Consider the following 57,280-nt stretch of genomic DNA (forward strand, 5'->3'; position numbering starts at 1 on the left):
CGACCGAACCACTCCTCCCACGCCGGGAGGCTGTCGTCGGCGCCGAGGTAGATTCCGACGTCCGGCATCTTCGGCGGCGTGGGAGTGGGTTCGGCCGTCTCGGTGGCCGTGTCAGTCGGTCGGCTCGTCTCGGTCCGACTGGCGGTCTGTGACGTCATCTCTTGGCCTTCGCCCCGAGTAGCACAGCCTGCCAGTGCGGCGAGAGATGATGCGCCCGAGATGGCCGTCAGTCGTTTCAGAGCCGTACGCCGCGAGAGATGGGGAGTGGAGTCTGAGTCGTTCATGTGATTGCGTCGGTCGAGGGTGTGGTCGGTTTCGGTGGCAGTTCGTTCGTCGTGTACGTGACGCGCCCGCTCGTGCGTGGTTCGTCCCCGTAGAGACACCAAACGGTACCTCACGTCGTTCCGAGACTCAGCGATGAGAGTCTCGTGACGCGTAAGTTATACTCAAATTACACGTCATTGAGTTTGCTACGGCGGCAAACGTCAAAATGCTTCTGTATGGAATAGTCTGACACTCACTCAGACGGTAACGAAACGTGGCGTGTCGGTCGACAACGGGGGCTACCGGGTGCGTATCTCCTTGGCGGGGACACCGCCGACGATAGTGTAGGGTGCGACCGACTCGGTGACCACGCTTCCGGCGGCGACGACAGCGCCCTCCCCGAGAGTCACTCCGTCGAGGATGGCACAGTTCGAACCGATCCAGACGTCGTCGTGGATGGTGATTCCCTCCGCAGATATCTCCTGTGAGGCCATGGGGACGTCACGGTCGGCGAACCCGTGGTTGGCCGCGACGATGGTCGTGTTCGGACCGATGAGGGCGTTCTCGCCGATGGAGAGGTCCCCGTGACCCAAGAGGGCGGTCGAGACGTTGACGAGCGAGTTCGCTCCGATCTCTATCCGCCCCTCCGACGGCGCGACGACGACCGACTTGCTTATCGTACACCCTTCGTGTATCACTATCTCCCCGTTGATTCCGAACTTCGTGTCTCGCTCGATTTCCGCCGAACGGTGGATACTGATGTTGTGCCGGCGGTTCAACAGAGCGTTGCGAACTCTGCTCGCCAGCTTCGAGGTTGCGATAGTAGCGAACGTGAACGGCCCCTTCTCGAAGAAGAGGTGGATTGCTGAGCTAGTCATTCACACGACACGTTACCCACTCGCTCCGGTCCGTAATACGTTCTTCCCTCGCGGTCGTTCGTCGACGCGAGCGAGTGGTCGAATCTACCCAAAATTAATATATTGTCTTCGCAACATATAGGAAGATGACCGCTACTCGCCTCGCATCGGAGTCGGGTCGGCACCGACACAGAACGAAGTTCTCGGGGCGGCCCCGAGACACTGCGAGTCGCTTCAGTCCCCAAACCGGAACTCCGGAAGCCGCCGTAAAACGTATCGGTACCGTCAACGTGTCCACCCCACAGTTCGCACGGGCGTGATGAACCGAGACGAACACCAGTACGCAGGCAGCACGAACAAACCAGAGGTTTCCGCCATCACAGAGCGTCCTCCCTTCGCCGACGACGAGTCGCGAATTCGGCAACTCACCGGCACCGTCCAGCGGAGTAGCCAGCGGCGTCGCCTCGCGTTCGTGCTGGCCGCGGTTGGTGTCCTCACACTCCTCGTGGCCGCCCTGTTGGAACCGTACCGCGAACTCCTCGTCGTACTCGGCGTCTTCGGAGTGTACGCGGCCGCGCTCGTCCTCTTTCTGCCGGAGCACGACAGCATCCGGTCGGACGTCGCGACGTACGTCTACGCGACGCAGAACAGAGACCGGATAGAGTTAGTTCGAGAGTTGGGACTGTCGGACGCCAGCGTGTACGTGCCGACGAGCAGCGGCTGTCGACTGTTCGTTCCGCGGAACGAGCAGTTCGAGCTACCCGACCCGGCGGAACTCGCCTCACGTCGTCTGCTTCGTGACCGTGACGGGATTCGCGGCGCCACGTTCCGACCGTGTGCAACGTGGCTCTACGACAGCGTTCAGCCGATAGACGGCGTCGATTCCCCGACGGAACTAGCGGAGGTGCTCAGAGACACGCTCGTCGACGAGTTCCAACTGGTCGATAGCGTCGAGTCGGACGTCGATTCGGGCGGCGGCACCGTCGTCTTCGAGTTGACCAACTGCCGGTACGGTGGGGCGCAGTTCGACCACCCGGTGACGTCGTTCCTCGCTATCGGCATGGTCGCAGGGCTCGGCCGCCCGGTTACCGCCGAACAGCGAGCGACCGAGGACGACGCGACGACGTTCGAGGTAGTACTCAGCTGGGAGCCATGACGGCGTCGTTCGACGGACTGGTCACCGGCCGCCGAATCGGGTCGAAACGGCGACTGCACACGAGCGACGGACGCCGGCAGACGCCGAAGTCGACCGGGTCGCGGGAGGTGGGGTGAGATGCCGAGACGGACCGTCTCGGCGGTCGACCTACTCGTCGTGGTCGGGTTCACCGCGTTCACGGCGATGCTGGTGTTCGCACCACCGGTTGACAGTCCGCCGTTGCGAGCGTTCTGTGGTGCCGTGTTCGTGCTGTTCGTCCCGGGGTACGCGCTCCTCGCAGTGCTGTTCCCCGAGCGGATATCCAGCGACCGAGTGCGACTCGCCGACGACATCCGGCTCTCGATACGGAGGGGGTTGACCGACCTCGAACGAGCCGTCCTCTCGTTCGGGACGAGTCTCGCGCTCGCCGTCTTGGTCGGACTGCTCGTCGACGTCTCACCGTGGCGGTTGGGACTCGTCCCCGTCTTCGCTGGACTCGGGTCGCTGACGGTCCTGTTCGCGCTGGGTGCGGTGGTCCGTCGACGCCGGACCGCGGCATCCAGGCGCTTCGACCCCGACCTGTTCCGCGGACTCCGTACCGGTGCGAGCGCGTGGCTCCGCCCCTCGTCCGGGACCGAGGTGGTGCTCAACGTCCTCCTCGTACTCGCGGTCCTCCTCGCGGGGTACAGCTTCGTCGCCCCCCAGGAGCCGACCGAGTTCACGGAGTTCTACCTCCTCTCGGAGCAGAACGGAACCCTGAGCGGCCAGGAGTTCGAGACCGAACTCGTGAACGGAGAGCCTCAGACCTACGTCGTGGGCGTCGGTAACCACGAGGGCCAGCGGGAGACGTACACCGTCGTGGTCACGTTACAGTCGGACGAGGCGAGCGGAACGACCCCCGTCGAACGGCGTGAACTCGACAGGTTCGAGGTGGCGGTCGGTGCCAATCAGACCGAACACACGAGACACACGGTCGAACCGACGGTCACCGGCGAAGGCCTCCGACTGACGTACCTCCTGTACAGAGAGACGGTTCCGCCGAACCCCAGTCCGGCCAACGCGTACCGAGAACTGCACCTCTTGGTCAACGTCACGGAACCGACGACCGAAGACGACGCGTCGAACAGTTTTGATGGCGCGTGGCCCGACGTGGACGCGCGAAGCGGGGACAGCATCGTCGAGTCCGGTCTAGCGAGTCGCACGTGACGTCCAGACGTGATAAACAAGAGATACATTTACGTCGCCAGAAAGAATCAATAGATTGATGCCTACAATCACAGTTATCGGTGCCGGCATGGCCGGGTGTTCGCTCGGCTACCTCCTGGACCAGAAGGGGTACGACGTAACGATAGTGGAAAAAGACCAGATCGGCGGGCTTCTCCGAGAGATAGAGTTCGACAGTGGCTACCACTGCGACTCCGCGCCGCACCTCCTGTTCTACGACGAGGAGGAAGAGGCCATCGTCGGTGAACTGTTCTCGGAGTTCACCGACCTCGCGGAGCACGAGTTCTACGCGGCGACGTACCCCCGAGGGGACCTCTCGGACCCGCACCACTACCCGGTGAGCAAGGCGAACATCGACAAGTGGGACGACGCCGACCAGATTCGAGACGAACTCGACGCGGCCCCCGGGAAGAAACCGGAGAAGTTCTTCGAGGACTACATGCTCAATCAGGTCGGACCGACGCTGTACGAGCGATACAACAAACATTACACGAAGAAACACTGGGGAATCGACCCGCAGCGAATCACCGGCGACTGGTTCGACTTCAAAATCAGTTTCCCGGAGAGCGAACAGGAGTTCTTCGGGGGCAGCGCAGACTACCCAGACGACAAGTACACCGACATCCTCGAAGAGATGGTGTCTGGCTGTGAAGTCGTGTTCGACGGTGCCGTCGGCCTCGAAACCGAGGGGTCGACGATTCGAGCGCTTCGAACGGAGAGCGGAGAGCGAATCGAGAGCGACCTGTTCGTGAGCACTATCGACCCGAGCATCCTGGTCGACACCGAAGAGACGCTGAACTACCGGAGCATGATCATCCACGGGATGCACGTGAAGGCGTCCGAGCGGTTGTTCCCCGACCACGTCGACTGGGGGTACTTCCCGAACCACTACGAGTTCACCCGCATCACGGACTACGAGTTCACCCCGCAATCGATTCCCGACGACGAGTACATCCTCACCATCGAGTTCCCGTGCTTCCTCGACGACGACATCTGGTCGAAGCCGAAAGAGTGGTTCGACCAGTACATGATGGACTTCTTCGAAGAGCAGGGAATCGAGGCGTCTCTCGTCGCGTCCGAGGCCCGACGCGCCCCGCGCGCGTACCCGCTTCCGGTGACAGAGGAGATAGAGAAGTTCGAGCGAATCAACGGCGAACTCAGTTCGTACGAGAACATGTTCAACCTCGGTCGCGTGAGTACGTACGAGTACATCTGGATAAAAGACATCGTACAACAGGCGTACGAGACGGCAGATGAGATAAGCGAGAAGGTGGACATTCTCGCATGAGTTCCCACACTTCACCATATTAAAACAGATTAGCAACAGAAACAGATTATAACCGAACAAGCATTTGAGGTAGAAACTTCGGAAGCGAACGGCATCGAGAGAGATATCCGGTAAAGTGCAACGTATTATATCTGCGTTCAGCGAATGTGGAGGGCGTCGAAGGCGTCCGGGAGGGAATCGAACGTCGAAACGCCGGTATCGGGGGACGCCGGTGCAATCAAACCCCTCCACTCACTATCAGGCACAGAGACCGTATGGACAGACAACGTGAGACGACCCGGGTGCCCGCGCACGCCCTCCAGCAGCAAGTCGCGGAGGCGGCGGGCGTCTCCGCGTCGCTCGTCGATATCGAAGCCGTCGAAGTCGACGGCAGCACGCTGGAAGTGACCTACTCGCTCCCCGACGGGGACGTACCGATGGTCGAAGTCGTCGTCGACCACCCCGACGGACGGACCGATTCGACGCTCGTGGAACTGCAGGAACCGGCGGGGTTGAAAGTGTACGGCGAGACGATTCGCGTCGAGTACGCCGGCCGCGACAGCGAGACGAACGACATCCTCGTCACTGTCGACCAACGACGCGACGACGACTGGGTGACGCTCCTCGGGTGCGGACAGATGTGGGCCGTCGAGACCGAACGCGACGGCGAACCGGTTCGCGTGACGTGCCACGCGAAGACGCCGAAGCGACCGGGCGACGACGAGGACGACGCGAACGACGAGTGAGAGACGCACCGTCGCAACCGGTCACTCAAGTAGGAGGAGTCCGAACCCTGACCAATGCCAATCGTCGAAGTGACACTGCCGGACGAGTTGCTGAGCGAGTTCGAACAGCTCGTCGACCAAGAGTTCGTGAGCGAGGAGCAGGCCGTCGAGGAACTCATCAGCATGGGTATCGACGCCTACAACGTGAACGTCGTCGACGAGTCGACGCCCGGTGACGACTTCTTAGACGGCGCGGAGAACAACCTGTTCGACACCGCGAGCGACCCCGGCGGTATCGACGACGACCGCCTCTGAGGCTCGACTTCTCTCGTTTTTCGACGTCCGTGAGCGGCGTCTCCGCGAGACCGGGTCACGTGAGGATCAACGGCACGGGCGTGAACGAGAGCGCACCCAAGAGGAGTGTGAGGCCGCCGACGACGAGTCGCGGCGAGTCCAGCGCCGAGTCGTCGATGGGGTCCGCGCTCCCGGCGCGCGCGAACAGGAGCGACAGGAAGCCCCAGACGACCCAGAGGCTCACCGAGTCGCCGTCGGCGAAGTAGTACGTGTACGCGCCGAGGCCGAACAGCACCGGGGGAACGAGTCGCTGGATGGTCGCATGCGCGCTCCCGAACATGGCGCGGACGATGTGCCCGCCGTCGAGTTGGCCGACCGGGAGGAGGTTCAGGAACGTCACGAACGCGCCGACCCACCCGCCGACGACGACGGGATTGGCCATGAGAGACGGGTCCGCGTACGTCAGCGGTTCGCCGAGTGCGGCCGCTATCAACTGAATCAGCGGGGGGTAGCCGAGCGCCACCGGGAGTGCGCCGACTTCGACGGGCGGGAGGGTGACGCCGATAGCCGTCACGACCACCGTCGCGGCGAGTCCGGCGAGCGGGCCGGCGACGCCGATGTCGAACAGCGACTCTCTGTCCGGGAGCGTGTCGTTCATGCGAATGACCGCACCCATCGTTCCCAGCAGGGTGGGGATGGGAATGAAGTACGGGAGCGACGCCTGGACGTCGTGGTAGCGACTGGCGACGTAGTGGCCCGTCTCGTGGACGCCGAGGACGCCCACGACGGCGGCGGCGAACGGCCACGCCTCGACGATACGCGCGGGGTTCGCGACGACGTCGATGCCGTACCACTGCGTCCCTGCGAACAGCGTCGTCGCGACGGTGGCGAGAAACAGCACCACGTTCGTCGTCGGGAAGCCGTCGACGCCGACCGACCGTTCGGTGGCGACGAGGACGAACTCGCCGAGGTTCTTCTCGACTGAGACGGCGTACCCTCGGTCACGAAAGACGGGAGCGACGGCTCTCAGGACCGACTGGTGGTCCGACCGCGGTTCGCCGTAGTAGCGGACCTCGTCGGCGGTCGACTCCACTTCGTACACGTCGAACACCCCCGCGAACCGCGCGGGGTGTGGCGCGTCACCGAGAGCCGTCTCGCTCATCGTCGTCGCTAGGGACTCCGGGTACATATGTCCACAGACTCCCGGACAGCGCACCCTCGAACGCGAGCGATTTACGACTCCGAGTCGGGTTCTCGACGCGGACCGTCTCGGGTACCCGCCGGTGTGCCACTCCGTAACGTTCTTTGCGTCACCCGGTGCAGTCGAGATATCGTGGAGGTCACCATCCGATGCTACGGCGACGTGGCCGACGCGGTCGGAGCGGCGTCGCTCTCGCGCGTCCTCGAACCGCAGTCGACGGTCGGTGACGTGGTTCGCGGACTCGCCGCGGAGTTCGACGCGTTCGACCCCGAGTCGCCGTCGACCGAGTTGGTCTACCGCGTGAACGGCGGCGACGCCGAACGGACGACGCGACTCGCAGACGGCGACGCCGTCGTGCTCTCCGAACGCTCGGTCGAGGAGTGACCGACCCATCGTTTTTTCTCGACCGGCGGTGAGGACGGCCCCATGGAGTTTCCCGACGCCGAGGCGGTGAGTGAGATACTCGGCGACGTCGCGTTCCCCGCGTTCGCGACGGTCCGACAGACGCCGGAGACCGAGCGGATAGCGGACGTTCCGGCGGCGGCGCGCGAAGCCGTCGATTCGCTTCCGCTCGACTCGCTCGCGATGGGCGCGTCCGTCGCCGTCGGCCTCGGTAGTCGGGGAATCACGAGCGTCGTTCCCGTCGCATCGGCCGTCGTCACCGACCTGCGAGCGCGCGGCTTCGAACCGTTCGTCGTCCCGGCGATGGGGAGTCACGGCGGCGCGACGGCGGAAGGACAGGCGCGAACGCTCGACTCGCTGGGCCTCACAGAGACGACTCTCGGGTGTCCGATAGACGCGCGGATGGAGACGATTACGGTCGGCGAATCCGGCCGCGGCGTCCACCTCGCGCGGTCCGTCGCGGCGGCGGACGCCTTCCTCGTCGTCAACCGCGTGAAACCCCACACGAACTTCACCGGCGACGTCGAGAGCGGCCTCTGCAAGATGACCGCCATCGGGCTCGGGAAACGACCGGGGGCCGCCGCCGTCCACGAACGGGCGGCGGACGACGGCTACGTCCCGGCCATCGTCGAGACGATGGAGACGATACGCGCCGAGTCGCCGGCGACGTTCCTCGGCGGCGTCGCCGTCGTGGAGAACTTCACGGAGGAGACGGCGCAGGTGGCGGGCGTGCCCGCCGACGCGCTTCCCGACGCGGAGACGAGGTTGCTCGATGCGGCCCGCGAGGCGATGGCGACGCTCCCGTTCTCGGACCTCGATGTGCTGGTCGTCGAGGAGATAGGCAAGGACGTATCCGGGACGGGGATGGACACGAACGTCGTCGGCCGGTACGGCGTCCTCGGGAGCGACGACCCCGACGCGCCCCGGGTGGACCGAATCGTCGCGCTCGGGTTGACGGAGGCCACCCACGGGAACGGACACGGCATCGGTCTCGCGGACCTGACGACCACCGACGTCGTCGACTCCCTCGACCTCTCGCAGATGTACGCGAACGGTCTCACCAGCGGGTCGCTGTCGCGCGACGCGATTCCGGTCGCGCTTCCCACGGCGGAGTTGGCGCTGGCCGCCGCCTGTACCACCGCGGGGCGCTACGACCCCGAGACGGCCCGTATCGCGTGGATTCGAGACACCTCTCATCTCGGCGGGCTCCGCGTCTCAGAAGCGCTCGCCGAGGAAGCGCGCGAGAGAGACGGCCTCGCCGTCGACGGCTCGTGGAGACTCGCCTTCGAGGAGGGAGCGGCGACGTTCGAACGGCGAGAGACGCCGTGAGCGAATCGAAGCGCGCTCAGTCGTCGGCGGGTGCCGTTCGGGTGAGAGAACCGTCGCGCCACGTGCCGCGCTGGTACCAGGCGTACGCGATGGCCGCGCCGGCGACGTTCGAGACGGTGAACGCCATCCAGATACCGGTCGACCCGTAGTCGAACGACTGCGAGGCGAAGTAGGCGAACGGGAGGCGGATGACGCCGAGCATCAGGACGGAGATAGCGGCGGCCGTGAGCGTCTCGCCCGCGCCGCGGAAACTGCCCGTGTACGACCGCATGATGCCGATGAAGCCGAACGTCGGCGCGACCCAGTGCAGGAAGTCGACGCCGACGCGAACCACGTCGGGGTCGTCGGTGAACACCGAGATGATGGGCTCGGCGAAGACGAAGGCGAACACGCCCGCCAGAGAGAGGATGCCGAACATCGCGATGGCCGCGAACTTCGCGGCCTCCTCCGCGCGGTGTTCCTTCCCGGCGCCGATGTTCTGACCGGTCATCGTCTCCACCCCGCGCGCGACGGCGATTGCGGGGAGGAAGATGACCGAGAACACGCGGACGCCGATACCGTAGGCGGCGACGACGGTGGTGGGGAACATCCCGACGACGATGAGAAGCAGGTTCACGGAGAGCGCTCGACCCGTCCCCTCGATGGAAGCGGGGATACCGATAGAGAGGAGTTTCCGAAGGAACTCGAAGTCGGGCCACATCTGCGAGAGGTGAATCTGGACGCCGCGACTGCTACCGAACATGACGGCGAGGCCGACGACGAGTGCGAGAGACCGAGAGAACACCGTCGCGATGGCCGCCCCCTCGATTCCCGACCCGGTGTAGCCCGTCGCCGCGAACAACTGCGATTCGAGCGCGGTGAGTCCCGTCAGCGAGAACAGCGGGTTGCCGTCGAACCCGAAGATGAGGATGGGGTCGAGGGCGATGTTCAGCACGACGGAGCCGAACATGACGAGCATCGGCGTGATGGTGTCGCCGTACCCGCGCATGAGGGCGACGAAGACGAAGAAGCCGAACATGAACGGGAGGCCGAGCGAGATGACCTGCATGTACCGCGTCGCGAGGGGGAGCACGTCCGGTGACGCGCCCAGAATATCGAGAAACGTCCCGACGGCGGCGTAGCCGAACAGGCCCAAGAGAACGGACCCCAGAAGCGAGAACGTCACCGTCTGCGACGCCGCGTACTCCGCGCGCTTCTCCTCGCCCGCGCCCGTGTGTTGGGCGACGAGGACGCTCCCCGCGACTGACAGTCCCATCCCGAGCGCGATGAGGAGAAACACCATCGGGAACGCGAAGCTGATAGCGGCCAGCGCGTTCGTGCTGAACTGGCCGAGCCAGAACGTGTCCGCGAGGTTGTACGCCGTCTGCAGGAGGTTGGTGACGACGATGGGAAGCGAGAGGTAGAACAGCGGTCTGGCGATGTCGCCGGAGGTGAGGTCGAACTCGTCGCGGGTCTTGAACACGCTGTTCAACCGGTCGCGGAGGCTCATTCGCCGTCCACCTCGTCGCCGGCACCGTCGTCAGCGTCACCGCCGTCGGTGACTGAGGTGGCGGCGGGAGCGAGGAGCGCCCGTTCGACGTAGCCGCGGAACGCCTCCAGCGAGTCGCCGAGGGCGGTGCCGACGGCGACGTTCTCCGTCCGCGCGCCCCGAACGTAGGTGACGACGAACGACGCCGCTTCCGCGGGGTCGACGTCATCGCAGAACGTCCCCTCGGCGACGCCGTCTTCGAGTATCGAGCGGACTTCCTCGGTGAGCACCTCGTCGAAGCGTTCGAGGCGCGAACGGTACGCCTCGTCGTAGGGTGCCTGCGCCTCTATCTCCAAGAGAGCCGTCCGAAACTCGTGCGGTTCGCCGTCCGTCGGCGGGAGCAGCACCGTCTCCACGAGCGACAGCAGTCGGTCCGCGGCGTCGTCGCCGCCGACGTCGGAGATTCGCTCTCGGAAGCGAGCGAGCAGTCTGTCGAGGAAGGCGAGCAACAGGTCGTGCTTACAGTCGAAGTGGTAGTGGAGTGCGGCCTTGCTCAGTCCCGCCTCGTCAGCGATATCCTGCATCGTCAACTCCGCGTAGCCGTGGGTCCGGAGTGCGCTGTGCGTTCCGTCCATGATGTCGGTTGCAGCGTCAGAACTCATGCAATCCGACCGAGAAATCGGTCACTACGTGTACTGACTGGCTGGTCAGTCAAAAACCTTTCAGCTCTCGACGGAGGTGCCGCGAGCGGTAGCGTTAAACGGCGTAGAACGTCCGTGAGACCCCCACACACGGGAGTAGCACTGCGATGAGAGAGACCCGGAAGCGACCGAAGACGGCGCGGTCAGGCGAAGAACTGGTTCGCGTCGCCGAAGAACAGTCCCAGCGCCGGACGTCGCTTCTCTGCGAACGCCTCGAACGAGTCGCCCAGGAGGTCGCGCGCGACTTCTTCGGAGATGACGCCCGACTCGAAGAGGTCCCACACGTCCACCTTCTGTGACTCGGTCAGTTCGTCTGCCATCGTCACTGCTTCGCACTCGGGGGATATTGGTGTGCTCCCTGTTACACACGTTAACATCCGCATAAGCCGCTGGAACGGTTCACAGAGGCCGGCGCGCGGAGAACGGTACCGAGACGCGAGTGAACTCCGCGGCCGGACCGACGCCGGCGAACCGAGAGTGACCGCAGGGCGTAGCGTTTTGAGGGCCACCGACGAACCGTGTTCGCATGGACCTCGAAATCGACGGCGACGCGGCACTCGTCACGGCATCGAGTAGCGGTCTGGGGAAGGCGTCCGCGCGGGCACTCGCCCGCGAGGGTTCGAACGTCGTGATGAACGGACGGGACGAAGACCGACTCGAAGATGCGGTCGCGGAGGTACGGGCCGACGCCGCCGACGGCGCGACGGTGGTCGGTCAGCCGGGAGATTTGACCGACCCCGACGACATCGAAGACCTGGTCGCGCGGACCGTCGACGAGTTCGGCGGCCTCGACCACCTCGTCACGTCGGCGGGCGGCCCGCCGTCGAAACCGTTCATGGAGACGACCGAACGGGAGTGGTACGAGGCGTTCGACCTCCTCGTGATGAGCGTCGTTCGGACCGTCTGGGAGGCCGAAGAACACCTCCGCGCGGGCGACGGCGGCACCATCGTCAACGTCACCTCGCGAAGCGTGAAGGAGGCCATCGACGGCCTCGTCCTCTCGAACTCCGTTCGGATGAGCGTCATCGGGTTAGAGAAGACGCTCTCGAAGGAACTCGCTCCCGACGTGCGGGCGAACGCCGTTCTCCCCGGGTCGCACGAGACGCCGCGCATCGAGGAACTCATCGAACAGGGCGTCGAGCGAGGTGAGTACGGGTCGTATCAGGACGGTCTGAACGACTGGGGGCAGGGAATCCCCGTCGGTCACATCGGCGACCCGATGGACCTCGGACGGACTGTCGCGTTCCTCTCGTCGCCGCAGTCGCAGTACCTGAACGGAATCGCCGTCCCCATCGACGGCGGGGCGGGCGCGTCGAACCTCTGAGGCGACGACGTCCGAATGTCGGGCGCGACGCCCGCGGCAGACTGCCGGAATCCGAAGCCACGTCCCCCTCCGCGTCCGAGAGAGACGCGTGACCGAGACACCGACCGACGACGCCGACCGCTACGCGACGCGGATGCTCCTCGCGGTGTCTCTCGGGTGGGCCGTCCTCCAGGCGGGACGCTTTCTCCTCTCGCCGCTGTTACCCGCGATCATCACCGACCTCGGAATCACGGAGGCGACGGCCGGCCTCGCACTCGCCGCGTTTCAGGGCGTCTACGCCGTCACGCAGTACCCCGGCGGCGAGTACTCGGACAACTGGAACCGGACGACGCTCATCGTCCCCGGACTCGTCATCCTCGTCGTCGGCTTCCTCCTCTTCGGCGTCGTGAGCAGTCTCGCCACGTTCGTCGTCGCCGCCGTCGTCGTCGGACTCGGAAAAGGGCTGTTCGCCATTCCCTCTCGAGCGCTTCTCTCGGACCTTTTCACCGCCAGACGCGGCCGGGCGCTCGGTATCTACGCCGCCGGAACCGACCTCGGGGGACTTCTCGCCTCAGGCGTCGCCGTCCTCGCGCTCACCTACGCGACGTGGCGCGCTCCCTTCGTCCCCGTCGCCGCCGTGCTCGCGGCGGTGACGCTCCTGTTCGTCGTCTGGACCAGAGAGGAGTTTCACGTCGGGTCGGCGTCGCTGGACCTCTTCGGAACCATTCGCCGACTCGTAGCCAGTTCCGAGCAACGCGGGACGCTCGTGGCGTTCGCGCTCTTCTACTTCATGGTCGGCGGCTTCATCAACTTCTTCCCGACCTACCTCGCGCAGGCCCGCGGGTTCTCGGACGGCCTCGCGAGTGCGACGTTCGCCATCGTGTTCGCCGTCGGTCTCGGAATCAAACCGGTGGCCGGCGGACTCGGTGACCGGTACTCTCGACGGAGTATCGCCGTCGTCGGACTCCTCCTCGCGGCCGTCGCACTCGCCGCACTCGTCCTCGCGGAGTCGCGACTCGTCCTCTGGGCGGCCGTCGTCGTCACGGCGGCGGGCTACAAAACGGGGTTTCCGCTCGCCGATGCCATCATAATGGACGACGCTCCCGCCGACGGGATGGGTGCCGACCTCGGTGCCGCGCGTGCGCTCTTTCTCGGCGCGAACGCGCTCGGACCCGCCTACGTCGGCGTCGTCGCCACCTACGCCGGATACGCACCCGCGTTCGGCGGACTGGTGGTCTGTCTGCTGGTCGCCGCTGTGTTGCTACTTCGAGGCTGAATTTCGATAGAACTGATTGGACAGCAGTACGCGTACCGGCCGTCGGTTCCGGGACGTAACCGGTTCTGTTCTCCGAGAGAAAACGTCCGGTGCATCCCAGAAGAGCCGAGAGTTTTACGCGGTGGTGCGCGGCGAAACGCGAACGGGACAGATTTGTTTTCGGGAGATTCATTCACGCTTCACAGAATGTTTATTCAGGAATTCCTGATATTCTCTTAAAGAAGTAAGCGTATCCGAAAATCTTATTTAACGAAGCCCTAAACAGGATGTGATGGCAGATATCACAGAGAAACAACCGAGTGGGGAGGACGAGACCGAAGGAGTAGAACGGTCTCGCATCGGTGCACAACTTCGAGATTCCGTCGCCGAATCCGACAACTTTCGTGAAGATTATTCGAGCGAGCGCCGTAGAGGGGTCCGGCCATGAGCGTCGGAACGAGTCGCTGGGACGAGGTGGGGTACATCATCAGCTCTCGGTACCGCGTTCTCGTCCTCGAACGTCTCATCGAGAGTCCGGCGACGCCGTCCCGCATCGCGGCGGATTCGAGTAGTTCTATCACGCACGTCTCGCGTGCGCTCCAACAACTCCGCGAACGCTCGCACGTCGAACTGCTGGTGTCGGAAGACCGAAAGAAGGGTCGCGTCTACGGCATCACCGACGAGGGTCGGTCGGTGTGGGAGACGGTCGACACCGAGGACCTCGTCTGAGAGACGACCGCGAGTCGTCGCCGTAGACCCTCCCTCTCTTCTCGATATCTTCTCGGTCGCCGCCGGCCGACGCCCCAGTCGACGGCAACGCGAACGGTCAGTGAGGCCGTCTCGGGGCGTTAATAGGTCGTTAACAGCGAGAGGACGCTCAGAATCGGGGTCGTCACGGGAAGACGGGCGACCACGGTGGACGTTTGGCCGGCAGCGTGAGAGATGCGACTCCGGTCCCGGCCGTCGCACTCGCGGCGGCGCGAACGCTCGGAGTAGTATCATCTTCTGCATAACAAAGGGTAGCTTCGACAACTATTCACCAATGAGACGAGACTGTGCTGCCGTATCGAACCGACCGCGGAACGCCGACGCGAGTCGTCCGGACCGGAGACGCGACGGCGAGGAACGGACCGCGCGAACCGGATGGACGAACCAGTCGGCGGGACAGGAGACGACGCGATGAGCGACGACGTCTCGCAGGTGGCCCCCAACACGTCCACTGTGGACGACGACGGCGGGACCGGCACGGCGTTCCGGTTCCGACACGAGACCATCGACGCGAACCCACCGAGCGGTCGGTTGTTCATCTGCCACCCGACCGACCTGACGGGAGACGGTCTTCCGGACCTCGTGGTCGGCGGCATGGGCTCGACGAAGGTGTCGACGCCGATACCCGGTCTGACCGTCGAACGCTCGTCGCTGCCGGGTAACCTGTTCAAGCGCTTCGAGACGGACCTGTTCTGGTACGAGAACGGCGGGTGGGAGCGTCACGAGATGAGCGACGGGACCGAACTCCGACTGCTCGGGAGCACGCTCGTCGACTTCGACGGAGACGGGTCACAGGACGTCGTCGTCGGTCAGGGACTGGGATTCCGCGGAATCTACTGGTTCGAACGACCGGACGACCCGCGCGAGACGTGGACCGAACACCTCCTTCGGAGCGACTTCGAGAAGTACCACGACCTGGCGTTCGGCGACGTCGACAACGACGGCGAACCCGAACTCGTCGGCGTCTCTCAGGAGAGCGAAGTCGTGTTCTACTACGACGTGCCCGACGACCCCCGACAGACGCCGTGGCCCGACGAGACCAAGCACGTCATCGAGGAGGACGTCAACCTCGAAGGCCTGTGTATCGTCGACATCGACGGCGACGGGAAGAACGAACTCATCGCGGGCACCTACATCTACCGTCAGACCGACGACGGGTGGGAGCGCGAAACCATCGTCGACGGCTGGGACTGGACGCGCGTCGCCGTTGCCGACCTCGACGACGACGGCGAACTCGAAGTCATCTTCGCGGAGGGCGATTCGCCCCTCCTCGGAGACCACCCGGGGCGAGTCGCCTGGTTCGACCCGCCAAACTGGGAGCAGCACACCCTCAGAGACGACCTGTACTGTCCGCACTCGCTTCAGGTGGCCGACTTCACCGGGAACGGCCTCCCCGACCTGTACGTCTCCGAGATGGGTCTCGGCGTGAACGACGACCCCCAGCACCTCATCTTCGAGAACAAGGGCGACGGGACGTTCGAGGAACACGTCATCGCGACGGGCGTGGAGACGCACGAGGCGAAAGTCGTCGACATGACCGGCGACGGGCGTCTCGACATCGTCGGGAAGTCGTACGAACCCGACGCTCACGTCGACATCTGGTACAACGAATCCTGAACGCCGGCTTTTTTCGTCGACTGCGCCCCCGCGTTTTCCGTTCGGTCACACGTAGAGAGCGACGCGTCTGACCCGGGTCGGCACCGGTTTGCGCCGGGTCGGTACCGGTTCGCGCTGGGTACGTCGCGGTCGAAGCGACCGCTGAGAGAGTCAGAGAGCGTCGAGCGTCGAAAAGCGGGTGCGCCGCCACCGAACGTCGCCGGCCGGTTACGGGAGCAGTTCGGGGAGTTGTTGGAGCACGAGGTAGCCGAAGACGACGAACCCGCCTCTGACGACCCAGTTGAGCCGCGACCACCACGTCGGAACCCGGTCCGTCGGTGCCAGCACGATTCGCAGCGTCAGGAGTCCGAGAAAGGAGACGACGAAGTAGAACTCCGGAGACCACATCTCGAGGGTGAACAGGACGGCGGCGACGAGTAACATCACCCCGGCCTGTGCGGCCGCGAAGGTTCCGAGGCTGGCGTCCCCGTCTTCACCTCCCGTGCTACCCGTGCGGTTCCACGGGCGGCGTGCCGTCGTGGAGTATTCACCGGAGCCGTCGGTCGCGGTCCTCTCTGTTTCGTCGGCGGAGTCAGTCGTTGTTTTCGAGCGCATTTGATGTCTGTGAAGCACTCACTCGGTCTGTCCGTGAGCGTTCGTTTCTGGGGCTTTGAATATTCCGGTCATCTGGAAAGATAGCGGTGCGGACGCGTGCTCAGAGCATGTCGCGGATGTTCTTGATCTCGCGGAGGATGTTCCAGTTGATGCGCGAGTCGAGTGCGACGACGGCGGCCGCGTACGTCGCCATGCCGACGACGACGAGAACGACCAGTTCGGCGAGTGGGGGAAGCGACTGGACCACGTTCCGAGTCCAGAAGACGGCCGCACCCATCAGTATCGCCGCCGGAAGCGGGTAGGCGAACTCGAGCACCAGGCGCTTGAAGTCCGCTTCCGCGGCGCTCGCGGCCAGATACGTGTCGATCGGGAACATGATGAACGCGTACACGCACGTGATGACGAGCGCGGTTCCGGTGAGACCGTACGCGACGGTCGCCGGGTAGAGCGGAATCGCCATGAGCACGATGCTGAGGAGTTGGAGTTTGACGAGGTAGTCCGGGTGGCCGGTCGCGCGCCAGACGGAACCGTACGAGGAGACGAAGCCTCGAATCATCCCGTACGCCGCGAGGACCTGCATCGGAACGACCATCGGAAGCCACTGCTCTCCCAGCACGGCTTCGACGAACGTCGGTGCGACCATCGCGATACCGACCGCCATGGGCGCTGCGAGGAACGCGGAGATACGAACCGTCTTGTAGAACGCCGTTCTGAGCTTCTCGACGTCGTCTTGGACCTCCGAGTAGGCCGGGAACGAGACGGACGCGATGACGTGCGTCACCTCCGTCGCCGGGGCGTTCGACAGCCGGTAGGCCATCTGGTAGAACCCGAGCGAACTCGCGGAGAGCAGCCACCCGACGAAGTGGTCGTCGCCTTCGTTTCGGATGTAGTTCATGATGCTGCCGCCGGTAATCCACTTGCCGTAGTCGAACATCTCGCGGGCCAGTTCGACGTCGAACCGGGGCCACGGACGGTAGCCGTGGAGCACGTAGGACAGGATGGTTCGAATCGTGTTCCGGGAGAGATATCCGACGACGAGCGCCCACGGAGACGGGTTCCAGAGCGCGTACGCGAGCGCAGCGAAGAAGTATGCCGCCTCGCCGCTCACGTCGTACACGAACTCCTTGTGGAACACGAGGTCCTTTCGGAAGTAGAGGATGGCGGGGTTTCGAAGCCCGAGGATGAGCGGGCCAATCGCCATCACCGGGAGAATCTCGACGACGAGCGCCTCGTCGTAGAACGAACCGACGTACGGCGCGCTGAAGAACAGAATCGCCGCGAGGGTGATACCACGGCCGGCGTTCATCACCCACGCGGTGTCGAGATATCTGTCGACGTTCGAGTCGCGGTTGTAGATGAGGGCGTCGTCGAGTCCGAGCTTCGAGAAGCGCTCGAGACCGATGATGACCAACATCCCGATGGCAACGATACCGAACGCGCGCGGCGAGAGCAGTCTGGCGAGGAGAATCGCCGTCAGTAGCTGGAACACGCGTCCCGAGACGTTGAGCGCAGTCGCCCAGATACCGCCCGTGATGGCTCGTTCCATGAGCGTTCCCTCGGGCGTCAGAATCTGTTTCAGCCGCGCGAACGCCTTCCGGATGCGGTCGGCAGGTCCCGCCATCTACGCCGTCTCCCCGCACGGTACGGCGTACTCGGAGCGGCCGTCGTTCCGGCGTGGCCGGTCGAGGGGTCGCGATTCACACCGGTCTCGGTCGGTCGATTCGGAGTGACCCGAACCGCCAGCGTCTGCGAATATCCCGAGCGGTTCACCCGACTGGACTGTCACGGTCATGTTTTCGGTCTCTTGTAAGTTTAGGCAGTTAGTTAATTACTGTAAACCAGAATTCAACGAGTCCCAAAACGGACGCTCGAAGCCTCGAAGTGGCCGTATTATCGGTTTCTGAACGATGTGCGGAAGATTCCGATCGAAAGCACGAACGGGACGATAACCATCGGCTGGGAAACTAGAATTCACGGTAGGTACGAATTAACAAACTGGAATCATATACGATACATCTGAAGATGAGTCAACATTGTGCCAAGCAAACGGGGATGCCACCTTGGCTCTACTCACGCGGCGGGACCAACCACGACCACGGCACGGTCGGCGATTCAGGGAGTGCCGTCGATGGGTGAGTCGGAGAAGCGGATTCTCGTCGTCTCACAGCAGTTCCCTCCGGACACGAGCGGACACGCCTCGCGGATGATGGACATGACGTCGAATCTCGACGCAGTCGGGTGGAACGTCGACGTCCTCGCGCCGCCGCCGAGTTTCCCGCACGGCGAGTTCGACCAGCAGTGGTACCGGACCCAGAGAGACACCATAGACGGCGTGAACGTCCGCCGAATCTGGAGTTGGCAACCGACCGAGTCGGACCCGGGAGTCCTCTCGCGGTTGGCCTACTACATCACGTTCGCCCTACACGCGACGATGTGGCTGTTGTTCAACTCCCGTCGATACGACGTGGTGCTGACGACGACGCCGCCCATCTTCACCGGACTGGCGGGGTTCGTCCCCTCTCTCACCGGCACGCGGTGGGTCGTCGACGTGCGCGACCTCTGGATAAACGCCTCCGTCTCGCTGGGATTCATCGGTGAGGGCGGGATACTGGAGCGCTCGAGCAGAGGGTTCCAACGACAGGTGCTCCGCAGAGGCGACACCATCGCGGTGACGACCGAGATGCTCGGCGAAGCGCTCTGTGAGCAGTACGGAGCGGAGTTGGCCGAGAAGATAATCGTCGTCCCCAACGGCGTCGACATGTCTCGCTTCGGCCCCGGAGTCGAGTCGATTCCGGAGGCGAGTCGCCTGTCGGTCACGGCGGGCGAGACGGGCGAGACGACGACCGAATCGGTCACCGAGTCGGCGATGACGTCGGCCGACGCGTCGTCCGGAGACCGACCGGTCATCGTCTACGTCGGGAACATCGGCCACGCGCAGGACTTGGAGTCGTGTATCCGAGCGATGAGTTCGGTCTCGCACGACGCCGTGCTTCGACTCGTCGGCGGGGGCGACATCGTTCCCTACCTGCGGACGGTCGTCGAAGAGGAGGGAGTCGAAGACCGCGTCGAGTTCGTCGACCCGGTCCCGCGCGAGGAGATTCCGCGGGTGCTCGCGGAGGCGGACATCGGCATCGCACCCCTCGTGAAGAACGAGGAACTCGCGTACGCCATGCCGACGAAGGTGTACGAGTACCTCGGCAGCGGACTGCCGATAGTCGTCACCGGCTGTGGCGAACTCGAACGGTTCGTCGACGAGTCCGGCGGCGGCGTCCACGTCGACAACGACCCCGAGGAGATAGCCGCGACGTTCGAGAAACTGCTCGCGGACGACGCGATGAGAGCCAGTATGGGGACGAACGGACACGAGTACGTCCGCAACCGGTACGACCGGCGACGCATCGCAGAGCGACTGGACGACCACGTGACGAACCTCGTGAACAGTGACTGACGCAGACTCTCGACTAGCGGGCTTTTTGGACCCGGAGACCGCGCCGTTGCTGTTCCACACGGCGACGAACATGCGGCTCAGACAACTCGCCGGCGTCGCGGACCGAAAGGTTCGCCACGCCGTCGTGCCGCGGTTGCCCGTCGACTTCGACGCCCGCTACGAGCGACGGATGCCGGAGTCGGTGTCCTGTACGCCGGGACCGCTCCGCGCCAACACGGCGGTACTTCGCCGGAGCCTCTCCGCGTCGGACCGCTCCGAGATGCGCGCGTTCGCGGACGCGGCGGCGAGCGGTGACGTGACGTTTCTGGACCGGACGGTTCGCGTCGAAGGCGACGACGGCGTCGACTGGCACAGCGAGGCCGTGTACGAACCGCCGGCGCTGTGGGCGCTGAAGTTCCACGGCTTCGAGTTTCTCCGACCCGCCTACCTCGGCTACGACGACGCGGCGGACTGCCCGGCGACGACCGAGACGTTTCCGCGATGGCTCGGCGACTGGCTCTCAGACGAGGAGACGAACATCGGGACCCACGCCTACTTGCGACGCGCGTGGACGCCGCACTCGGTGTCGTTCCGGTTGCTGAACCTCGCGCGGTACTACGCGTGGGTCAGAGCGGACGAACGGCATCCCGAACTCGCGGACACCCTCCACCGACTGCTCTACCGGAACGCGAGTTTCCTCGCGAACCACGTCGAACACGACATCGGCGGGAACCACCTCATCGAGAACGCCATCGCGCTCCTCGTCGCGGGACTGCTGGTGGACGACGTCGGCGACGCGTGGGTCGAGGAGGGCGTGAGCGTGTTGACCGACGCGGCGTCCCAGTTCACCTCCGACGGCGGCCACTTCGAGTTGAGTCCGATGTACCACGTCCTCACGCTGACGCGGTATCTGACCGCGCTCGACTTGCTCCGGCGGTACGGACGCTCGCCCCCCGAAGCCATCGAGCGCGTGGCCGCGGAGGGAACGAAGTTCCTGCGAGCGATGGAACCGCCGGACGACCAACTCCCCCTCCTCAACGACTCCGTCCACGGCGAGTCGCTCTCGCTTCGGGCCTGCCTGCGGTACGCGAGTGCCGTCGGCGTCGACCCCGGACCGTCCGAGACGACGGCGTTGCCGGCGTCTGGCTACTACTGGCTCGGACGCGGCGAGGACGCCCTCCTCGTCGACGCGGGCGGAATCGGACCGCCGCACCTCCCCGCGCACTCGCACAACGACCAGTTCTCGGTGCTGGCGTGGGTCGACGGCCAACGACTCTTCACCGACACCGGAACGTACGAGTACGCGCCGACGTCGAACCGACAGTACGCGCGGAGCGTCGCCGCGCACAACACGGTGCAGTACGGCGACGTCGAACCCGTCGCCATCGGCGGAAGCTACCTGATGGGACGGCGGTTCGAGCCGACAGTCCGCTACGACGCGCGAGGCGGAACGAGCGTGTTCGACGGCGCATACGAGCGAGTCGGTCGGAGTCACGAAGCGTACGGTCACAGGCGGCGAATCTACGCGGACGACGACGACGGCTGGTGGTTCGTCTGGGACGACGTGAACGCGAACGGCTCGCGGCCGGTCCGAAGCCGACTCCACGTCGACCCCGCCGTCACCGTCGAGAAGTCGGAGACGAGCGAGCGATTCGAACTCGGAACCGGCGACGGTACGGGACCGCTCGCGTACCTATACCCGCTCGAAGCGGAGACGGCGACAGTCGAAACCAGTCCGTACTTCCCCGAGTTCTTGACCGAAGTCACCCGGCAGAAACTCACCCTCCAGTCGTCGGGACCGAACGCTTCGTTCGGGTTCGTGCTCTCGAAACGGCCGTACGACGCCGTCTCGGTCGACAGAGACGGAACGGAACTCCGCGGGCTCAGACTCGACGATGCCGAGCGCTCGCTGCCGGGTGAACGCCCGTGACGGCCGCGGGCGAACCGGAGGCGGAGGACGACGTGGAGGCGAAGGCGGAGGCAGAGGCCGACGCGGAGACGGAGGCGAAGAAGCCGACGAACCGCGTCGAGACGGCGTATGCCGTCCATAACAATGCCTCGGCTCACCCTCCGTTCGACGCAACGACGGCCACGACTCGTCCTCGTGGCACTCGGGCCGAGAGCCCACCAAACGGACGCAGAGACGAGACATGGTAGACATCTCCATCATCATCCCCACGCTCGAACCGAACCCGACGTTCAGTTGGGAAGAGCAACTCGAAGCATCGGCCGTCGACGGAGAGGTCGTCCTCCGGGACGACCCGACGGCGTCGGAGGCCAGAAACGCCGGCATACGGGAGGCCAGCGCCGACAAACTCGTGTTCCTCGACGACGACTCGGACCCGCAGCCCGGGTACTTCGAGCGCGTCTCGGCGCTGTTGGACGACCATCCGGCGGTGACCGGACGAATCATCGACACCGGCGCACAGATAACCCGCGGACTCTCCGGGCAGTACGACCAGGGCGACGAATCCCACGTCACGGAGACGGTCGTCGGCTGTAACATGGCGGTCCGACGGTCGGTGCTCGACGACGTCGGCGGGTTCGACCCCCGACTCCCGTACGGCCACGAAGAGGCCGAACTGGCCGACCGTATCTCGGACGCCTACTACGTCTGGTACGACCCGGAACTGGTCGTCGCGCACCCGTTCGCCGACTCGCTCTTCGACTACTTCGGGAAGGCCTACCGCCACGGGCGAGAGGCGATTCCGTACTACCTGATTCGCGGCGAGAACGTCCACCGACGGATGCTGCTGCACGTCCTCGTCCCGAGTCACTACATCGGAGACTCCCCGCGGGCGACCCTGTTCGAGGCGACGAGCCAACTGGCCAGCACAGCGGGACTCGTTCGAGGCTATCTGAAGTACGCGCGGGGAGACAGAGCGGCGACGTACACGCGCGGTCGGGAGGCAGTAGAGTCGTGACCGAGTCGACGTCGCCGGGACGGACCGTCTGCTCGCTCCCGAACGGACGCGGTACGAACCCCCTGAACCGGACGCGGTGTCGTTTAAACGGCCCCTTCCGGGCGATGCTTTTTGACGATAGCGAGAGATTCACCAGATATGAAACGTCGTCCTGACAGCGACCGGTCGGCGGGGGCGGTAGCCGCGTTTGCGGACCTCGTGGTCGCCGCCGCGCTCTCCGCCGTCGTCGTCGGTCTCACGATGGTGACCGACCCGTCCGGTCTCCTCGAACCGGTGCGCATCGCACTCGGCGCGCTGTTCGTGTTCGTGCTTCCGGGATACGCGCTCACCGCGGCGCTGTTTCCGGAGACGCACGAACCGTCGTCGCAGGCACACACGTTCGGGCAACCCGACCGGTCCACCGTCTCGCTGACGGAGCGAGCGGTGCTATCGGTCGGATTGAGTCTCGTCGTCACGCCGCTTATCGTCCTCGCCCTGAACTTCACCGAGTTCGGAATCAGCCAGGTAGCCGTACTGAACGGCGTCTTCGGCGTCGTCCTCGTCGCACTCGCGGTGGCGGGCGTTCGACGCGCGACGTGCCCTCCCGAACGACGGTTCCGTCTGCCTCTCTCGAACTCGGCCACGGGGTCGAACGGCGGGACGGGGGCGAGTCAGTCGTTCCCGAAGACGCACGCGCTCATCGCGGTGTTCCTCGTCGCGTCCGCCGGACTCGCGGGCGCGGCACTCGCGGACTCGCAGAACGGCGAGCGCTACACCGAACTCTACCTGTTGACCGGCAACGGGGAGAACGGGACGCTGGTCGCCGACGAGTACCCGCAGACGCTCGAACAGACCCAGCCACGGTCGCTCTACGTCGGCGTCGCCAACCACGAGGGACGGACCGTGGAGTACACCGTCGTCACCGAACTACAGCGAATCGACCGGGTCGACGGGGAACGGCGAGTCGTCGCGGAGACCGAACTCGACCGCTTCTCCACGACGCTCGAACCGGGCGACGTCTACCGACAGCAGCGCTCGCTCACGGCCGACTCGTCCGTGACCGGCGAGGACCTTCGGCTCATCTTCCTCCTGTACGCCGGCGAACCGCCGGAAGAGCCCAGCGAGGCGAACGCGTACCGCGAAGCGCACATCTGGGTGAACGCGACCGCCTCGTGAGGACCAGCACATGATACGCACACACGTTACCGACGGACCGCACCGACTCCGAACGAACGCCCCGTTCGTCCCGACGGAGCCAGCACTCCGAGAGGCCGTGAGATGACCGGACTACCGACCCGAAACGTCGACACGCGGTGGGTCGTGACCGCCGGGTTCGGACTGGTCGTCGCCCTGACCTACGTCCTGTTCTCGACGCCGCCGGCCCCCGCCTACGAGATGTCCATCTACGAGGCGTACCCGTGGTACTTCTGGGGGATGGCGATGGTCGCCCTCCTCATCGGCCACTACGCCGTCGTCGAACACGTCCTGCAAGACCGGTCCGGCGACTCGACGTGGCGACTCGGTCTGCTCTTGATACTGGTCGTCGAGGCGCTGTTGCTGTTGCTTCCGTACTTCCGAGGCTACCCGGTGTACGGACGCGGCGACGTCCTCACGCACGTCGGACAGGTGATATCGATTCAGGCGACTGGGATGGCCGGGCAAGAGAACATCTACCCGAGCGTGCACTTTCTCGTCCTGAGCTTCTCGTACGCGACGGGCGTGGAGCCGTTGCACCTCATCAACGCCATCGGCGTCGTCGTCTCGCTGTTCTCGATGGTGGCGTCGTTCGCGCTCGTCGCGTCGGTGTACGACCGCACGCGGGCGCTCCTGTCGCTTCCGTTCGTCACCCTCTTGGTGGGCGGAACCGCGCACGTGAACCCGTCGCCGTACCCGCAGAGCGTCCTCTTGATACCGTTCGTCCTGTTCTTGTTTTTCAAAGAACAGCAGACGCGGTCGACCGCAGTCAGAGTCGCACTCGTCCTCACCGTCACGGCGTTGGTCGTCTATCACCCGCTGACCACGCTGTTCTTCCTGTTCGTCCTCGGCGTCTACGTCGTCGCGAGGTACGTCCACGACAGGGGGATACTGGTGGAGCGAGACGCCGGGTGGCGGAGCGCCGTCGGCGCGACGCCCGTCGCGCACCTCGCCGTGGGCGCGTTCGCCGCGTGGTATCTGGGCTTCTCGCAGGTGACGAAGAAGATACAGACGGTCGTACAGACGCTCGTCGCCTCCGAGAGCGGCACTTCGACGCTCGACTCGTACAGTTCGACCGTCACCGAGACGAGTCCGGAACTGATAGACGTCCTCCGCATCGCACTCGTCAACTACGGGACGTCCGCCATCCTGCTGACCCTCGCCGGTCTCTACACGCTGTGGGCCGTCGTCACGATACTACGGAACCGTTCGGATTTGAGCGCCTACCGTACGACGTTCATCGGCGGATTCGCCCTGTTCACCGGGTTGACGATTCCGTTCTTGGTCGCGGACCTCGTGGTCGGGTTCGGCAGACCGCTCATGTTCGGGCGACTGTTCGCCGCACTCCTCGCGGGGTCGCTGTTCTACGCGCTCTACCGGGCGACGGAGTCGAAGCGCACCGTTCGAGTCGGCATCTACGTCGTCTTGGCCGGTCTCGTCGTCATCAGCACGTTCGGGCTCTACTACTCGCCGTACGCCATCCAGAACAACCACCAGGTGACCGAGTCGGAACTCGACGGGGCCGAGTGGACGCTGGCCTTCCGCGACTCGGGCAATCCGACGACCCAGTACGGAATCAACCTCCGCCGGTTCCGCGACGCGCTGTACGGAACCACCGGATACACGAAAGACGAGGTCATCCCGGCGAGCACCACCAGGGGCCCGCCCGCACACTTCAACTACACCGAACACGACACGCTCGGCGACAGTTACGACACCGACCGCTACATGGTGCTCACCAGAAACGGGCGCATCTTCTACGAGGAGATGTACCCGAACTACCGGGAGTTCTGGCGGTTCGAAGACGAGGACTTCCAGCGACTAGAGCGAGACCGCACGGTGTCGCACGTCTACACCAACGGCGGCTACGACACCTACCTCGTCCGGACCACGGACGACGAGTAGCGACGACGGCGAGCGGACGAACCCTCGGGGCTGTTTCTGCCGGCGGCGACGCTTCGTCTGACTCGACTCGCCGCAGTGCGCCCACGAGGTCCGAAGAACGGCTCTGTCGAAGTCCGCAGAGTTCGATAGAGATGGCGTGCTGAATAGAGAGGGTGCAGTCGGCAAACGAGACGGGCCAACAGAGTGGATAGATGACAAAATGTGGGAAATACTCTTTTATCTGCCCACAGGAGGTGAGTGTACGTCCGAGGCAACGCTGGACAGTCGTGGTCGGCTCACCCTCCCTAAAGAGATCAGAGAACGATATGGTGAACGCTACCACATCGTCCAACTTCAGACGGAGTCAAGCTAGTTCCAACCGAGGACGATGCGCTCGATGCCCTCCGCTCCGAGTTCGCGGACGTCGAGAAGACGGCCGAAGAACTCCGCCAGCAAGCACGTGACGCAGCGCTGGACGAGGCCGGGCGCTGAATGTACGCAGAAACGGACTTCCTTCTGGCACTCATCAAGGACGAGGACTGACTCGGTGACCCCGCAGAGGCAGTCTACCGAGACCATCGGGACGAACTGTGGACGTCCCAGTTCACACTCATCGAACTTCTCGTGGTTGCGTACCGTGAAGACCGAGATACCGAACGAGTAGCGTAGGTGGCGAATCGCTCACAGAGGGATGTAATCACCGTGAGTAATTTTGTCTTGGTCACTCCACGAAGAGGCATGTACCGTCGCCGGTATCTCGCTACCCTCACGTGGACGGTTCCGCTCGCGGGCTGTACTGGAGAGCCTGGAGACCCTATTACGATGCTGGCCGTCAACGAAGACGACTCGACCCATTCGGTGACGGTGTGGGCGAATCAGGGAAGGCGGCTTCGAGTGGCGAATACGGTCGACGTGGCCAGCAAGGAACTCGAGCAACTCGGCGAGATGCCCTGGAAGACGGGCGTTTACCGAGTGACTGTCCGCGTGGATGACGAACTCGTCCTCGCAGAGGAATTCCACTCCGAGGAGTGGTTCAACCAACTCGACGTTTTCATCGCTAACGATGGCACCGTCGAATTACACCGGGGGAAGGCCGCCTGAGCGTCACGGTGATGTCTGCGAGTTCTATATCGAACGGTTCGTTCGACTCGAAAGCGACCGCCCTCACCTACTGAGGGTCTCTGCGACGAACGGCGACGAACCGAGACGACACCGCGCCCGCGCGGCGTGAACGGGAGTCGCCCGGGCGGCTATCGCTCGGACAGAATCGTCGACAGGGCGGCGAACAGTTGTTGCCCGATGACTTCGGGGTCGTTCTCCGCGCGGACGCGAGTCCGCGCGTTCTCGCCCAACCGGACACCGTCGCCCTCTTCGAGCAGTCGAGTCACGTTGCTCGTGACCTGTTCGGGCGTCGCCGCGTCCAGGATGAAGCCCGTCTCCCCGTGGTCGACCTGTTCGACCATCCCGTGCGCGGCGTTGACGACGGCGGGGAGCGCGGACTGCTGCGCTTCGAGGACCGCACGCGGGTAGCCGTCGATGTGGGAGACGTAGACGAACCCGTCCGCGAGGGCGTAGAGGTCGGCAATCTCGTCGACGAACCCGACGACGTGGATTCGGTCGCGGACGGACGGGTCGTCGACGTCGGCGACCGCGTCCCGCACGTCTTCGAGATACGAGCCACCGCCGGCGACGACGTACGCGACGTCCTCGTGCGCTTTCAGCACCGGGACGAGGCCGCGGACGATGGTCTCGACGCCCTCGTACTTGCCGCGGTACTTCAGGTTCGTGACGGTCAGGAGTACCGTCTCCGCGTCGATGCCGAACCGTTCTCTGGCCGCGTCGGCCGAACCGTCTTCGCGGTCGGGAACGAGTGGGACGTGGACGACGTGGACCTGTTCGGGCCGACAGCCGGTTCGTTCGACGACGATATCTCGAAGCTCCGCGGAGACGACGACGTAGCCGCACGCCGCCGCGTAGATGGCTTCGTCCAGCGCGTAGGTGAGGACGTATCGCAGTCCCGTCACGACGCCGTCGCCCCTGTCCGGTTGGTACATGTTCGCGAGTCCGCGCCAGTGGTTGCCCTTGAAGCGGAAGACGAACGGGACGCCCCGGAGCACGCAGATAGCCGCGACGAGGAAACCGAGGAAGCCGCGGCAGTCCGAGAGCACCACGTCCGGTGCCGGGTCGGCGGTCACGCGAAGCGTCTGCCGGACGGTGTTCAGGTTTCGCTCGACGAACCCGTCCGAGGGGTCGATGTCGACGACGTCGACGGACCCCTCGGCCAGTTCCAGCGGTTCGACGACTTCGTGCGGCCGGTGCGCCGTCACCGCGGCGACGCGCGGAGCGGCGGTCATCGGTCCAACGCCTCGGTGTGCAGTCGGCGAACGCGTTCGGCGTGGTCGTCCCACGTCCATCCCTGTTCGAGGAGGCGTTCACGGCCCTTCTTCCCCATCTCCAGCAGTCGGTCCCGGTCGGCGCTCGCCGCCACCAGTTCCTCGCGGAGTCGCTCCACGTCGCCCGGCGGAATCAGCACGCCCGTCTCGCCGTCGACGACCTGCTCTGGAATCCCGCCGACTGTCGTCGACAGGACGGCCGTCTCCGCCGCCATCGCCTCGTAGATGACCGTCGGGCGGCCCTCCGCGTGACTCGGGAGGACCAACACGTCGGCCACCGCGAGCCACCGCCGGAGCGCCATCGACGTGATTCCCGTGTAGAGGTGTCGCGCGGAGAACTGGCTCGACGCGAGGGCGCGTCGGAGGTTCCACTCCTCGTCGCCGCCGTGGCCAACGAAGACGAACTCCGTGTTCGGGAGGTCCAACTCGGGCAGAATCTCGACGAGTTCGGGGATGCCCTTTCGCTCGCAGAACTCGCCGACGAAGAGCGCGACGGTCGCCTCCGGGTCGATGCCGAGTTCCTCGCGGAGTTCCGCCTTCCGTTCGACGGGGTACCGAGACGGCGTCGCACCGATGGGGACGACTTCGACTTTGTCGGGCGAGACCCGTTCGGACGCTTTCTCGGCCAAGGCGTCGCTGACGCAGAGCACCTTCGTCGCGGCGGCGAGCGTCTCGTCGACCTTCGTTCGGACGTCGTCGGCCAACTCGTCGTAGTTGTTCATGAAGTGTCCGTGCGAGACGACGAACAGGGGGACGTCGTGTCGCTCGCAGTAGTCGACCATTCCGTAGCCGTCCAGGTAGATGTGGCAGGCGTGGACCACGTCTGGCACGTCGAACGTCTTCTCGACGTATCGGGGGACGCGCTTCGCGAACGACTCCCCGGCGCGGCCGTAGAAGAACCGCTTCGGCAGGAGGTAGAAGAAGCGCGGGTGGTGGACGTCGTAGCCGTTCCACCCCTCGACGGTCGGCAGCATGGAGAACTCCGAGTGTGGACCGACGGGCGGCGCGTACGGTCGCGGCGAGACGACGTCGACGTCCATCCCGCGCCGCATGAGCGACTGCACGATTCGCTGGTTGAACAGCCCGATGTACGGATTGATCGCGTCTGGATGGTTGACTGCACTGGCCAGAACGCTGTAAGTCATTGTGTTACTGTCGGTGGAAATCGCCCTAAGTTATGTCATTCCTACTGAATGCTTTTCGGACGGGTGGAGCGGTCTGTCGGTCGTCGCGACCCGCGGAGAGTCAGCCAGTCGGGCGTCGGGGTGTACCGAATCGGCACCCATCGAATCGCCCGAGCGCTTCGGAAGACGGACGCTCGACGGGTCGGCGGACCGAAGCGGCGGGTCGAGTACCCCGCCGAACGGCCCGCAGGAGTCGTCGGTTTATGGGGTCGCTTACGTTCGAGAACAGGTTTATGAGCTGTAAAATTAAACTCGTCGGGTTCGTCCACGGAGTAGAGCAATGACTACGGACAGACGGCCCAACATCGTCTGGTTGACCCTCGACAGCGTTCGGGCGGACCGGACGTCGATGGCGGGGTACCGACGGAACACGACGCCGGAGATGCAGCGTATCGCGGACGAATCTGACGGACAGGCGTTCACCAACTGCGTGTCGCACGCGATGTGGTCGCTGCCGTCGGACTCGTCGATACTGACGGGTACCTACCCGTCGCACCACGGGACCGGACTCTGGAACGACGTCCTCCCCGAGGACATCACGACGATTCCAGAGCGGTTCTCCGAGTTGGGGTACCGGACGGCCGCCCTCTCGCAGAACGCCTACTGCAGCGACTCGACGGGACTGTCTCGCGGGTTCGACGAGTTCACGTGGATGGACAAGTCGAACCTCCTCCAGACCGCCGGACCCAAGATACTCGCGAAGTACCTCCTGGGCCTGCGAAAGCACTCCGCGGGATACACCACGACGCCCTCCCGTCACCGCCCCGAGTTCATCGCGACGGAGTTGGCGAAACGCCGGATCAGTTCGTACAGCGAGTCCGACGACCCCTTCTTCATGTTCGTCCACACGCAGGGCGCACACCTGCCGTACATCCCGCCGCTTCCGTACCGCGACGCCTTCACCGACGACATCGAACTGTCGACCGAAGAGGCAGTGGAAGTCGCGTTCGAGAAGAGCACAAACTACTACCGCGAGATAGCGAACGGCTGTGAGTTCGCGCCCGAGGAGAAAGAGGCGATAGACGCGATGTACGACGGCGTCCTCGCGTACGCCGACCAGCAGGTCGGCGACCTGTACGACCACATCCAGTCGCTGGACGCCGGGCCGACCATCTTCGTCGTCACCGGCGACCACGGCGACCTGTTGGGCGAACACGGCGTCCTCGGCCACCAGTTCTCGCTGCACGACGGACTCGTCAACGTCCCCACCGTCGTCCACGGACTCCCGTCGGCCACCGACGTCGCGGACGACGCACTCGTCCAACACACCGACGTGATGGAGATGCTCCTCGCTGAGGCGGGCGCGCCCGACTCGATGCTGAGCGAACTGCAGGGCATCGACCCGCGAACAGAGGAACGGACGTACGCGCTCAGCCAACGCGGCAACGAGACGTACGAGACGGCGGTACAACAGATAACGAAGCACAACCCGAACGCGGACGTAAGCCGGTTCCAGTCGGGACTCCTGCACGCCGTCCGCAGTGACGACTACAAGTGGCTTCGCGGAGACCGGGGCGACGAACTGTACCGACTCTCCGACGAGGACACCGACGTGTCCGCGGAGTACCCCGCCGTCGCGGACGACCATCGCGAGTTCTTCGAGACGTTCTCCGAGCGTCTCGGGACGGGACGGCGCAACAGCCAGAAACGGGAGATGTCGAGCGCGATGAAGAAACAGCTCTCGGACCTCGGATACGTCATGGACTGACCGGTCATAGACTGACCGGTCTCGGACTCGTTCGGTTTCTCGTAGAAAATCTCGGCCGCGTCGTCTCCGTCGTCCGCGTTACCTCCGTTCTCTTCTCGTCGTCTCGGGTCTTGCCCGTCGTCTTCCGTTCTCTTCTCTTCGTGTCGCCGTTCGACCGGGTCAGAGGTAGCCGAGTTTCTCCAACCGGTCTTCGACGTCGTGGTCGCCGTCGGTCTGTCTCGACGTCTCGACGTCGGGTTGTCGCTCGCCGGTGTCAGTGCCGGAGGCGATGGCCCACGGGACCCGCTTCAGGTCGGGGTGGACGAACCCTTCGGGGTGACCGTACGCGCCCATCTCGCCGAACAGGTCGCCGTGGTCCGCCGTGATGACGACCTTCTCGGCGTCGATGTTCCGCAGGAGGGTTCGGATGTTGTCCAAGACGAAGCGCAAGTTGTCCATGTAGAGTTCCCACGCCTCCTCTTTGGTCGCCGTGCCGTTCTGCATCGCGGCCCACGGGTCGTCTTCGAGGTCCGTGATGGGACGCTTCTCGCGGTGCGCGTGCGAGATGTACGGCGTGTGTGGCTGGAAGTAGTGCAGGACCATCCGCTCGGAGGGGTCCTCCCGGGCCATCTTGATGGCGTGGTCGGTGACGATCTCCGGCGGCGGCGCGCTGAAGTACTCCTCGTAGTCGTGTTTGTGAATCTGCAGGAGATTCTGGAACGTCGACTTCTCGACGACGTCCCACTGCGGCCACATCACCGGGATGGCGTAGGCCTTCGGCGGGAACACGCGGTCGTCGAACGTCTGCGGGACGAACGGGTTGGTCGTGATGAGCGACGTCTGCTCTATCTCGGAGCGGTACTCGTTCGTGAACGTCTTACAGATCCACTCGTGCGACGCACTCCCGACGGACCAGATGGAGTCGACGGACTGGATGTAGTCGTACTCCGGGGCGACTTCGCGGAGAGCGTCGAGACGGCACGCGTCGAGGACGATGAGGAGGTCCCAGTCTCGCTCGTAGACGTTCGTCCCGATGGGGTGTCGGGCCGTCCACGAGAGATACGGTCCGTTGAACGCGCCGCGCAGAGACCACAGCAGCGCCTGTTTCTTCGAACCGCCGCCCTTGAGTCCCGAAGAGAGCTCTTCGATCCACGCCCGAACGTCAGTTTCCATGTGACACAACATACGTCGAATACGACATATAGTTATAGAGAAGGCAACAGGACGACGGCTCGGTCACGCTCGGAAGGAGACGCGGTCTTCGGCCTCCGAGACCCGCCGAACACACGTTCGACGGAGGCGGGGGAGGAGAGCGAGGAGTTCCCCGCTCGGACCGGGAGTCAGACGTCGGTGAGGGAGTGTTTAACCACCCGCTGAGTTCCGGCGAGTGTCCGCGTCTCGGCCGCTGAGAGCTGATAGACGCGCTATACTTTTACCGGTCGAGTAGGTGTATCTCAGCATGACTCTCAGTACGCCTCGGGTGCGTTTCGCTCGGGAATCGACGCTTCGGACGGAGACCAAGCGGGGCGGCGACCACCGATGATACTCTGGGACCGCATCCGAGAGAACCCGGAACTGCTCACAAGAACGCTCCGCGACCCCGCGCTCGTCGGACTCGGTGCCAACAGGGCGTACTACGAGTACACGCGCGACAGCGAGTACAACGCGCAGGGGACGGACGTCTTCGAAGACGAGGACTGGGACAACCTCATCCTCCTCGACGCGTGCCGAGCGGACATCTACGCGGAGATGACGCCGTTCGCCGGGACACCGGAGGTGCGCGAATCTCGGGGGAGCGCGAGCAAGCAGTTCGTCCGCGGAAACTTTCAGGACAAGACGCTCCACGACGTCGTCTACATCTCGGGGAACCGCTGGTACCTCCAGTTACAGGACGAGTTGAACTGCGAACTGCACGCCTACCACGACGTCGAGCGAGACGTCGCGGACGGGTTCGTCCCGAGTCCGGAAGCCGTCACGCAGGCGGTACTCGACCTAAAAGACGAGTATCCGGAGAAACGGCTTCTCATCCACTACATGCAGCCGCACTACCCGTACCTCAACGCGGAGAACGACGCGTTCAAACTCGACAAGACTGGACTCCGAGAGACGATTCGGGCCAGCGACGTGAGCTACGCGGACGTGCGGCGAGCGTACCGAGACAACCTCCGGTACGTCTTAGAGCACGTCCAGACGCTCGTGGAAGAACTGGACGGAAAGACCGTCATCAGCTCCGACCACGGCGAGATGCTCGGCGACCGTCTGACGCCGTTCCCGGTCCGATGGGTCGGACACCCGCCGGGAATCTTCACCGACAAGCTGACCACGGTGCCGTGGCACGTCGTCTCGAACGGTCCGCGGCGGAAGATAACGGCGGACCCGCCGGTGTCGTCGGACCACGTCGACATGAGCGAAGTCGAACAGAACCTCAAAGACCTCGGCTACAAGCTCTAACGCGAGAAGACAGACGCGCTCGGCGGTGGCGGGTCGCGTCCCCTCTTCAGTGATTCTGTTCGAGCGCCTGGATGCGCTCGACCAGTTCCAGCACGTCGGCTTCCATCTTCTCGAAGTTCTCGTTCAGCGGGACGTGCCAGTCCACCGTTCCGGGTTCCGGCGTGTTGTAGCCGCCGTACTTCGCGGGGTCCGTCGTGGTTCCTGAGCCGGCGTCCGTCCCGCCGCCCGAGCGCGGGCCGACGGCGTCTTCGAGGGCGACGTCGGGTTGGAGCGGCGTCCCGGCGCTGGCCTGTTTGACGATACCGGCGTCGGACCAACTCGACGGCGAACTGGTTCCGCCGTAGATGACCTTCTCTATCGACCCCGAGGAGTCCGAGAAGGTGACCGCGTCGCCGTCGTTGTTCGACCCGACGTTGTGAATCGAAATCGTCCCACCCGTCACGTCCATCCCGTCGAGGAACATCCCACCGCCGCGGTGGTCGTCGGCGTTGACGTTCTTGATAGCGACGTCGTGCATCTCCAACTGGCCGGGGACGGGGAGGTCGATACCGGCCCACGTGGAGCCGTCGATGAGGACGTCGTCGAGGAGGAGCGTTCCGACGGGGACGGTGTCGGGGTTCTCCTTGACGGGCATCTGGGTGTTCCCGTTACCCAGCATCTGAGTGTTCCGAACGGTCGTCGTGGCGTTCTCCGGCGAGAGCTTCAGCGACCCGCGGTAGCTGTCGCGGAGGACACATCGTTCGACGACGACCGTCTGCCAGTCGACGCCCGTCGTGTCCTGCCCGACGTCGATGTCCACGCCGCCTTGGTTCTTACACAGCGTCCACTTTATCTGGGTGTTCGTCGGCGACGTCTGGTTCGGCGAGATGGCGTGCCCGCCGTTCGAGGGGTAGCCGTTGTTGGCGAACGTACAGTACTGGATGTCGGCGTCCATGTCGCCGGTGAGCTTCAGACCGGCGTTGTACGCGCTCTTGACGACGCAGTCGCGCATCTTGAACAGACCGGCGGCGTCGGTGAGGATGCAGAGTCCGATGGCGTCGGTCCCCTGATTCTGCTTGTTGCCGTCGATGGTGAGTCCTTTGAACGTCACGTCGGAGACGGTCTGTCGGGAACTCTCCAGGCGGAACACCATGTACGCGCGGTTCCATCCGCCCGCCATCCGTATCGTGACCGAGTCGGCGCCCGCCCCTTCCCAGGTGAGCGCGTTCCAACTGCCGTCGTTCGGATAGCGGAACGGGTTCGGGTTGTTCGAACCGACGAGATACGTCCCGCTCGGGAAGTAGACCGTTCCGCCGGGGCCCGCGGCGTCGGCGGCGTTCCGAATCGCCTTCGTATCGTCCGTCGACCCGTCTCCAACCGCACCGAAGTCGGTGACGTCAGTGACCATCGTCAGACCCCCCTCGTGGCCGAAAACGCCGGGTGGTTGGTTTCGTGGTGGCTCTCGCGCTTCGGTGAGCGCCGAGGAACTCGGTGTATCTCGTTCATACCTCGAAATTCAACTATTCGTGAATAAGCGTTCTTTACAGATATTCTCCGAAATTGAACTGTTGCTCTTCGAGTGAGCGACGACTGCTGGCCAGGTACTTACCACCCGGTTACTAGACGGGGAACGATGAAACAAAGTGAGGCGGCGAGAGTCGACGGTCAGCCCTGACTTTCGGTCGCCGTCGGCGTGTCCGGTCGGTTCGCGCGCGGGCCGACGTCGTCCTCGGAGGGGACGTCGGGTTCGAGCGGCGCGCCCCGAGTGCGCTTCTGTATCTCCACGCCCTCCGTGATTCCGAGGTCCTCGAGGCCGCCGTAGACGACTTCCGCGATGGACCCGCCGCCCTCCTTGATGTTGAGTCCGATGCTGTCGTCGTTCTGACCGATGTTGTGGAGAGAGACGCGTCCCGAGTCTCCGAAGTCTATCTTTCGGGTGTAGATTCCACCCCGGTCTCGGCCCCGTTCCTGGTTGTTCTGGTCGATGTTCTTGATAGCCACCTCGTTGAGGTGGAGGCGGCCGGGGCACGGGAAGTCGATGCCGGGCCAGCCACCGCCGTCGATGAGGACGTTGTCGAGCGTCACGTCGTCGATGCTCACGTCCGTCGGGTTCACTTTGACCGGAATCGTCGTCCCGTCGTCGCCGCGCATCAGCGTGTGACGGACCGTCGTCGAGTTGTTCTCGGTCGATATCTTGAGCGACCCGCGACTGTCCAAGAGTACACACCGTTCCACGAGGACGGTCTGGAGGTTGGCGTCGTTGTTCTGCCCGACGTCGATGGAGACGCCGCCGGAGTTCGAGCAGAGGACGCGCTTTATGACCGTGTTCGTGGGCCGGCGAGACTGGTTCGGCGAGATGTCGTGCCCGCCGTTCGACAGCAATCCGTTGTTGTCGAACCGGCAGTACCGGATGTCGGCGTCCATCCCGCCGGAGAGTTTCAGTCCGGCGTTTCGCCACGAGGTGACGTGGCAGTCTCGCATGACGAACGTTCCCTCCGCCTCGGTGTGAATTCCCAGTCCGGGGTTCTCGCCCTGTTTTCCCTTCTGCCCGTCGACGGCGAAGTTCTCGAAGCGAACGGTTCCGAGACTCTCGTTCGGCTTCGACTCGATGGTTATCGCGCCGTGGACCCCCTCGTGCCCCTCGGCGAGGACGAGGCGGGTGCCGTCGGAACCGGGACCGGCGCCTCTGAGCGTCAGGTTCGCGTTCTCCGGGCCGAGCCGAATCGCCTTGCCGTCGGTGTCGATGCCGCTGATAGAGATGGTTCCGGGCGGCATCTGGACGATGCCGCCGGGCGACGCCGCCTCGATGGCGCGCAGTATCGCGCCGGTGTCGTCCGTCTTCCCGTCGACCGCGGCGCCGTAATCGCGGATGTCCTCGTACGCCGGGCCCGGTTCGGTCGTCGGCCCCTCGGTGGACGTCGACGGTCCGGGCGTCTCGGTGCCCGGTCGCGGCGGGGTGTCGTCGTCCGGGAGGAAGAACGCCACCGCGATACCGACCACACCGACGACAGTCGCGACTATCGCTGCGAGTGCTTCGCGACGTGTAATCTCTCTTTCTGTCATGCGTTCGCGTTCGGTGGGGGAGTCGGTTCGTCGACGACGCCCCACACGCCGGGACGGTCAGCGAGCGTGTTGTTCCGCACGGTACTGTTCGGGAGACTCGTATCCATGTCCATGAATGGTGACGTCGAACTGCTCGTGCGTTCGGAGGCGAGGTTCGTTTGATACGAGAAGGTCATTCTCGCTTAAAGGTATACGCTCTGTACGCGCGTCCCCGAATCGAACCACGTGACACTGTGTCGTGGGGCGCTCGCCGAGCGGTCGCCGTTAGTACGACTGTAACCGGCACCGAGCGTGCTCAATGCGTTGATAGGCGCTCTCGAACTGCCCCCCTGACGCTGCAACCGCCGCCTCGTCGCTGTAAGCGCACATATAACAGTATACTCACAGGTGTAGCAAACGCACGAGATGCCTAGGTCGAACGCCACGAGACGAGACTCGGGACACCCGCGAGTGAGGTGAAGTCGTGAGAGCCACAGAACCATCGTCGGACGGACCGTTGGTCACGGTCGTCGTCACGACGTACAACCGGCCGGAGTACCTCCGGTCGGCCGTCGAGACGGTCACCGAACAGCGGTACGCACCCATCGAACTCGTCGTCGTCGACGACTGCTCGCAGACGCCCGCGAGCGAGGTTCTCGCCGACGTCTCTCCGGACGTGAGTTCGTTCGAGATCGTTCGGCACCGAGAGAACCGAGGAGCGAACGCCGCGCGAAACACGGGCGTCGAGGCGGCGACCGGAACGTACGTCGCGTTCTTGGACGACGACGACCGGTGGGAACCGGAGAAACTCGCAAAGCAGGTCGACCGGTTCCGCGCCGCCGACGACGACGTCGGCCTCGTCTACGTCGGCCGGAAAGGGATGATGAACGGGGCCGTCCGCGAGGTGGTCGTCCCCGACGGCGTCGACGGCGACGTCACGAAGGCCCTGCTCTTGGAGAACGTCGTCGGGACGCAGTCCGCGGCGATGGTGCGCGCGGACCTCGCCAAAGAGACGCCGTTCGACGAACGGTTCAAGCGCTGGGCGGACTTGGAGTGGTACGTCGCGCTGTCGACGAAATGTGACTTCGAGGCCGTTCGCGAACCGCTCGTCATCTACGAACACGACGCGCACAACCGAATCTCGAACGACTACGAGAACCTCTTAGAGAGTCACCGACTGTTCGTGGAGAAGTACCGTGACCTGGCCGCCGGGTACGGCCCGCGCTTCGAGCGAAAGATGCTCGGGTGGGCCTCCTTCCGCGTGGGGTCGGCGTCCATCAGCGGTGGGAGTTACGACGTCGCCCGCCGGTACTTCCTCAGAGCGCTCCGGTACTACCCGGTGGAACCGAAGTTCTACGCGTACGCCGCAGCGACCATCGGCGGGCGCGCCACGCACCGAATCGCACGGTCCGTGAACCGACTGGTCTCGTCGGGTCCGATCGGAACCGACTGACCGCGCGGAGACCGGTCGGTGTCGGTCGAACGGATTCGAGACACAGGAGACGAGAGAAGAGAAGCGGAGACACCGCGTCACCGCAGACGCCCGATACTGTTCAGTTCTCGACGCCGCCGTAACCCATCTCGCCGTAGCCCTGCACGCCGTAGTCGTCGTCTATCGGCGTGGCCGTCTCCGTCGGCGTGGGGGTCGGCGTCGGCGTGGCCGTCTCCGTCGGCGTGGCCGTCTCCGTCGGCGTGGGAGTCGGCGTCACCGTCGGCTGACTGCTCGTGAACTTCACCCAGTTGAGGTTGACGTCGCCGTCGGGCGTTTCGATTCTGAGGACCTGTCCGTCGCCCTCCGAGAGCGTGACGTCCTGTATCGTGACCGTCTCCCACGACTGCCAGTCGCCGGTATCCGGCACCTCGACGGTTCCGATCTCCTCCCAGTCGAGAAGGACGCGGAAGCGCTTCCCACTCGCCGGAGAGGCGACGCGGAGGTCGACGTCGTACGTCCCGCCGGTGACGTCGACGGTGTACTCCAACCACTCGTCGGCGGCCATCCAGCCGACGTTGTACGTTCCCGAGGAGTCCGCGGTGCGTTCGATGTCGACCTGTTCGTCGGTTCGGTAGTCGCCGCCCTTCGCGTCCGCCGTCGTGTCGAAGTACGCGACTCCGTCGCCTCCTTCGTCGAAGTGTTCGGCCTCGATCAGCCCGGGAATCGACCGCGCGTCGCCGCCGAACGGCGACTGTCCGTCCGTCGGCGTCGGAGTCGGAGTGGGCGTCGGCGTCGCTGTCTCGGTCGGCGTCGGGGACGGCGTCGCGGTTTCGGTCGCCGTCGGGGACGGCGTCGCAGTTTCGGTCGCGGTCTCCGTCGCAGTTTCGGTCGCCGTCGGCGTCGTGGTCGCCTCACCGGTCGCGTCGACGCCGAGGGTGTAATCGCCGCTTCCGTACTGCACGTCGACGACCTGCACGTAGTGCGTGCCGGACTCCTCGATGCCGTCGCGAATCGTCACGGGACCGGCCGCGCCGAGATACCGCAGGTTGCTCCACTCGCCTTCGTCGTCGTAGATGATGACGGCCACTACGCCGGAGTCCGAGTCACGCTCGAAGTCGACGACGAGTTCCTGTCCCTTTGCCACGTCGACGGCGTACCAGTCGACTTCGGCGTGCGTGAGCGTGCCGGAGACCTGCGTTCCGGGGTCGAGAGCCATCGCCGTCGACTGCTCGTCGTTCGGTTCGGCCTCTTCGACGGAGAGGTCGACCGACGACGTCTGCTGCAGAATCGTCGCGCCGCCGTAGCCGAACGTCGAGAGCGGTTTGACGCGCGCGACGTCACCCGCCCCGGTACATCCCGCGACCGAGGCGGTCGCCGCCGCGACGCCCACCATCTTCAGATACGACCGCCGACCGATCTCGACGCGGTCACCGGACGCGTTCGCGCCGCGTTCGGACGCCGTCCGGGAGGTCGACTGCGACTCGCCACTCGTCGTCTCACCGCTGAACCAACTTTTGATGGTCCGACCGAGGCCGTCCGCATCTCGTTCGTCGTCGGGAGTGTTCGTACTCATGTTGACCAGAATTACAGGAATATCTTAATTATCAGTTTTCACTACTTACAGATAATAGATAGATAGATTCTCTCGTACTGGTGTCTTTTACTTACCAGATGGTCACGGGAGCGCCGCAGACGTGATTCCCGGGCGACAGAAAGTGGGTTCTCGACACGAGAGAGCGAGCGAAACGGCGGCGGTTCGACTCACCGAGGACTCACGTTCGCAGTGGAAAATCGACAGCAGCGACGGCGGCCGCCGCCGTGGCTGGCCTCAGGAAGGCGTTCCTCGCGGGAGGGAGCGCGCGCCGTCGGCGTCCCTCAGATGGTCTCTCAGGCGTCGTTCGCGAGGAGCACTTCGTTCGAGTCGACCATCTCTTCGAGCGCGTTGCCGTCCGCGTCGAGTGGCAGGTCGATTCGCTCTCGCCGACGCGACGACTCCCACGCACCGAAGATGAGTTCCGTGGACTGGAGCGCGTTCTCGGCGGCTAGCTCGGAGGTTCGACCCTCGGAGAGGGCGTCGACGACGTCCTCGATGGCGCGTTCGATGTACGTCGGCGTCCGGAACCGGTCCGCGGAGACCAGAGGGACGCGCGACAGAACCTTCTGGGCGGCGACCCGCGGGAACGAGTCGCTCGGGCCGTGAGTCCCGTCTGGGCTGGTGTCGACCGCTTTCCAGCCCTTGGTCGACCCGTTCCGGTAGCGAAGCGTCGGACCGTCGTCGGTGCAGACGTCGACGACGCCCTCCGCGCCGACGAGTCGAATCTGCGCGGGAACGACGCCGTAGTCGCCGGTGGAGGCGAATCCGACGACGCCGTTCTCGTACCGCCACTGCGCGATGGCGTTGTTCTCGTTGTGCGCGCCGAACTGGACGTTCTCCTCGCTGTAGTCGACACCGCAGAGCACCCATTCGGGGGGCGATTGGTCGGTGTAGTAGCCGCAGAGGTCGAACAGGTGCGTCCCGAAGTCGTAGAGGTTCGGCCCGCCGACTTCGACCCGTTCGAGCGACCCGATGGTGCCCTCGTCGAGCAGTCGCTTCGCCTCGCGGAACGGCTTGCCGAACCGGCGTTGGTGGTTGAACGTGAGTTGCACGTCCGCCTCCTCGCAGGCCGCGGCCATGCGTTTCGCGTCACGCCACGTCTTCGCCATCGGCTTCTCGCAGTGAATCGCCTGGACGGACTCCGTCTCGGCGCACTGAACGACGACGTCGGCGTGAACCGACGGCGGAACGGTGACGCTGACGATGTCCGGTTGAACCTCGCGAAGCATCGCTTCCGTGTCTTCGTAGACGGCGTCGGCGTCGAGTCCCCACGACTCGGCGAACGCCTCGGCGTTCGGGCGGATGATGTCGACGCAGGCCGCGAGTCGACAGTCGTCGAGTCGGTCGTACGCCGAAGCGTGTCGATACCCCATCGCGAAGCCATCGGTGTCTGGGTCGTCTGGGTCGGGTCCGGTCCCCACGATGGCGACGTCGTACGTCATTGTCTTCGTCGTCGCGGGCTCGATATATCAATAAGCGCGACATAACGACCCACACCGGTGCGGACAGCGTGCCGGGGCGGCGACGCAGACGGCCGACGGACGTCCGAGGTCCGTCACCGATGTCGCCCGATTTCGACGAGAACGCCGTATAGGAGAGCCATACTTTTGCCCCCGAATAGAGTCACTGTACGTACAACTCTGCGACGGCACGGAACGACCGGCGTAGCGACACCCACCTGTGAACTCAGCAACTCTCAACTCAGTATGAACGCAGCGAACATCACGGCGAAGACAGTGGTCGTAACCGGCGGTGCGGGATTCATCGGGAGTCGTATCGCGGCCGCACTCGCCGACGACAACGAGGTCAGAGTGCTCGACGACCTCTCGTCGGGGGCGGCGACGAACCTCCCCGACGGCGTCGAACTCCTCGAAGGCGACGTTCGAGACGAGACCGCCGTCCGAGACGCCGTCCGCGACGCCGACGTGGTGTTCCACGAGGCGGCGGAGGTCAGCGTCCAACGGAGCGTCGAACAGCCCCGCCGGAGCAACGACGTGAACGTCGGCGGGACGTTGAACGTCCTCGAAGCGGCGCGCGAAGCGGACGCCCGCGTCGTCTTCGCGTCGAGTTGCGCTATCTACGGCGTCCCCGACGCGGTTCCGCTCACCGAGGACGCCCCGGCGCGGCCCCGGTCGCCGTACGCCATCGACAAGTACGCCGCGGACTCGTACGTCAGAGCGTACAACGACCTCTACGGACTCGAGACGGTCGCGCTCCGGTATTTCAACGTCTACGGTCCCGGTCAGGCGGGCGGTCAGTACAGCGGCGTCATCAACGTCTTCGTCGACCAGGCGCGACGGGGAGACCCCATCACCATCGACGGAGACGGGACGCAGACCCGAGACTTCGTCTACGTCGACGACGTCGTCCGGGCGAATCTCGCGGCCGCGACCACCGACGCCGTCGGCGAGGCGTTCCACGTCGGCACCGGCGCGGAGACGAGCGTGCTCGAACTCGCGGAGACGATTCGAGACGTGACCGGCAGCGACAGCGACATCGTCCACCAAGACCCCAGACCGGGCGACGTACCGGCGAGTGTCGCGGACCTCACGCGGGCGCGCGAATCGCTCGGATACGAACCGACCGTCGGTCTCGAAGCGGGACTCCGGAACCTCGTCGCGAAGCGGTGAGACGTCACCCGCGCCGTTCGCGCGGGCGTGGCGAGAGGAGGATAAGGGCCTCCGTCGCGGCTAAACGGCCGATTGAGTTCCGTTAGGACGTCCGTACTCCGCAGAGACTGCGCGACGTCGACCGCACCGAGAGCGTCTACGAGTCGATACCGCGGACCTGTCCGGCGAATTTCTCGCGCACTTTCTCCAACTTGGGCGGAATCTGCACCGCGCAGTACGGTTGGTCCGGATTCTTCTCGTAGTAGTCCTGGTGGTACGCTTCGGCCTCGTAGAACGTGTCCAGCGGAGCGATTTCGGTGACGATGTCGTCGTCGTAGACGCCGGAGTCGTTCATCTCGGAGACGAGCGATTCGACCGTCTCCTTCTGATCCTCGGAGTGATAGAACACGGCTGAACGGTACTGCGAACCCACGTCCGGCCCCTGTCGGTCCTCGGTGGTCGGGTCGTGCAGGGCGAAGAACACTTCGAGCAGTTCGCGGAAAGAGAGTTCGTCGGGGTCGAACTCGACTTGGACGACTTCCGCGTGGCCCGTCGTCCCCTTACAGACCGCCTCGTACGTCGGGTTCTCGACGTGGCCACCGGCGTAACCGGAGGTGACGGACTCGACGCCGACGAGTTCTTTCATCGGTGCTTCGATGCACCAGAAACAGCCACCGCCGAGCGTCGCGAGTTCGGTGTTACTCATGTCTCAGAATACGCCGGCACGAGCAAAAGTCCCTCGGAGGCGGTAGTCGGCGAGTGCGGTTCGCGAACCCGGTGCGCTGCCTCGTCGGCCGATTCGACCGAGATGCTGAACAGATTTGGGTGAGAACTCGGAAAATCCTCTTTTAGTGTGTTACCGTCTCTCAGTACGAGGAACCAACAGATGACCCCAGCACAGGAGCGACACGATGCCCACGTGTGAACACTGCGAACGGCACGTCTCGGACCGGTTCGTCCGCGTCTTCGCCGACGACTCGGGGAAGGTGTACGCCTGCCCGAACTGTTCGGCCAACGCCGGTATCGCAGAAGTCGTGCGGGAACGCGCGCGACACGCCTGAATTCCCACCCGAGTCGAATCCCCGCGAATCCCCGCTGACTCTCCCGTGACCGCGCTTCGGCCCGATTTCCCTCTCGTCACCACCCCGTCTCGTCCAGTGCCTCGACCAACCGGTCCACGTCTTCCGCCGTGTTGACGACGTGCAGCGACGCCCGAATCGACCCCGCGAGCGACGGAATCGGCCTGACGACGATGTCGTAGTCGGCCTTCAGTCGTTCGACGGTCGCTTCGGGGTCGTCGACCTGCATCGTCACGAGACCGGACTCCGGGTCCGCCGGACTGAGAAGCCTCTCGTCCGGCACCGCGTCCGTGAGTCGCTCCGCCAGACCGAGCGCGTGCGACTCCACGACGTCGAGACCGACGGACTCGATGGTCTCGATTGCGGCGTCGAGAGCGGCGTACGGCGCGAGGTTCGTCGTGCCCACCTCGAACCGCGGCGCGCCCGTCTTCAACTCGTAGTCGACAGCGCCGATGTCCTCGACGCTCCGATAGCTGACGGCCGACGGTTCGAGGTCGTTCGCGACGGACTCCTCGACGTAGAGGATACCGGCGCCCCACGTCCCGAGGAGCCACTTGTGTCCGGCGGCGACGACGGCGTCCGCGCCCCACTCGGTCACGTCCAACGGCGCGTGTCCCGGCACCTGCACGGCGTCGACGAGGACGAACGCCCCCGCGTCGTGCGCCTCCGCGGCGAGTTCTTCGACCGGCAGGTACGTCCCGTAGTTCCACGTCAGCGCGCTGAAGCAGACGAGTTTCGCGTCCTCGACCGCCTCGCGGTACGCCTCGCGGTCGATTCTGCCGTCCTCGGTGGGGACGACGCGGACCTCACAGCCGCGGCGTTCGAGGCGCGACCACGGCAGGATGCCCGCCGGATGTTCGAGGTCCGTGCGGACGACGACGTCGCCCGCCTCCCAGTCGAACGCGTTCGCGATTCGAGTGATGCCGTCGGCGGTGCTCTGCGTCAGCGCAATCTCCGTCTCCCGCGCGCCGAGGAAATCGGCCACCGTCGCGCGAACCTCGTCGTAGGTGTCGAACGCGAGCGGGTACGCCCCCTCCTCGACGGGCGCGTCGTACTCGTGGCGCGCGAGAAACGCCTGCGCCGCCTCGACGACCGGACGCGGACTGGGACCGCTCGCGCCGGTGTTCAGATAGCGTGCGTCGTCGAACGCCGGGGTGAGTTCTCTGAGTGCTGCCGGGTCCATGCGAGACGATAGCAGTGATACCCTATCACTCCGGCGGTGGCGGCCGTTCGGGCGCGTCGGGGTCCCCCCGCGAGACGAACAGACGGCGCGGGAGGACGACGCCGCGCGCGAAGACGTAGCCGACGAGTCCGACGACGACGCAGATTATCGACTCGACGACGCCGAGCGGTCCGAGCGCGAGTCGCCAGAATATCAGAACTGAAACCGGCATCGTGACCGAGAGAGACACGTCTACGAAGAGCGCGAGGAGGAACGCGACGGGATGTGTCTGTGTCGGCACGTGAGTCACCGCGGTGGCTACTGGCCAGTTCTTGCTTATCAGTATTGAATTTCACGGAGAGTGACTGGTTTCGGAGGCGTTCGGCGACCCGACGGCGAGTCTCACTCCCCGACGGTCACCATCCCCTTCACCACGTCCGGTTCCATCGCCCGTTCGAACGCCTCGGTGAGCCTCGACATCGGCATCTCGAAGTCGATAATCTTCTCGACGTCCACGGCCCCGCGTTCGAGGAGGGAGACGGCGTCGTCGTACGTGTTTCTGAATCGGAACGACCCGCGGAAATCGAGTTCCTTGTCGACGATTTCGTTCGTCTCGATGGGTATCTCGTCCTCGGCGGAGAGACCGATGCAGAGGACCGTCCCGCCGCGCCGGACCACGTCCGTCGCCGCTTCGAGAACGGGCGGCGCACCCGACGCTTCTATCACGGCGTCGACGCCCTCCCCGTCCGTGAACTCGGCGACGGCGTCTTCGAGGGATTCTTCGGCGGCGTTCACCGTCGCCGTCGCGCCGTACGCCTCGGCGCGTTCGAGTTTCGACTCCACCACGTCCGAGACGAGGACGGACCCGGCACCGGCGGCCCGGACGGCCTCGCTGACGAGCATCCCGATGGGTCCGGCGCCCGTGACGAGGACCGAATCGCCGAGACCGATTTCGGCGCGCCGTGTCGCGTGAAGGGCGACGCTCAGCGGTTCACAGAGCGCGCCCGCCCGCGTCGAGACCGTCTCGGGGAGACGGTAGGCGAAGTCGGCGTCCCACGCGACGTACTCGGCGAACGCGCCGTCGTCCGGCGGCGTCGCCATGAACTCCACGTCCGGACAGAGGTTGTACTCGCCCGCGCGACACCGGGCGCACTCGCCGCACGGAACGCCCGGTTCGAGTGCGACTTCGTCGCCGGGTTCGAGTCCATTCACCGCACTCCCGACGTCGACCACTTCGCCGGCGCTCTCGTGACCGAGAATCAGGGGGTCCTCGACGACGTAGTCGCCGATGCGGCCGTGTTCGTAGTAGTGGACGTCGGAACCGCAGATACCGACGTGTTTCACCGCGACGAGGACTTCGTCGGGCGCGGGGTCGGGCCGCGGTCGCTCTCGATGCTCGAAGACGCCGGGTTCGGTGAGTTCGACGACGTGCATACCACGCAGTTGGATACCGAGTGACAAAAGTGGGCGTCGTCGGGTCGGCGGCGACCAGAAGGCCTATCGGGACGTTCCCGTACCACCGGGTATGTTCCGTGTCCGCGGAGACGACACCGGAGACATGCCGCGAGGAGGGCCCGCGGCGTGAGCGACGGCGACGAACGACCGACGCGGCGGCGATTCCTCGCGGCCGTCGCCGTCGCCGGCGCGACGGCGCTCGCCGGATGCTCGGCGTTCGAGAGCGAACCGAACGCCGCGACGACGCCCGCCGGGGAAGACGAGGCGCGGCGCTTGGCCGAGGAGTACGCGCCCGTGCTCTACTTCGACGCGAACGAGCGGTGGTTCCCGACGGACCCGCGGCCGTACGAGTCCGAACGCGACGGCGAAGCGGTCGTCTCGGGATTCGACGCGTTGGACGGGTACACCGCCGAACGCGCCGCGTCCGGCGACGAGGCGGAGCGACCCGATTCGACGGTGTTCTACAACGTCCGTTCCTACGAAGACTCGCCGCTGTCGGTCGTGCAGTACTGGTTCTACTCGGCGTTCGACCAGTTCACCACGAACTTCCACTGGCACGACTGGGAGGTGGTCCACGTCTTCGTCGACACCGAACGCGAACGCGCGCAGTTGCACGTCGCGAGTTCGCACTCCCGCCGCGTCCCGAACAACGAACACCTCGACCCGAGCGGAGACACCGTTCCCCGCGTGCTCTCGGAGTTGGGGTCGCACTCCAGTGCGCTCTCGCTGAACGAGGAGCGAGAGAGCTTCCAGCGGGTCTCTACCGGCCAGATACCCGCCGACATCACGAACCGGGGTATCACCGGAATCGAGTCGGTGAAGGAGATTCCCGCGGCGTACGGCCTCCCCCGCGACGAGGGCTTTCGACTCCCGTTCGTGGTCCCCGAACTCGACGGCGCACCCGTGTACGAACACGACCGACTCCCGAACGTCTCTCGCGACTCGCTGGTTCCCGACGCACTCACCGTCCGGTCGTACGACGCGCTCGCATCGCCACCAACGGGCGTACCGGAGCGCGAGACGGGAACCGTACTCGACTTCGAGGGTCGTTCCGCGCCGGAGGGGGACGGGACGTACTCGCTGGTCCCCGCGGCCGAAGTGGAACACGTCGCGGCGTTCACCGGGCCGCAGTTGAGCTTCGAGTTCGCCGTCCCCGGGTTCGCGGAGGACGCAATCGCCGGGCATCTAACGACGACGGACCCGCCGTGGACGCAGGAGCGGTACGACGACCCCGTCGCGGACATCAGCGAACCGGTGCACCGGGCCGCACTCGCGGAGCGTTACGACGCCGTCGGCGCGCCGGGAGCGGTGAACACCGTCGTCGCCGAGGTGACTGAAGCGGTCACGACGGACGACGCGCCCGAGAACGAGGGCCTGACGACGCGCGAGTCGAGCGTCGAGTCGGTCGTCCTCCTCGAGAGCGACCCCGAGGCGGTGCCGACGTTCGGCGGCGTCGCACTCCTGCGGGACGTTCCCACCGGCGACCACCGCCTGACGGTCAACAGCGCCGGGTCGGCCCCGTACAGTCAACGAGTGCGGGTCGGAGACGGAGAGGCCGCGCGCGAGACGGAAGTCGAGACGAAGACGGAGGAATCGGAGACGACGGCGACGCCGACGGCCGACGACCCCGGAACGGCAACCCGCGACTCCTCGTCGCCCCCGGGCGTCTCCGTCGCGGGCGTCGACGGACAGATACCGCTTGTCGCCAACGACGACGCCGTGAAGCTCCGCGTCGACGCCGAGGGAACCGACGCGGCGCTCTCGCGCGTCGCCGTCGCGGACGACTTCGCCGGGCGACTGTACGACTCGCCCGTCGAGGGGTCCGACGCCGTCTACGTCCACCGCGGCGGCGCGTACACGACGGAGGTGCGCGACGAGGCGGACGCCGTCGGCGCGTTTCGCGTCAATCCGAACGGAGAGTCGGTCGTGACCATCGACCGTCCCGAGACGGGGAAGGCGTCGCTGGCGTCGTTCGTGGCGGACGTGACCAGAGAGACGGTAGCGACGGTGAGCGACGCGGGCGGGGGTGGCGGTGTCGCGGGCGAACTCACCGGTGCCGTCGGCGGTCTGACGAGGGCGCTCGAAGCCACCGCGGCGGCCGCAGACCGGGCCGCAGAGCGCGCGAGAGCGGAGGACGCGCCGGGTGCCGACAGGGCGCTCCGGGCGGCGACGGACAACCTCGAACGGGCGGCGAACCGACTGGCGGACGTGGGCGACGCCGTCCCCGCGCAGGCGCGGGACGCCGCCGACCGACGACTCGACCAAGCGGAGCACCGCGCCGAACAGGCACTCGCGTCGACGAAACTCTGAACGACTCGCGAGATAGCTAACGGTAGAAACGGTATCGTCACTTCGGCTGAGCGTTGCTAAATCCGTGCCGAACACTTTAGCCTCCGGTGGCCGTCGTCTCGAACGATTGTCAATGACAAACTTGGTACGCGATGTCGCGGCGGCGGTCGAGGAGAATCCGACGGCGACGGCGGTGGGCTTTCGCGGACAGGAGTGGAGTTACGAACGGTTCTGGGGGATGGTCTCGCAGTTCGCCGCTGGGTTGCAGGAGGCCGGTATCGAACCGGGCGACAGAGTCGCCGTCTACCTGCCGAACCTGCCGCAGTTCGTCGTCGCCTTCCACGGGACGCTTCACGCGGGCGGCATCGTCGTCCCGATGAACCCGCAGTACAAGGCACGCGAGATATCGCATCTCCTCGCCGACAGCGAGGCGAGCGTCGTCGTCGCGTTGTCCGACCTGGTTCCGTTCGTCGACGCCGTACGCGAGGAGACGAGCGTCGAACACGTCGTCAGCGTCGGCGACGAGGCGGCGGGGACGACGTCGTTCGAGTCGTTCCTCGCCGAGGCGGGCACCGAGATAGTCGAACGCGCGGACGACGACGTGGCCGTCCAACCGTACACCTCGGGGACGACTGGGAAACCGAAGGGCGTCCTCCTCTCGCACCACAACCTCGCGTGGGACGCGCGGGCGACGGCCGAGTTGCTCCCCGGCGGCGTTCGACCGGACGACAAGTTCCTCGGCGTCCTCCCCCTGTTCCACATCTACGGGATGACGGTGACGATGCTGGCGACGCTGTTCGAGGGCGGCGGCTACTACCCGCTTCCCCGGTGGGACGCCGAAGAGACGCTCTCGGCTATCGAAGCCCAGCAGTTGACCGTGATGCACGGCGTGCCCGCGATGTTCAACGACCTGGTGAACTTCGAGGACGCAGGCGAGTTCGACGCCTCCTCGATTCGGTTCGCCAACTCCGGCGGGAGCAGTCTCCCGCTCGAAGTGATGAACCGCTTCGAGACGCTGTTCGACGTGGAACTGTACGAGGGCTACGGCCTGACCGAGACGAGTCCGGTGACCCACGCGAACCGTCCGGGCGAGCGTCGCCCCGGGAGCATCGGGAGACCGCTCGACGGCCTCGACGCCCGCATCGTCGACGCCGACTTCGAGGAAGTGCCGCCCGTCGAGAGCGGACCCGTCGACGAGGAAGAGGTGGACCTCGACGAGATAACGGGCGAACTCGTGATTCACGGGCCGAACGTGATGCAGGGATACTACGGTCTTCCCGACGCCAACGAGGAGGCGTTCACCGAGTCGGAGGGCAAGCGGTGGTTCCACACCGGCGACATCGGCTACCGCGACGCGGACGACTACTACTACGTCGTCGACCGCGCGAAGCACATGATAGTCACCGGCGGCTACAACGTCTACCCCCGAGAGGTCGAAGAACTGCTCTTCGAGCACCCGCAGGTCGCGGACGCCGCCGTCGTCGGCGTCCCCGACGACCGACGCGGCGAGACGGTGAAGGCGTACGTCGTCCCCGTGCCCGACTCGGGAGTGACGCCGGACGAAGTCAAGCAGTACTGCTTGGATAACCTCGCGGCGTACAAACACCCCCGAGAGGTCGTGTTCATCGACGAACTGCCCCGGACGACGACGGGGAAGGTTCAGAAGTTCGAACTGCGCGAACGCGACGAGAGCGCCGACGCGGAAACGGACGCGGCGGATGCGGAAGACGCGACGGGCGCGACAGACGAAACGGACGCGGAAGACGCGACGGACGCGAGAGACGGAGGTTCGAGATGAGCTTCCAACTGAGCGACGAACAGCGTGCGGTCCGCGACGTAGTGCGGGAGTTCGGCGAGAACGAGATTCGACCGGTCGCCCGCGAACACGACGAGGAGAAGAAGTATCCGCACGAGCTGGTGCAGAAGGCCGCGACGTACGACCTCGTCGCCCCCGGTATCCCCGAGGAGTACGGCGGCGCCGGGATGGATATGCTGACCGAAGCCGTCGTCACCGAGGAGCTGTGGCGCGCCGACGCCGGTATCGGAAGCGCCATCGGGTCCCGCGGGTTCGGCACGTCGATGATTCGGAAGTTCGGCGACGAGTGGATGCGCGAGGAGTGGCTTCCGAAGGTGGCCGCCGGCGACGCGGCGACGTGTTCGTGTATCTCCGAACCGGCCCACGGGTCGAACGTGGCGGGCATCGAGACGAGGGCGGAACGCGATGGCGACGACTACGTCCTGAACGGGACGAAGATGTGGATAACGAACGGCACCGTCGCCGACGTGGCCGTCGTGATGGCGAAGACGTCTCCGGACGCGGGACACCGCGGAATCACGGCGTTTCTCGTCCCCACCGACGCCGACGGCTTCTCGGCGACGAAGATAGACAACAAACTCGGCATTCGCGCGTCCGACCTCGCGGAAGTCGTCTTAGACGACGTGCGCGTCCCCGCCGAGAACGTAATCGGGGCGGTCGACGAGGGGTTCTACCAGTTGATGAACTTCTTCGCCGACGGGCGCACGAGCGTCGCCGCGCAGGCCGTCGGCGTCGCGCAGGCGGCCGTCGACGCCGCCGCGGAGTACGCGAACGAACGCGAACAGGGCGGCCAGAAGATAGCCGAGTATCAGGCGATTCGACACAAGATAGCCGACATGGCGACGGACGTGGAGGCGGCGCGGTCGCTGGTCTATCGGGCGGCGACGCACGTGGAGAACGGCGACGACGACACCGCCGCGCGGTTCGCGAGCATGGCGAAACTGTTCGCCAGCGAGCGTGCAGTAGAAGTCGCAGACGAAGGGATACAGGTCCACGGCGGCGCCGGGTTCGTCACCGACCACCCCGCAGAGCGGTTCTACCGCGACGCTCGCATCACGAAGATATACGAGGGGACCTCGGAGATTCAGAAGAACATCATCGCCGACCGGGTGCTGTGAGCGACCGGCCGTGAGCGACCGAAAACGACAGGACGGGCGACGAAAATCAGGGAGACGAGAATGAGCGACGACGCCCCCGACTGGACGTTCAAAGACCGCGACACGGTCATCCTCAGCGAGTTGGCCGCCGACCCGCAGCGCTCGTCTCGGGAGTTGACGAAGATACTCGCCGAGAAGCACGACATCGACGTGTCCCACGTCACCGTCAGCGAGACGATTCGGCGGATGCGCGAGGAGGGCGTCTTCCGAGAGGCCATCGTCCCGAACGAGAAGTACTACACGTTCGCGCTGTTCGAGTTCAAGTTCGACCCCGAGCACTTCGCCGACGAGTGGCACGACGCGATGGTGTCCATCCGCGACGACGCGCACACGCTCTTTTACTTCCTCTCGGACGGCGAGTACCAGTGGAAGTCGGTGATGATGTTCGAGTCGCCCGAGGCGCAGTCGAAGTGGATTCACGAGTTCTACAAACACCACGGGAAGGTGGTGTCGAACCTCCGGAACTCGGCGGTCCACAACGTCTTGAAGTTCCGCACGGACCCGGAACTGTTCGAACGTCTCGGCGGGGAGTGACGTCCGCGGGCCGTCTGAGAGACTACGGGAGACCGTAGTCGCGAACCCTGTCGAGCGTGAGTTGGTAGCCAGAGAGCGCGGCGAGGACACCGCCGAGGACGACGACCAGCGCCGCGGCGGAGCGTAGGAGCGCGGGCGACGCCGACGGGACGGCGTCGAGTCCGAGCGCGTCGAACAGGTCGCTCGGTCGGTCGCGGACGGCGGCCGCCGAGAGGCCGCGAAGGCCGCCGACGTACTCCAGTTGCTCGAACGCCGTCGCCTGCTCGTACAGCGGCGGTTCCTCCGGCATGCAGCCGATTCGCCCCCTGAGCGCGTCGCGGTCGGTGACGGGCGCATCGGCGACGGACGCCGTCCCACTCGTCGGTTCGGAGAGTCCGGTGAGCATCCGCATCGTCGTCGTCTTTCCCGCGCCGTTCGGACCCAAGAATCCGTAGACGGTTCCCTCGGGGACCGAGAGCGAGAGGCCGTCGACGGTGACGGTCGACCCGTACCGTTTCGTGAGGTCCGCCGCGTCGATGGCGAGCGTGGTGGAGGGCATCGGCGAGGAGTTGACGCACGAGTTACAAATGAGTTGCGTCGTGTCCCCGTCGCCCGGTTCGGTGCCGCGTCACCTACCGTTCAGAGCGGTTCCTCGCCGTCGACGATTCGCTTCGCTCGCTCGGCGAGTGCGGGGACTCGCTCCTCCATCAGCGGGTACATCGGGTCGTCGCTGTTGCCCTCCAGATACCGGCGGAAGAACATCTCGCCGAGGGCCGCGAGTTTGTAGACGGCCAGCGCGCGGTAGAACCGCTGGTGGCTGAACTCGGTTCCCGTCCGCTGTTCGTACCGGTCGACGAGTTCGCGCCGGGTCGGGTAGCCCGGACGCTCCATGAACGTCGTCTCCAACTCCGGCACGGCCGGGTCGGGGTCGCCCGCGTCGCGCCAGTACGACAGCATCCACCCGAGGTCCGCGCGCGGGTCGCCGAGCGTGCTCATCTCCCAGTCGAACACCGCCCGGAGTTCGGGGTCCGACGACGGACCGTACAGCACGTTGTCGAGTTTGTAGTCGCCGTGGACCAGCGTCTCCGGGTGCGTCTCGGGCGCGTTCTCGTCCAACCACGCACCCACCTCGCGGAGGACCGGCACCTCACGTTCCTCGGTCGTTCGCTCGAACGCCCACGCGAGTTGTTTCCCCCAGCGGTCGACCTGTCTCCGGGTGTAGCCCTCGGCCCGACCGAAGTCCGCGAGTCCGACCGCCGCGGGGTCCACCTCGTGGATGGCCGCGAGCGTGTCGACGAGTTCCTCGCCGAGTCGTCGTCTGGCGCTCTCGTTCGCGAACCGTTCCGGTTCCGTCTCGCGGAGAACGTCGCCCGCGACGCGCGACATGACGTAGAAGTCACAGCCCAGGACGTCGTGGTTCTCGCAGGCCAGCACCGTCTCGGGGAGGGGGACGGGCGTCTCCTGAAGCGCGTCCATCACCCGATGCTCGCGGAGGACGTCGTGGGCCGTCTCGGCCGTCTCGCCCGGCGGCGGACGGCGAATCACCAACCGTCGGTCGCCCCACGTGAGAAACAGCGTCTCGTTCGAGTGGCCCGCAGGGTGGCGCGTCACCTCGAACGTCGACGCGGGGCCGAGTTCGGTTTCGAGGTACGCGCGGAGGGCGTCCTCGTCCACGAGTCGCCGGAAGTACGCGTCGTCGCCCCCGTGCGTTTCGGTCCCGTCGTCGCCGTCGTCGCTCACTGTGTTCAGCTCCGTTAGCGACGATAACCCGAGAGCGGAAATAGATTTACACCGTTCGATTCCGAGTGGTGAGTATGGAGTACGACGACACCAACGCGGCGCGGGAACTCGCGGCGGGGGTGCGCGAGTTCGTCGACGAACGCGTCGTCCCGGTCGAACGCGACTACCTCGGCGACGGCCCCGTCCCCGACGAGGAGATAGCGACCCTCCGAGAGGAGGCGCGAGAACGCGACCTGTACGCCCCGCAGATGCCGACGGAGTACGGCGGGCAGGGACTGAACTTCCGCGACGTGCTTCCCGCGTTCGAGGAGGCGGGCCGGAGTCTGCTCGGCCCGTCCGCGATACACGTCGCCGCGCCCGACGAGGGGAACATGCACACGCTGGAACTGGTGGGGACGGAGGCGCAGAAAGCCGACTATCTCGAACCCCTCGTCGCCGGTGAGATTCGCTCGGGCTTCTCGATGACCGAACCCGCGCCGGGCGGCGGGTCGGACCCGAAGATGATTCGCACCGAAGCGCGAAAGGAGGGCGACGAGTGGGTGATAGACGGGCACAAGTGGTGGACGACGCAGGGAAGCGACGCCGACGTGCTCATCGTGATGGCGCGGACGGACCCCGACGCGCATCCCTACGAGGGCACCTCGCTCTTTCTCGTCCCCGCGGACACCGAGGGCGTGGAAATCGTCCGCGACATCCCCCACGTCGGCGGCGAGTTACTGGGGTCGAGTCACGCCGAGATTCGGTACGACGAGGTTCGGGTCCCCGAGGAGAACCTCCTCGGCGAGGAGAACCGAGGATTCACGCACGCCCAGCAACGGTTGGGTCCGGCGCGACTGACCCACTGCATGCGCTACACGGGGATGGCCTCGCGTGCGTTGGAGGTGGCGAAAGCGTACACGTCTGAGCGCGAGGCGTTCGGCGGCGCGTTGTCGGAGAAGCAGTCCGTCCGGTTCACCGTCGCCGAAGCCGAGACGCGCCTGCACGCGGTTCGGACGATGGTGCGCGACGCCGCCGGCAGAATCGCCGCCGGCGAGGAGGCGCGCGTCCCCGTGTCGATGGCCAAGACGTTCACCGCCAACGTGGTGCAGGAGGTGATAGACGACTGCCTGCAACTGTGCGGCGGCAACGGAATCGGGAAGGATCTGCCGCTCGCGGACTTCTACGAGGACGTGCGGGCGTTCCGCCTCATCGACGGCGCGGACGAAGTTCACAAACGCGTCGTCGCCCGAGACGCCTTCCGCGATGTGGACCCCTCGGCCATCGAGGGCGTCACGCGGTACGAGGAGTGACTCAGTACGATTCGACGTCTAGTTCCTCGATGCGTCCGAAGTGTTCAGCGTTCTCCGTGAGCACCGACTCTTCGTGAACGAGTGCCGTGGCCGCGATTATCGAGTCGCCGATACCGATCTGCCGACCGTCGTCGGTCAGGCGTCCGTCTAATCGACCCGCTTTCTTCATCACCGCGTCATCTGCCGGGTAGACGGGTCGAGAGTCGAGGACCATCTCGATCTGTCGACGGCGTTGGTCCGGGTTGCTCACCCGCTCGATACTGTGGTACAGTTCGAACAGCGTCATCGACGAGAGCGTGAGCGGAACGTGATTCCGTTCCAGTTCGCGGACTCTCTGCATCGCTCGCTCGTTCCCCTGCATCAGCCGTATCAGCACGTTCGTGTCGACGATCACGAGTCCAACTGCTCGCTGAGGCGGTCGAGACGGTCGCGCGACTGTTCGTCGCGTTCTCGAATCGCCCCGCGAATCGCGCCGGCTTCCTCGTCCGAGAGGATTCCCGCGAGGTCGAGAAGCGAGCGTTCTCCGGCGATTCGTTCGACAGTATCCGAAAACGACTCTCCGTCCTGCTTTCGCATCTCGAGTCGGCGATACGCGGCCTCGGTGAGACGGACGTTTCGGTACTCTGTCTTGCCCATGCACACAGTTGTGTGCAGCAAGTCTTAACGATTTTGTCTACGACCCATCGATTTTACGTTGATAACTCTCACCGAAAATTGATTACCAGTGAACGAGACGTGAGAGACGATGACAGACGATTCGCAGAACGAGGCGGAACAATGACGACGGACCGATTCGGCGTCGCCGGACAGACGGCCATCGTCACGGGCGCGTCCAGCGGTATCGGGAAGACCATCGCCGAACAGTTCGCGGCGGGCGGCGCGGACGTGGTCGTCTGTTCGCGCGAACAGGAGAACGTCGACCCGGTGGCAGACGGTATCAACGAGCGAACGGGCGACGGCGACGGGACGGGCGGTCAGGCGTTGGCCGTCGAGTGCGACGTGACCGACCGCGACGCCGTGGAGGCCCTCGTGGAAGCGACCGTCGAGGAGTTCGGCGGAGTCGACTGCCTCGTGAACAACGCGGGCGCGTCGTTCATGGCGTCGTTCGACGACATCTCCGAGAACGGGTGGGAGACCATCGTCGGAATCAACCTCACGGGGACGTACCACTGCACGCAGGCCGCGGGCGAGTACCTGAGAGACGGCGGCGGGACGGTTCTCAACCTCGCGAGCGTCGCCGGGACGCAGGGCGCACCGTTCATGAGCCACTACGGGGCGGCGAAGGCGGGCATCGTCAACCTCACCACCACGCTGGCGTACGAGTGGGCGAGCGAGGGCGTCCGCGTGAACTGCATCGCGCCGGGGTTCGTCGCCACGCCGGGCGTCGAGTCGCAGATGGGCGTCTCCGGAGAGAACATCGACCGCGACGAAGTCGAGCGTCGCATCGGTCTCACGGAGGAGATAGCCGACCTCGCGCAGTTTCTCGCCTCGCCCGCCTCGTCGTACGTCGTCGGCGAGACCATCGTCGCGCAGGGCGTCCCGCAGGTGATGGAGACGCCCGAGGTGTAGAACCAATCGGCGGTTTCCCAACAGTACGCGAGAGAGTCCTCGACCCGCGAAAAGCACGTTCTCGACCGTCTCGGTAACGCTGTCGCTCTCCGAGCACGGTCTATGAAATAAGGAGTGAACGACAGTCGGCGTTCGCGTCAAGTACCCCTACCCGGCGCGCCCGCGGACCGTCGTTCGGTCACCGTACTCGAATGGTATGTGAGATTGAATAAAAGTCTTGTGTCCCGTCTGCCGCGTGTCTGACGCTCTCGGGCTTCCTTCCCTCCGAATTCGTGTGAATAGCTCCCACAGATAGCCGTGGGTCCGGGCACTGGCCGGACCGTTTACCACCTCCCCGGCCCTCGGATAGCAGGATGCTACAAAACGAGAGCGACACGTTCGACATCGGCGGTGAACTGACGGTTCATCGACTGGGGTACGGGGCGATGCGCGTCACCGGCGAGGACATCATCGGCGAACCGGACGACGTGGAGGACGCGAAACACGTCCTCCAGTCGGCGGTGAACCTCGGAATCGACTTCATCGACACCGCGGACTCCTACGGACCGGGCGTGAGCGAACGTCTCATCCACGACTCGCTGGCACCGTACCCGGAGGACCTGGTCGTCGCGACGAAGGGGGGACTCCTCCGGAACCGCGACGGCGACTGGATTCCGCACGGCGACCCGGACTACCTCCGGAACGCGCACCTGTGTAGTCTGGACCGCCTCGGCGTCGACTCCATCGACCTCTACCAGTACCACCGTCCGGACCCGGACACGGACTTCGAGGAGTCGGTGACGGCGCTGGCCGAACTGAAAGACGAGGGCGTGATAGAGCACATCGGCGTGAGCAACGTCAGCGTCGACCAGTTGGAGACGGCCCGGGATATCGTCGACATCGCGACGGTGCAGAACCGCTTCAACCTCGGTCACCGCGAGGACGACGACGTGTTGGCGGCGTGTGAGGACTACGACATCGGATTCATCCCGTGGTATCCCCTCGCGGCGGGTGACCTCGGTGACAAGAGAGAAGTGCTGGAATCGGTC

Annotated in this window: 52 protein-coding genes and 1 pseudogene (2 of these 53 only partly in view); 30 read left to right on the forward strand and 23 right to left on the reverse strand. The window is 65.1% G+C overall.

Annotated features, from left to right (window positions below; genetic code table 11):
• Together BM282_RS16230 and BM282_RS18890 are read right to left on the reverse strand one after the other, a co-directional pair.
• Window positions 1-158, reverse strand: partial view of a glycosyl hydrolase gene (locus tag BM282_RS16230; RefSeq protein ID WP_175501599.1) — the 5' end (the start) only. 865 nt of this gene lie to the left of the window's left edge; 158 of the gene's 1,023 nt are visible here — the first part of the coding sequence; its start codon is at window positions 156-158; its stop codon lies off the left edge, out of view.
• 405 nt (window positions 159-563) lie between these two features.
• Window positions 564-1,142, reverse strand: coding sequence for an acyltransferase (locus tag BM282_RS18890; RefSeq protein WP_089882980.1), 579 nt, complete (start codon window positions 1,140-1,142; stop codon window positions 564-566).
• Between the two features lie 298 nt (window positions 1,143-1,440).
• On the opposite strand from BM282_RS18890, the gene BM282_RS16240 reads away from it, so the two are divergent.
• The 5 genes from BM282_RS16240 (at window position 1,441) to BM282_RS16260 (ending at window position 5,787) form a co-directional block, all read left to right on the forward strand.
• Window positions 1,441-2,277 carry a hypothetical protein gene (locus tag BM282_RS16240; RefSeq protein WP_089882982.1) on the forward strand — a complete coding sequence of 279 codons (837 nt, stop codon included), beginning with the start codon at window positions 1,441-1,443 and terminating at the stop codon, window positions 2,275-2,277.
• A gap of 117 nt (window positions 2,278-2,394) precedes the next feature.
• Window positions 2,395-3,462 (forward strand): DUF1616 domain-containing protein, encoded by a 1,068-nt coding sequence (locus tag BM282_RS16245; RefSeq protein WP_089882984.1) that lies wholly within the window; start codon window positions 2,395-2,397, stop codon window positions 3,460-3,462.
• 58 nt (window positions 3,463-3,520) lie between these two features.
• Window positions 3,521-4,768, forward strand: a complete 1,248-nt coding sequence (locus BM282_RS16250) for a protoporphyrinogen/coproporphyrinogen oxidase (protein ID WP_089882986.1) — start codon at window positions 3,521-3,523, stop codon at window positions 4,766-4,768.
• Window positions 4,769-5,022: 254 nt separating this feature from the next.
• Window positions 5,023-5,493 (forward strand): hypothetical protein, encoded by a 471-nt coding sequence (locus BM282_RS16255; protein ID WP_089882988.1) that lies wholly within the window; start codon window positions 5,023-5,025, stop codon window positions 5,491-5,493.
• A gap of 54 nt (window positions 5,494-5,547) precedes the next feature.
• The gene (locus BM282_RS16260) at window positions 5,548-5,787 is read left to right on the forward strand and encodes a DUF7120 family protein (RefSeq protein WP_089882990.1); all 240 of its coding nucleotides are present in this window, start codon (window positions 5,548-5,550) and stop codon (window positions 5,785-5,787) included.
• A 55-nt stretch (window positions 5,788-5,842) separates the two neighbouring features.
• Here BM282_RS16260 and BM282_RS16265 read toward each other — a convergent pair whose 3' ends face one another.
• Entirely contained in the window at window positions 5,843-6,928 is a 1,086-nt protein-coding gene (locus BM282_RS16265; protein WP_089882992.1) for a site-2 protease family protein, read from the reverse strand.
• A gap of 171 nt (window positions 6,929-7,099) precedes the next feature.
• On the opposite strand from BM282_RS16265, the gene BM282_RS18690 reads away from it, so the two are divergent.
• Together BM282_RS18690 and BM282_RS16275 are read left to right on the forward strand one after the other, a co-directional pair.
• Window positions 7,100-7,351, forward strand: a complete 252-nt coding sequence (locus BM282_RS18690; protein WP_089882993.1) for a MoaD/ThiS family protein — start codon at window positions 7,100-7,102, stop codon at window positions 7,349-7,351.
• A 42-nt stretch (window positions 7,352-7,393) separates the two neighbouring features.
• Window positions 7,394-8,698 carry a DUF362 domain-containing protein gene (locus BM282_RS16275; protein ID WP_089882995.1) on the forward strand — a complete coding sequence of 435 codons (1,305 nt, stop codon included), beginning with the start codon at window positions 7,394-7,396 and terminating at the stop codon, window positions 8,696-8,698.
• 16 nt (window positions 8,699-8,714) lie between these two features.
• Here the strand turns inward: BM282_RS16275 and BM282_RS16280 are convergent, their stop codons facing one another.
• The 3 genes from BM282_RS16280 to BM282_RS18695 form a co-directional block, all read right to left on the reverse strand.
• The gene (locus BM282_RS16280; RefSeq protein WP_089882997.1) at window positions 8,715-10,187 is read right to left on the reverse strand and encodes an MATE family efflux transporter; all 1,473 of its coding nucleotides are present in this window, start codon (window positions 10,185-10,187) and stop codon (window positions 8,715-8,717) included.
• Window positions 10,184-10,828, reverse strand: a complete 645-nt coding sequence (locus BM282_RS16285) for a TetR/AcrR family transcriptional regulator (RefSeq protein ID WP_089882999.1) — start codon at window positions 10,826-10,828, stop codon at window positions 10,184-10,186. Before BM282_RS16285 ends, BM282_RS16280 begins: the two co-directional genes overlap by 4 nt.
• Window positions 10,829-11,010: 182 nt before the next feature.
• Complete coding sequence (locus BM282_RS18695; RefSeq protein WP_175501600.1) at window positions 11,011-11,187, reverse strand: hypothetical protein; 177 nt, start codon at window positions 11,185-11,187, stop codon at window positions 11,011-11,013.
• Between the two features lie 206 nt (window positions 11,188-11,393).
• On the opposite strand from BM282_RS18695, the gene BM282_RS16290 reads away from it, so the two are divergent.
• The 4 genes from BM282_RS16290 (at window position 11,394) to BM282_RS16305 (ending at window position 15,810) form a co-directional block, all read left to right on the forward strand.
• Window positions 11,394-12,191 carry an SDR family oxidoreductase gene (locus BM282_RS16290; protein WP_089883001.1) on the forward strand — a complete coding sequence of 266 codons (798 nt, stop codon included), beginning with the start codon at window positions 11,394-11,396 and terminating at the stop codon, window positions 12,189-12,191.
• A 133-nt stretch (window positions 12,192-12,324) separates the two neighbouring features.
• Entirely contained in the window at window positions 12,325-13,446 is a 1,122-nt protein-coding gene (locus BM282_RS16295; protein WP_089883181.1) for an MFS transporter, read from the forward strand.
• Window positions 13,447-13,869: 423 nt separating this feature from the next.
• Window positions 13,870-14,154: a transcriptional regulator gene (locus BM282_RS16300; protein WP_089883003.1), complete on the forward strand. Its 285-nt coding sequence runs from the start codon at window positions 13,870-13,872 to the stop codon at window positions 14,152-14,154.
• A gap of 450 nt (window positions 14,155-14,604) precedes the next feature.
• Window positions 14,605-15,810, forward strand: coding sequence for an FG-GAP repeat domain-containing protein (locus BM282_RS16305; RefSeq protein ID WP_089883005.1), 1,206 nt, complete (start codon window positions 14,605-14,607; stop codon window positions 15,808-15,810).
• A gap of 207 nt (window positions 15,811-16,017) precedes the next feature.
• Here BM282_RS16305 and BM282_RS18280 read toward each other — a convergent pair whose 3' ends face one another.
• Window positions 16,018-16,233 carry a hypothetical protein gene (locus BM282_RS18280; protein WP_139229751.1) on the reverse strand — a complete coding sequence of 72 codons (216 nt, stop codon included), beginning with the start codon at window positions 16,231-16,233 and terminating at the stop codon, window positions 16,018-16,020.
• A 271-nt stretch (window positions 16,234-16,504) separates the two neighbouring features.
• Entirely contained in the window at window positions 16,505-18,025 is a 1,521-nt protein-coding gene (locus tag BM282_RS16315) for a lipopolysaccharide biosynthesis protein (protein ID WP_089883009.1), read from the reverse strand.
• A gap of 507 nt (window positions 18,026-18,532) precedes the next feature.
• On the opposite strand from BM282_RS16315, the gene BM282_RS16320 reads away from it, so the two are divergent.
• The 7 genes and pseudogenes from BM282_RS16320 (at window position 18,533) to BM282_RS16355 (ending at window position 26,913) form a co-directional block, all read left to right on the forward strand.
• Window positions 18,533-19,852: a glycosyltransferase family 4 protein gene (locus tag BM282_RS16320; RefSeq protein WP_089883011.1), complete on the forward strand. Its 1,320-nt coding sequence runs from the start codon at window positions 18,533-18,535 to the stop codon at window positions 19,850-19,852.
• On the forward strand, window positions 19,845-21,761 hold the full coding sequence (locus tag BM282_RS16325) for an alginate lyase family protein (protein ID WP_245758403.1): 1,917 nt from the start codon (window positions 19,845-19,847) through the stop codon (window positions 21,759-21,761). Before BM282_RS16320 ends, BM282_RS16325 begins: the two co-directional genes overlap by 8 nt.
• Window positions 21,762-21,981: 220 nt before the next feature.
• Window positions 21,982-22,755: a glycosyltransferase family 2 protein gene (locus BM282_RS16335; RefSeq protein ID WP_089883015.1), complete on the forward strand. Its 774-nt coding sequence runs from the start codon at window positions 21,982-21,984 to the stop codon at window positions 22,753-22,755.
• 138 nt (window positions 22,756-22,893) lie between these two features.
• Entirely contained in the window at window positions 22,894-23,910 is a 1,017-nt protein-coding gene (locus BM282_RS16340; RefSeq protein ID WP_089883017.1) for a DUF1616 domain-containing protein, read from the forward strand.
• Window positions 23,911-24,012: 102 nt separating this feature from the next.
• Window positions 24,013-25,833, forward strand: coding sequence for a hypothetical protein (locus BM282_RS16345; RefSeq protein ID WP_089883019.1), 1,821 nt, complete (start codon window positions 24,013-24,015; stop codon window positions 25,831-25,833).
• A 199-nt stretch (window positions 25,834-26,032) separates the two neighbouring features.
• Window positions 26,033-26,304: pseudogene (locus tag BM282_RS18990) on the forward strand (AbrB/MazE/SpoVT family DNA-binding domain-containing protein).
• A gap of 246 nt (window positions 26,305-26,550) precedes the next feature.
• On the forward strand, window positions 26,551-26,913 hold the full coding sequence (locus BM282_RS16355) for a hypothetical protein (protein ID WP_089883021.1): 363 nt from the start codon (window positions 26,551-26,553) through the stop codon (window positions 26,911-26,913).
• Between the two features lie 149 nt (window positions 26,914-27,062).
• Here BM282_RS16355 and BM282_RS16360 read toward each other — a convergent pair whose 3' ends face one another.
• On the reverse strand, window positions 27,063-28,166 hold the full coding sequence (locus tag BM282_RS16360; RefSeq protein WP_175501601.1) for a glycosyltransferase family 4 protein: 1,104 nt from the start codon (window positions 28,164-28,166) through the stop codon (window positions 27,063-27,065).
• The gene (locus tag BM282_RS16365; RefSeq protein WP_089883025.1) at window positions 28,163-29,350 is read right to left on the reverse strand and encodes a glycosyltransferase family 4 protein; all 1,188 of its coding nucleotides are present in this window, start codon (window positions 29,348-29,350) and stop codon (window positions 28,163-28,165) included. Before BM282_RS16365 ends, BM282_RS16360 begins: the two co-directional genes overlap by 4 nt.
• Window positions 29,351-29,669: 319 nt before the next feature.
• Here BM282_RS16365 and BM282_RS16370 point away from each other — a divergent pair, with 319 nt between their 5' ends.
• On the forward strand, window positions 29,670-31,097 hold the full coding sequence (locus BM282_RS16370; protein WP_089883027.1) for a sulfatase: 1,428 nt from the start codon (window positions 29,670-29,672) through the stop codon (window positions 31,095-31,097).
• 159 nt (window positions 31,098-31,256) lie between these two features.
• Here the strand turns inward: BM282_RS16370 and BM282_RS16375 are convergent, their stop codons facing one another.
• On the reverse strand, window positions 31,257-32,249 hold the full coding sequence (locus BM282_RS16375) for a hypothetical protein (protein ID WP_089883029.1): 993 nt from the start codon (window positions 32,247-32,249) through the stop codon (window positions 31,257-31,259).
• A 366-nt stretch (window positions 32,250-32,615) separates the two neighbouring features.
• Here BM282_RS16375 and BM282_RS16380 point away from each other — a divergent pair, with 366 nt between their 5' ends.
• Window positions 32,616-33,527, forward strand: a complete 912-nt coding sequence (locus BM282_RS16380; protein ID WP_089883031.1) for a hypothetical protein — start codon at window positions 32,616-32,618, stop codon at window positions 33,525-33,527.
• A gap of 46 nt (window positions 33,528-33,573) precedes the next feature.
• Here the strand turns inward: BM282_RS16380 and BM282_RS18975 are convergent, their stop codons facing one another.
• Both BM282_RS18975 and BM282_RS16390 read right to left on the reverse strand, forming a co-directional pair.
• A complete protein-coding gene (locus BM282_RS18975; protein WP_089883032.1) occupies window positions 33,574-34,914 on the reverse strand; it encodes a glycosyl hydrolase family 28-related protein in 1,341 nt (446 codons plus the stop codon).
• Window positions 34,915-35,171: 257 nt separating this feature from the next.
• Entirely contained in the window at window positions 35,172-36,569 is a 1,398-nt protein-coding gene (locus BM282_RS16390) for a right-handed parallel beta-helix repeat-containing protein (protein WP_089883034.1), read from the reverse strand.
• A gap of 463 nt (window positions 36,570-37,032) precedes the next feature.
• Here BM282_RS16390 and BM282_RS16400 point away from each other — a divergent pair, with 463 nt between their 5' ends.
• Window positions 37,033-38,001: a glycosyltransferase family 2 protein gene (locus BM282_RS16400; RefSeq protein ID WP_089883039.1), complete on the forward strand. Its 969-nt coding sequence runs from the start codon at window positions 37,033-37,035 to the stop codon at window positions 37,999-38,001.
• A gap of 100 nt (window positions 38,002-38,101) precedes the next feature.
• Here BM282_RS16400 and BM282_RS16405 read toward each other — a convergent pair whose 3' ends face one another.
• Both BM282_RS16405 and BM282_RS16410 read right to left on the reverse strand, forming a co-directional pair.
• Complete coding sequence (locus BM282_RS16405; protein ID WP_089883041.1) at window positions 38,102-39,553, reverse strand: carbohydrate-binding domain-containing protein; 1,452 nt, start codon at window positions 39,551-39,553, stop codon at window positions 38,102-38,104.
• A 314-nt stretch (window positions 39,554-39,867) separates the two neighbouring features.
• A complete protein-coding gene (locus tag BM282_RS16410) occupies window positions 39,868-41,016 on the reverse strand; it encodes a Gfo/Idh/MocA family protein (RefSeq protein ID WP_089883043.1) in 1,149 nt (382 codons plus the stop codon).
• Between the two features lie 264 nt (window positions 41,017-41,280).
• On the opposite strand from BM282_RS16410, the gene BM282_RS16415 reads away from it, so the two are divergent.
• Window positions 41,281-42,204, forward strand: a complete 924-nt coding sequence (locus tag BM282_RS16415) for an NAD-dependent epimerase/dehydratase family protein (protein WP_089883045.1) — start codon at window positions 41,281-41,283, stop codon at window positions 42,202-42,204.
• Window positions 42,205-42,340: 136 nt separating this feature from the next.
• On the opposite strand, the gene msrA is transcribed toward BM282_RS16415, so the two are convergent.
• Entirely contained in the window at window positions 42,341-42,889 is a 549-nt protein-coding gene (gene msrA / locus BM282_RS16420; protein WP_089883047.1) for a peptide-methionine (S)-S-oxide reductase MsrA, read from the reverse strand.
• Between the two features lie 205 nt (window positions 42,890-43,094).
• Here msrA and BM282_RS18700 point away from each other — a divergent pair, with 205 nt between their 5' ends.
• Window positions 43,095-43,244: a DUF7563 family protein gene (locus BM282_RS18700; protein ID WP_175501602.1), complete on the forward strand. Its 150-nt coding sequence runs from the start codon at window positions 43,095-43,097 to the stop codon at window positions 43,242-43,244.
• A gap of 76 nt (window positions 43,245-43,320) precedes the next feature.
• Here BM282_RS18700 and BM282_RS16425 read toward each other — a convergent pair whose 3' ends face one another.
• The 3 genes from BM282_RS16425 to BM282_RS16435 all read right to left on the reverse strand — a co-directional run bounded on the left by BM282_RS16425 (window position 43,321) and on the right by BM282_RS16435 (window position 45,858).
• The gene (locus BM282_RS16425) at window positions 43,321-44,445 is read right to left on the reverse strand and encodes an aminotransferase class V-fold PLP-dependent enzyme (protein WP_089883049.1); all 1,125 of its coding nucleotides are present in this window, start codon (window positions 44,443-44,445) and stop codon (window positions 43,321-43,323) included.
• Between the two features lie 25 nt (window positions 44,446-44,470).
• Window positions 44,471-44,725, reverse strand: a complete 255-nt coding sequence (locus tag BM282_RS16430; RefSeq protein WP_089883184.1) for a hypothetical protein — start codon at window positions 44,723-44,725, stop codon at window positions 44,471-44,473.
• 101 nt (window positions 44,726-44,826) lie between these two features.
• On the reverse strand, window positions 44,827-45,858 hold the full coding sequence (locus tag BM282_RS16435; RefSeq protein ID WP_089883051.1) for an NAD(P)-dependent alcohol dehydrogenase: 1,032 nt from the start codon (window positions 45,856-45,858) through the stop codon (window positions 44,827-44,829).
• 147 nt (window positions 45,859-46,005) lie between these two features.
• On the opposite strand from BM282_RS16435, the gene BM282_RS16440 reads away from it, so the two are divergent.
• The 4 genes from BM282_RS16440 to BM282_RS16455 all read left to right on the forward strand — a co-directional run bounded on the left by BM282_RS16440 (window position 46,006) and on the right by BM282_RS16455 (window position 51,675).
• Entirely contained in the window at window positions 46,006-48,189 is a 2,184-nt protein-coding gene (locus BM282_RS16440) for a hypothetical protein (RefSeq protein ID WP_089883053.1), read from the forward strand.
• A 112-nt stretch (window positions 48,190-48,301) separates the two neighbouring features.
• Window positions 48,302-49,966: a long-chain-fatty-acid--CoA ligase gene (locus BM282_RS16445; protein ID WP_089883055.1), complete on the forward strand. Its 1,665-nt coding sequence runs from the start codon at window positions 48,302-48,304 to the stop codon at window positions 49,964-49,966.
• Window positions 49,963-51,102, forward strand: a complete 1,140-nt coding sequence (locus BM282_RS16450) for an acyl-CoA dehydrogenase family protein (RefSeq protein WP_089883057.1) — start codon at window positions 49,963-49,965, stop codon at window positions 51,100-51,102. The genes BM282_RS16445 and BM282_RS16450 overlap by 4 nt, the downstream gene beginning before the upstream one ends.
• A gap of 60 nt (window positions 51,103-51,162) precedes the next feature.
• The gene (locus BM282_RS16455; RefSeq protein ID WP_089883059.1) at window positions 51,163-51,675 is read left to right on the forward strand and encodes a winged helix-turn-helix domain-containing protein; all 513 of its coding nucleotides are present in this window, start codon (window positions 51,163-51,165) and stop codon (window positions 51,673-51,675) included.
• A gap of 22 nt (window positions 51,676-51,697) precedes the next feature.
• Here BM282_RS16455 and BM282_RS18900 read toward each other — a convergent pair whose 3' ends face one another.
• Window positions 51,698-52,213 carry an ATP-binding cassette domain-containing protein gene (locus BM282_RS18900; protein WP_089883061.1) on the reverse strand — a complete coding sequence of 172 codons (516 nt, stop codon included), beginning with the start codon at window positions 52,211-52,213 and terminating at the stop codon, window positions 51,698-51,700.
• Between the two features lie 80 nt (window positions 52,214-52,293).
• Window positions 52,294-53,394 (reverse strand): phosphotransferase family protein, encoded by a 1,101-nt coding sequence (locus BM282_RS16465; RefSeq protein WP_089883063.1) that lies wholly within the window; start codon window positions 53,392-53,394, stop codon window positions 52,294-52,296.
• 74 nt (window positions 53,395-53,468) lie between these two features.
• Here BM282_RS16465 and BM282_RS16470 point away from each other — a divergent pair, with 74 nt between their 5' ends.
• Entirely contained in the window at window positions 53,469-54,683 is a 1,215-nt protein-coding gene (locus tag BM282_RS16470; protein ID WP_089883065.1) for an acyl-CoA dehydrogenase family protein, read from the forward strand.
• A gap of 1 nt (window position 54,684) precedes the next feature.
• On the opposite strand, the gene BM282_RS16475 is transcribed toward BM282_RS16470, so the two are convergent.
• Both BM282_RS16475 and BM282_RS16480 read right to left on the reverse strand, forming a co-directional pair.
• Complete coding sequence (locus BM282_RS16475) at window positions 54,685-55,077, reverse strand: type II toxin-antitoxin system VapC family toxin (RefSeq protein ID WP_089883066.1); 393 nt, start codon at window positions 55,075-55,077, stop codon at window positions 54,685-54,687.
• The gene (locus BM282_RS16480; RefSeq protein ID WP_089883068.1) at window positions 55,074-55,319 is read right to left on the reverse strand and encodes an antitoxin VapB family protein; all 246 of its coding nucleotides are present in this window, start codon (window positions 55,317-55,319) and stop codon (window positions 55,074-55,076) included. Before BM282_RS16480 ends, BM282_RS16475 begins: the two co-directional genes overlap by 4 nt.
• 141 nt (window positions 55,320-55,460) lie before the next feature.
• Here BM282_RS16480 and BM282_RS16485 point away from each other — a divergent pair, with 141 nt between their 5' ends.
• Together BM282_RS16485 and BM282_RS16490 are read left to right on the forward strand one after the other, a co-directional pair.
• Entirely contained in the window at window positions 55,461-56,252 is a 792-nt protein-coding gene (locus BM282_RS16485; protein ID WP_089883070.1) for an SDR family NAD(P)-dependent oxidoreductase, read from the forward strand.
• Window positions 56,253-56,605: 353 nt separating this feature from the next.
• On the forward strand, window positions 56,606-57,280 hold the 5' portion of the coding sequence (locus BM282_RS16490) for an aldo/keto reductase (RefSeq protein WP_089883072.1). 171 nt of this gene lie beyond the right edge of the window; the window shows 675 of its 846 coding nt (coding positions 1-675); it begins with the start codon at window positions 56,606-56,608; its stop codon lies off the right edge, out of view.

It is taken from the genome of Halogeometricum limi, from assembly GCF_900115785.1.
GTDB classification, from domain to species: Archaea; Halobacteriota; Halobacteria; order Halobacteriales; family Haloferacaceae; genus Halogeometricum; species Halogeometricum limi.

Bases quoted from the DNA above. Each gene is read 5' to 3' on its own strand.
- BM282_RS18890 (WP_089882980.1), bottom strand. From the start codon at position 1,142: ATGACTAGCTCAGCAATCCACCTCTTCTTCGAGAAGGGGCCGTTCACG.
- BM282_RS16240 (WP_089882982.1), top strand. From the start codon at position 1,441: ATGAACCGAGACGAACACCAGTACGCAGGCAGCACGAACAAACCAGAG.
- BM282_RS16245 (WP_089882984.1), top strand. From the start codon at position 2,395: ATGCCGAGACGGACCGTCTCGGCGGTCGACCTACTCGTCGTGGTCGGG.
- BM282_RS16250 (WP_089882986.1), top strand. From the start codon at position 3,521: ATGCCTACAATCACAGTTATCGGTGCCGGCATGGCCGGGTGTTCGCTC.
- BM282_RS16255 (WP_089882988.1), top strand. From the start codon at position 5,023: ATGGACAGACAACGTGAGACGACCCGGGTGCCCGCGCACGCCCTCCAG.
- BM282_RS16260 (WP_089882990.1), top strand. From the start codon at position 5,548: ATGCCAATCGTCGAAGTGACACTGCCGGACGAGTTGCTGAGCGAGTTC.
- BM282_RS16265 (WP_089882992.1), bottom strand. From the start codon at position 6,928: ATGAGCGAGACGGCTCTCGGTGACGCGCCACACCCCGCGCGGTTCGCG.
- BM282_RS16275 (WP_089882995.1), top strand. From the start codon at position 7,394: ATGGAGTTTCCCGACGCCGAGGCGGTGAGTGAGATACTCGGCGACGTC.
- BM282_RS16280 (WP_089882997.1), bottom strand. From the start codon at position 10,187: ATGAGCCTCCGCGACCGGTTGAACAGCGTGTTCAAGACCCGCGACGAG.
- BM282_RS16285 (WP_089882999.1), bottom strand. From the start codon at position 10,828: ATGAGTTCTGACGCTGCAACCGACATCATGGACGGAACGCACAGCGCA.
- BM282_RS18695 (WP_175501600.1), bottom strand. From the start codon at position 11,187: ATGGCAGACGAACTGACCGAGTCACAGAAGGTGGACGTGTGGGACCTC.
- BM282_RS16290 (WP_089883001.1), top strand. From the start codon at position 11,394: ATGGACCTCGAAATCGACGGCGACGCGGCACTCGTCACGGCATCGAGT.
- BM282_RS16295 (WP_089883181.1), top strand. From the start codon at position 12,325: ATGCTCCTCGCGGTGTCTCTCGGGTGGGCCGTCCTCCAGGCGGGACGC.
- BM282_RS16300 (WP_089883003.1), top strand. From the start codon at position 13,870: ATGAGCGTCGGAACGAGTCGCTGGGACGAGGTGGGGTACATCATCAGC.
- BM282_RS16305 (WP_089883005.1), top strand. From the start codon at position 14,605: ATGAGCGACGACGTCTCGCAGGTGGCCCCCAACACGTCCACTGTGGAC.
- BM282_RS18280 (WP_139229751.1), bottom strand. From the start codon at position 16,233: ATGTTACTCGTCGCCGCCGTCCTGTTCACCCTCGAGATGTGGTCTCCG.
- BM282_RS16315 (WP_089883009.1), bottom strand. From the start codon at position 18,025: ATGGCGGGACCTGCCGACCGCATCCGGAAGGCGTTCGCGCGGCTGAAA.
- BM282_RS16320 (WP_089883011.1), top strand. From the start codon at position 18,533: ATGGGTGAGTCGGAGAAGCGGATTCTCGTCGTCTCACAGCAGTTCCCT.
- BM282_RS16335 (WP_089883015.1), top strand. From the start codon at position 21,982: ATGGTAGACATCTCCATCATCATCCCCACGCTCGAACCGAACCCGACG.
- BM282_RS16340 (WP_089883017.1), top strand. From the start codon at position 22,894: ATGAAACGTCGTCCTGACAGCGACCGGTCGGCGGGGGCGGTAGCCGCG.
- BM282_RS16345 (WP_089883019.1), top strand. From the start codon at position 24,013: ATGACCGGACTACCGACCCGAAACGTCGACACGCGGTGGGTCGTGACC.
- BM282_RS16355 (WP_089883021.1), top strand. From the start codon at position 26,551: ATGTACCGTCGCCGGTATCTCGCTACCCTCACGTGGACGGTTCCGCTC.
- BM282_RS16360 (WP_175501601.1), bottom strand. From the start codon at position 28,166: ATGACCGCCGCTCCGCGCGTCGCCGCGGTGACGGCGCACCGGCCGCAC.
- BM282_RS16365 (WP_089883025.1), bottom strand. From the start codon at position 29,350: ATGACTTACAGCGTTCTGGCCAGTGCAGTCAACCATCCAGACGCGATC.
- BM282_RS16370 (WP_089883027.1), top strand. From the start codon at position 29,670: ATGACTACGGACAGACGGCCCAACATCGTCTGGTTGACCCTCGACAGC.
- BM282_RS16375 (WP_089883029.1), bottom strand. From the start codon at position 32,249: ATGGAAACTGACGTTCGGGCGTGGATCGAAGAGCTCTCTTCGGGACTC.
- BM282_RS16380 (WP_089883031.1), top strand. From the start codon at position 32,616: ATGATACTCTGGGACCGCATCCGAGAGAACCCGGAACTGCTCACAAGA.
- BM282_RS18975 (WP_089883032.1), bottom strand. From the start codon at position 34,914: ATGGTCACTGACGTCACCGACTTCGGTGCGGTTGGAGACGGGTCGACG.
- BM282_RS16390 (WP_089883034.1), bottom strand. From the start codon at position 36,569: ATGACAGAAAGAGAGATTACACGTCGCGAAGCACTCGCAGCGATAGTC.
- BM282_RS16405 (WP_089883041.1), bottom strand. From the start codon at position 39,553: ATGAGTACGAACACTCCCGACGACGAACGAGATGCGGACGGCCTCGGT.
- BM282_RS16410 (WP_089883043.1), bottom strand. From the start codon at position 41,016: ATGACGTACGACGTCGCCATCGTGGGGACCGGACCCGACCCAGACGAC.
- BM282_RS16415 (WP_089883045.1), top strand. From the start codon at position 41,281: ATGAACGCAGCGAACATCACGGCGAAGACAGTGGTCGTAACCGGCGGT.
- msrA (WP_089883047.1), bottom strand. From the start codon at position 42,889: ATGAGTAACACCGAACTCGCGACGCTCGGCGGTGGCTGTTTCTGGTGC.
- BM282_RS18700 (WP_175501602.1), top strand. From the start codon at position 43,095: ATGCCCACGTGTGAACACTGCGAACGGCACGTCTCGGACCGGTTCGTC.
- BM282_RS16425 (WP_089883049.1), bottom strand. From the start codon at position 44,445: ATGGACCCGGCAGCACTCAGAGAACTCACCCCGGCGTTCGACGACGCA.
- BM282_RS16435 (WP_089883051.1), bottom strand. From the start codon at position 45,858: ATGCACGTCGTCGAACTCACCGAACCCGGCGTCTTCGAGCATCGAGAG.
- BM282_RS16445 (WP_089883055.1), top strand. From the start codon at position 48,302: ATGACAAACTTGGTACGCGATGTCGCGGCGGCGGTCGAGGAGAATCCG.
- BM282_RS16450 (WP_089883057.1), top strand. From the start codon at position 49,963: ATGAGCTTCCAACTGAGCGACGAACAGCGTGCGGTCCGCGACGTAGTG.
- BM282_RS16455 (WP_089883059.1), top strand. From the start codon at position 51,163: ATGAGCGACGACGCCCCCGACTGGACGTTCAAAGACCGCGACACGGTC.
- BM282_RS18900 (WP_089883061.1), bottom strand. From the start codon at position 52,213: ATGCCCTCCACCACGCTCGCCATCGACGCGGCGGACCTCACGAAACGG.
- BM282_RS16470 (WP_089883065.1), top strand. From the start codon at position 53,469: ATGGAGTACGACGACACCAACGCGGCGCGGGAACTCGCGGCGGGGGTG.
- BM282_RS16480 (WP_089883068.1), bottom strand. From the start codon at position 55,319: ATGGGCAAGACAGAGTACCGAAACGTCCGTCTCACCGAGGCCGCGTAT.
- BM282_RS16485 (WP_089883070.1), top strand. From the start codon at position 55,461: ATGACGACGGACCGATTCGGCGTCGCCGGACAGACGGCCATCGTCACG.